Here is a 54289-nt window from a genome sequence, read left to right as displayed (position 1 = left end):
TATGAAAATGAATAAGCGAGAGACGTGTTCCATGTACCGTTTGTTTCTGTTGATAGAGCTTCTCCGCTTTTCGGCAGAAGCTTGCCGTGGGCTTGTCTTCCAGCCGGGCGCTATTTGCACGGCTGCAGCGCATGAGCGGAGCCGGCCTTTGGTTTAAGGCGCAGGGCAGTGATCTTCTGGCATGCGCCGCGGCCGCGCGGAGCCATGCTTCTTCAATCGAAGCATTGTCCAGCTGCAGCGCCCACTCGCTCGAGGTTCCTTCACCCCTGCCGAAGAAAGCAAAGAGCAGCTTTCGTCGGCAGGGCCTCCAGGACTGGTCGCTCGTGACCAGGGCGCTTCCGCTTTTCGGGCGACTGCGCGTGATCCCACCGGCGTCTCTGCCGAACGCTCCGAAGTGTATTAGAATTAGGATGAAGAACAGATGATCCGTAGCAGGGTCGATGTCTATAAGGCAATACCGTTTCTTTTTTGCCTGCCGAAACCGGAAGCCGTTCCCTCCGGAACGCGCACGGCTGCAGGTGCAGGCAGGAAGCGGGAACCTATCCAACAAACCTCCCTTTTCTTTTAAGACCAGGCGGTTTCTGCTGGTTTTTTTGGTTATGAGAATGTATAAACCGGAGTCGTGTTCCATGTATGTACATCGAGGCCGGCAGCATTAAAAGTTTCGGTGCGAAACCAGATATTCCTATGGTGCGGCTGCTTCTCCTAACGAAGACATGCTCAGCATCAGGTGCAGGCAGAAAGCAGTAAACCATTCCATATACAGATTCTCGTATTCTTTTTCTTAGTAGTTTTCGTAGATGACGGTGCCTGGAAGCGGCAGTTTGATGTCATTCGAAAAACACCGGACCAGCATGGCTCGTTATCGGAACACCGCAGCCCTGTACCGGATCAGGATCGGCCTTCTCCGGACCAAGCGCATTCGATCGGAAGATCTCCGGCCCAAATTGGAACATGTGCCGTACCAAACCGGACCACCGACCGCCGGAACTCCGGGAGCCCCTCTGCTCCAAGCCGTGCCCCGCTCCCGTCAGATAGCGGGCGGTTGCTGTCTGGTTTTTAGTGCAGGGAGCGGAAAAATGGACCGCGATGGACTGCTTTATTGAAAATACCAATCCGCTGTATCAGCCTCGATGTCGAAAGGAACTCGCCAGCTTTCTGACGGATAAGAGCCGTCGTCGGTTCAGAGTGAGATCGCCACACCTGCGCATAAGATCGCCATAGTCGACCGAAAGACCGCCACGCGGCGAACGGAGACCGCCATGGAAAGGTTCGTTTCGGAACTCTCCGGCAGAGCGCTGTTTTCCCATGAAACCTGCTGCCTCCTAAACGCGTAGCACATTTGTGGAAAGGATGGGACGTTATGGATATACAGCAGTTTTACAGGAAGAAAGCAAAAACGCATCTGCTTCTTGCAGGAATCAGCACGGCGGGAAGCCTTATTCTTCTTGCAGCACTCTACATACTGAACTGGCCCTCGTTTCAATACTGGAACAGCCTGCTCTTCATTCCGGCAGGGATCCCCATCGCTCTCGGCATGTCTTTGGCTGCAAAAAGGCGGGCCGGACGGATTCAGCTGACAGTACCGGATACACCGGCCGTTTTCACAGAGCAGCGCCGGATGATTCTCGTGCCGTTCGTTCACTGGCTGAAGGAATATGTGTACTTCACGATGAAAGGAGAGGCCGTGGTACTCATCCGGGAGGACACCACCGGATTGAAAAAAGCAGGAACGTTTCTGCTGCATTTGATCGGTCTGCGGCGGTATCTGAGAAAGCGTCTTCTTGTCAGCAATCAGCAGGGTATCCTCTACCGCCTTTATAAGGATGCAGGTTGGAAGCAGCGGTATCATCTCTATGAAGAAGCGAGCGGAGAGGAGATCGGTTCCTACGATATGAACCTGTGGAATGTGAAGCGCCAGTACTCGACGCTGTATGATGGAGAGGGCCACAGGATCGGAGAAAACGAGGGCGGATTTACCGGAATTCACTTTCAGGTGCTCGACGAGGAAAAAGAGAAGTGTGTCGATATTAAGTTTGACGGGATACCGCTGGAAGCGATGAATCTGTTCGGCGGAGTGCGCGGGGATATCGTCACAGCGCGAAGAGATCTCGGCAGCCACACGCCGGTTTATCTGCTGGCGCCGCTCATTGTCGAGCTGCATTATACGAGAAGCTGATACATGAACATATTTCTATGGTAGAAACTCGATTCTCCCAAAAAGCCGGGGCGTGAAAAGACTGAAAATTATGCATCCGGAGGCAGTGGCACGGATTTTTATAAAACCCCTTGAAATCAGCGCGGGGAGCTTGTATACTATTCAAAGTGTGACCGTAGGAAAGCAAGAAAAGTTGTTGCGTATAGAGGCAAAACCCTGTATACTATTTAATGTTGGTCACAGATAAGGCTTTGATCTGAAAGGTTGCCGACACACCCGGCCCCTTTGCCATGGGCGGATGTGCGGGAGAATTTTCAGGGAGCAAGTCTATTTCCTTAAAATGGGCGAAAAAGGAGGTAATCAAATGGCAAAGCAAAAGATTCGTATTCGACTGAAGGCGTATGATCACCGCGTGCTGGATCAGTCCGCAGTAAAAATTGTGGAGACTGCAAAGCGCTCTGGTGCAGGGGTGGCCGGGCCGATCCCGCTTCCAACTGAACGTTCTGTATACACGGTCCTTCGTGCGGTACACAAGTACAAGGATGCTCGTGAGCAGTTCGAAATGCGCACACACAAGCGTCTGATCGATATTCTCGAGCCGACACCGCAGACAGTTGATGCGCTGATGCGTCTGGATCTTCCATCCGGCGTCGACATTGAAATTAAATTGTAAGCTGACTTTTTTCATATAGATTGAAACAAACTAATATTATTAAATAACAGGAGGTGTGACGGATGACCAAAGGAATCTTAGGCAAGAAACTCGGTATGACCCAGGTATTTACGGAGTCCGGTGAAGCAGTACCGGTAACAGTAATTCAGGCAGAGCCGAACGTTGTTCTTCAAAAGAAGACAGCAGAAGGTGAAGGCTACGAAGCTGTTCAGCTCGGTGCGTTTGACCAGAAGCCGGTCAGCCAGAACAAACCATCAAAAGGACATGCGGAGAAAGCTCAGACAGCTCCTAAGCGCTTCGTGAAGGAAATCCGCAACGCTGATGCAGCGGAACTGGAAGTTGGTCAGGAAGTCAAGGTAGATGTATTTGCAGAGGGAGACGCTGTAGACGTAACCGGAACCAGCAAAGGTAAAGGGTTCCAGGGTGCAATCAAGCGTCACAATCAGTCCCGCGGACCAATGACCCACGGTTCCCACTACCACCGTTCACCAGGTGCGATGGGCCCTGTTGACCCGAACCACGTTCGTCCAGGTAAACTTCTTCCAGGACGTATGGGCGGAGACACAGTTACAATCCAGAACCTTGAAGTTGTCAAAGTAGACACAGAACGCAACGTTCTTCTCGTAAAAGGAAACATTCCGGGTGCGAAGAAGAGTTATGTTACTGTACAGTCCGCAGTTAAAGCTGACTAATTTAACAGAGAAAGGAGGAGCCTCTCATGCCAAAAGTTACACTGTATAAACAGGATGGCTCACAGGCAGGCGATATCGAGCTTGCTGAAGGCGTATTTGGTATCGAACCAAACGAAAACGTAGTATATGAAGCTGTCATCATGCAGCAGGCGTCCCGCCGACAGGGTACGCATTCAACAAAGAACCGCTCTGAAGTCCGCGGCGGCGGCCAGAAGCCATGGCGTCAAAAAGGAACGGGCCGCGCACGTCACGGTTCCATCCGTTCCCCAATCTGGGTAGGCGGTGGTGTTGCATTCGGACCGACACCGCGCAATTACGGCTACAAGCTTCCTAAGAAGCAGCGCCGTCTGGCCCTGAAATCTGCTCTCTCTTCCAAGGTGAATGATGAAAACATCCGCGTTGTAGAAGAGCTGAGCCTCGAAGCTCCAAAAACGAAGGAAATGAAAGCAGTTCTTGCAGGTCTCTCTGCAGAAACAAAGACACTGATTGTGACAGCGGACGATAACGAAGCTGTTGCACTGTCTGCCCGTAACCTTCCAGGAGTAAAAACCCTGACAGCAGCGCAGGTGAATGTACTGGATATTCTCCATCACGAGAAGCTGGTCATCACTCAAGACGCTGTGAAGCAGGTAGAGGAGGTGCTTGCATAATGGCAAACGCACGCGATATTGTAAAGCGCCCGATTATCACGGAACGCTCTGCAGATCTGATGGGCGAGCGCAAGTTCACATTTGAAGTGGACCCGAAAGCGACAAAGCCACAGATTAAATCTGCAATTGAAGAGATCTTCGGCGTTACTGTTGAAGGTGTCAACACAATGAACTACAAAGGTAAGTTCAAGCGTTTCGGCCGCTACAGCGGATATACGCGCAAGCGCAAAAAAGCAATTGTACAGCTTACTGAAGACAGCAAAGACATTGAGTTCTTTGAAGAAGCATAAACGTTAAAAGCGAAGGAGGGAAAAGCTCATGGCAATCAAAAAGTATAAACCGACCACGAACGGCCGCCGCTTTATGACGTCGCTTGACTTTCAGGATCTGACAACAGACACTCCTGAAAAGTCCCTGCTTGCGCCGCTCTCGAAGAAGGCCGGCCGTAACAACCAGGGCCGCATCTCCGTGCGTCACCAGGGCGGTGGTCACAAGCGTCAATACCGCATCATTGATTTCAAGCGTGATAAAGATGGAATTCCAGGCCGCGTTGCTACGATCGAATACGATCCAAACCGTTCTGCGAACATCGCACTGATCAACTACGTTGACGGTGAGAAGCGCTACATTCTGGCTCCTAAAGGCCTGAAAGTCGGTCAGGAAATCATGTCCGGCAAGGATGCTGACATTAAACTTGGAAATGCACTTCAGCTGAAGGACATTCCAGTTGGTACAGTTATCCACAATATCGAGCTTCGTCCAGGAAAAGGTGGACAGCTGGTACGCTCTGCAGGTGCAGAAGCACAGGTTCTCGGACGCGAAGAAAAGTACGTTCTCGTACGTCTGCGCTCCGGTGAAACCCGCCTGATCCTCGGCACATGCCGTGCGACAGTCGGCCAGGTTGGAAACCTTGAGCACGAGCTTGTAACGATTGGTAAAGCGGGCCGTTCCCGCTGGATGAACCGTCGTCCAACTGTCCGTGGTTCCGTTATGAACCCAAGTGACCACCCACACGGTGGTGGTGAAGGACGCGCACCAATCGGACGTCCATCCCCAGTTTCTCCTTGGGGTCAGCCTACACTCGGCTACAAGACTCGTAACCGTAACAAAGAATCGAACAAATATATCGTTCGCCGCCGTAAAAAATAACGGGATTGTCCTACGGTTCTCGCTGAGAGCCGTAGCGCAGTCACGAAGGGAGGTACCATTATGGGCCGCAGCTTAAAAAAAGGACCATTCGTCGATGACCATCTCATGAAGAAAGTAGAAGCACAGGGAGACACAAGCAACAAAAAGGTTATCAAAACCTGGTCCCGTCGTTCTACCATCTTCCCGCAGTTTATCGGACACACGATTGCTGTTTACGATGGCCGTAAGCACGTACCAGTATACGTTCAGGAAGACATGGTCGGTCACAAGCTTGGTGAATTCGCACCAACGCGCACGTACAAAGGCCACGCGTCTGACGATAAGAAAACAAAACGCTAAGTAGAGAGGGGAGGTACAGATCATGGAAGCGAAAGCAGTTGCGAAACAAGTACGTATTGCACCTCGCAAAGCTCGTCTCGTTGTAGACCTTATCCGTGGGAAAGAGGTCGGCGAAGCGATCGCCATCCTGAATCACACACCGAAGAAAGCATCCCCTGTAGTGGAGAAGCTTTTGAATTCAGCCATTGCGAACGCAGAGCATAACTACGAAATGGAGCCGGACAGCCTCGTTGTCAGCGAAATCTTCGTAGATGAAGGTATGACACTTAAACGGTTCCGCCCAAGAGCACAGGGAAGCGCGAGCCGGATCAACAAACGTACGAGCCACATTACAGTTGTTCTAACAGAGAAGAAGGAGGGATAAGTGTGGGTCAAAAAATAAATCCTAACGGACTGCGGGTCGGCGTCATCCGCGACTGGGAATCCAAGTGGTTTGCCGATAAAGACTATGCTGAGCTGCTGCACGAAGACATTCATATTCGTGACTACCTGCAGAACCGCCTGAGCGAAGCTTCCGTTTCAACGATTGAAATTGAGCGTGCGGCAAATCGTGTGAACGTGACGATCTATACTGCCAAGCCGGGTATGGTTATCGGTAAAGGTGGTTCCGAAGTGGAAGCACTCCGCAAAGCACTCAACAAGCTTACTGGAAAACGGGTTCACATCAACATCAACGAAATCAAAAAGCCGGACATGGATGCAACACTGGTTTCTCAAAACATTGCACGACAGCTGGAAGCACGTATTTCTTTCCGCCGCGCAATGAAGCAGTCCATGCAGCGCACAATGCGCTCCGGTGCACAGGGTATTAAAACACAGGTTTCCGGCCGTCTCGGCGGAGCTGACATTGCACGTAATGAAACTTACAGCGAAGGAACTGTTCCACTTCACACACTTCGTGCTGACATCGAGTACGGTACTGCTGAAGCAGATACAACGTACGGTAAAATCGGCGTGAAGACTTGGATCTACAAGGGTGAAGTCCTTCCAACGAAAGGAACGCAGACAGAGGAAGGAGGAGAATAATCATGCTAATGCCTAAACGTGTGAAATACCGTCGTGAGCACCGCGGAAAGATGCGCGGAAGAGCGAAAGGCGGAACAGAAGTTTCATTCGGTGAATATGGTCTTCAGGCTGTTGAAGCATCCTGGATCACAAACCGTCAGATCGAAGCTGCACGTATCGCGATGACGCGTTACATGAAGCGTGGCGGTAAAGTATGGATTAAGATTTTCCCAGACAAGCCTTACACTGCAAAGCCGCTTGAAGTACGAATGGGTTCCGGTAAAGGTGCTCCTGAAGGCTGGGTGGCCGTTGTTAAGCCTGGGAAGGTAATGTTTGAAGTAGCAGGTGTATCAGAGGAAGTGGCTCGTGAAGCACTGCGTCTGGCATCTCACAAACTACCAATCCGCACGAAAGTAATTAAACGTGAAGAAGTGGGTGGTGACGCAAATGAAAGCTAATGAGATCCGCAGCCTTACCACTGCAGAAATCGAACAGAAGGCGACTTCGCTGAAGGAAGAGCTTTTCAACCTCCGCTTTCAGCTTGCGACTGGACAGCTAGACAATCCAGCCCGCATCCGCGAAGTGAAAAAAGCGATCGCACGTGCGAAAACAGTACTGCGCGAACGTGAACTCGGAATTACGAACGAATAGTCCTGAGAGGAGGTCTTACCGTGGCAGAACGAAATAATCGTAAGAGCTACGTCGGGCGTGTGACATCTGACAAGATGGATAAGACGATCACCGTCGTTGTTGAGACTTATAAGATGCACCCGCTTTACGGAAAGCGCGTTAAATATTCAAAGAAATTCAAGGCGCATGACGAAAACAACACTGCAAAGATGAATGACGTCGTCCGCATTATGGAGACTCGCCCACTGTCTAAAGATAAGCGATTCCGCCTTGTGGAAGTAGTAGAAGAGGCAGTCATTATCTAAAGCACATCTGTCTATTTGAAGGGAGGTAACGGAATCTATGATTCAACAGGAAAGCCGACTAAAAGTTGCTGATAACTCTGGAGCACGTGAAGTACTCTGCATTAAAGTGCTTGGTGGAACAGGCCGCAAAACGGCAAACATCGGAGACGTAATCGTCTGCACGGTAAAGCAGGCAACACCTGGTGGCGTTGTCAAGAAGGGTGAAGTTGTCCGTGCCGTAATCGTACGTTCCAAGAGCGGTGCGCGCCGTCAAGACGGTTCTTATATCAAGTTTGACGAAAACGCTGCTGTTATTGTACGGGACGACAAGAGCCCAAGAGGAACACGTATCTTCGGACCGGTTGCACGTGAACTCCGTGAAAACAAGTTCATGAAGATCGTTTCTCTTGCTCCTGAAGTACTGTAATACCGATATAGAACGGAAACAATCGAGTAAAGAGGAGGTGCCCTCATGTCCCAAGTGAAACTGCACGTGAAAAAAGGAGACAACGTTAAAATTATCTCCGGCAAGGATAAAGGCAAGGAAGGAAAAGTCCTAGCTGCCTTCCCATCCAAGTCCCGCGTACTCGTGGAAGGCGTAAACATGGTAAAGAAGCATGCAAAGCCATCCCAGGCGAATCCGCAAGGCGGAATTCTTAACCAGGAAGCGCCGGTTCACGTTTCCAACGTGATGGTGATCGACCCATCTACAAATGAGCCGACACGCGTTGGATTCAAGACAGAAGACGGTAAAAAAGTTCGCATTGCAAAAAAATCCGGCGAAGCGCTGGACAAGTAATAAGACTGCTGCTGAAAGGAGGTTCACTCAATGAGTCGTCTCAAAGAAAGATACAATCAGGAGATCACTCCTGCGCTGAAAGATAAATTCAACTACTCTTCCGTTATGGAAGTGCCTGGAATTGAAAAAATCGTTGTTAACATGGGTGTCGGTGACGCTGTACAAAACTCCAAAGTGCTGGATACAGCAGTAGAGGAGCTCACACAGATCACTGGTCAAAAGCCCCTTGTAACGAAAGCGAAAAAATCCATCGCAGGATTTAAAGTCCGTGAAGGTATGCCGATCGGCGCGAAAGTAACACTGCGCGGCGAGCGTATGTACGACTTCCTGGACAAGCTGATCGCGGTTTCCCTTCCGCGTGTACGTGACTTCCGCGGAGTTTCCAACAAGGCGTTCGACGGCCGTGGAAACTACACACTCGGTGTCCGTGAACAGCTCATCTTCCCAGAGATCAACTACGATAACGTAGACAAGGTCCGCGGAATGGATATTGTTGTAGTAACTACTGCGAACACTGACGAAGAAGCACGCGAGCTTCTAACGCAGTTTGGAATGCCGTTCCAGAAATAAAAACTCTGACAAAAGAGAGGAGTGAAGACCTTGGCAAAGAAATCAATGGTCGCTAAACAGAAGCGTACGAAGAAGTTTGCGGTACAGGAGTACACTCGCTGCGAACGCTGTGGCCGCCCTCACAGTGTCCTGCGTAAGTTCAAGCTCTGCCGTATCTGCTTCCGCGAACTTGCTCACAAAGGTCAAATTCCGGGCGTCAAAAAAGCCAGCTGGTAAAACCCCGTTAACAGGAAGGAGGTAACTACGATGACCATGACAGATCCTATTTCTGATATGCTGACCCGTATCCGCAATGCGAATATGGTGCGTCACACAAGCCTGGAACTCCCGGCTTCAAATATCAAAAAAGAAATCGCGGACATCCTCAAGCGCGAGGGTTTCATCCGTGATTATGAAGCAATTGAAGACGACAAGCAGGGCGTACTTCGTATTTTCCTTAAGTATGGTGCGAACAACGAAAAAGTTATCACCGGTCTTAAGAAAATCAGTAAGCCAGGCCTGCGCGTCTACGCGAAATCCGATGAAGTACCACGCGTACTCGGCGGACTCGGTATTGCAATCATCTCGTCCTCCAGTGGCGTGATTACAGATAAAGAAGCCCGCCAGAAGAAAGTCGGCGGCGAAGTTATCGCATACGTTTGGTAATAAAACACGTAAAAGAACGGAGGTGTCACTATGTCCCGTATTGGACTCAAGCCAATTGAAATTCCATCCGGAGTGGAAGTGAAGCTCAACGGCACAAACGTCGTGGTCAAAGGACCAAAAGGCGAGCTTACACGCAACCTGCACCCGGACATGAAAGTAAACATTGAAGATAACGTCATCACAGTTGAGCGTCCTTCCGATCACAAGGAGCACCGCTCCCTGCACGGTACGACACGCAGCGTACTGAACAACATGATCGAAGGAGTTTCCAAAGGTTTCGAAAAGAAACTGGAACTGGTCGGTGTCGGTTACCGTGCTCAGAAGACCGGTAAAAAGGTCGTCCTGAACGTAGGTCTGTCCCACCCGGTTGAATTCGAAGAGGGAAACAACCTCGAGCTCGAAGTACCTTCAAACACACAGATTACCGTTAAAGGTATTGATAAAGAGGCAGTTGGAGCACTTGCTTCCGACATCCGCGCCGTACGTATTCCTGAGCCTTACAAAGGAAAAGGAATCCGCTACGAAGGTGAGTATGTACGCCGTAAAGAAGGTAAAACAGGGAAATAAACCCTAAATCAACGGAAAGAAAGGAATGACGTTCGATGATCTCGAAGACTGCTAAGAACGCCGTGCGCAAGAAGCGTCACGCTCACGTTCGCCGCACGATCACCGGTACTGCTGAACGTCCCCGTCTGAATGTTTTCCGTTCGAACAAGCACATTTACGCGCAGCTGATCGATGACACTGCCGGTGTTACGATCGCAGGCGCGTCCAGCCTGGACGACGAACTGAAGAACATTGAGAACGGCGGAAATAAGGAAGCTGCACGCAAAGTCGGCGAACTCGTTGCCAAGCGTGCGCTCGAGCAGAATAAAGAGACTGTAGTATTCGACCGTGGAGGCTATCTCTACCACGGACGTGTGCAGGAACTCGCAGACGGCGCCCGTGAAGCTGGACTGAAGTTTTAATCTAAAGCATAAAGGAGGGAAACACTTTGCGTATTGATGCAAGCAAACTTGAAATTGAAGAGAGAGTTGTGACAGTCAACCGCGTAGCGAAAGTTGTAAAAGGTGGACGTCGTTTCCGCTTTGCAGCACTCGTTGTTGTCGGTGACAAAAACGGTCACGTCGGCTTTGGTATGGGTAAAGCACTGGAAGTACCAGAAGCAATCCGCAAGGCAATTGAGGATGGCAAGAAGAACCTGATCAAGGTTCCAATGCAGGGTACAACAATTCCTCACCTGATCACCGGCGAATTCGGTGCAGGAAGCGTACTGCTGAAGCCTGCTTCTGAAGGTACTGGAGTTATCGCAGGCGGACCTGTCCGTGCGGTACTTGAGCTTGCCGGTGTCGGCGACATCCTTTCCAAGTCCCTCGGTTCCAACAATCCGATCAACATGGTTCGTGCGACACTTCAGGGACTTGAAAATCTCAAGCGTCCGGAAGACGTAGCAAAACTACGCGGCAAATCAGTCGAAGAGCTGCTAGGTTAAGGAGGGAATCGACATGGCAAAGAAATTGGAAATTACCCTCAGACGCAGCCTGATCGGACGTCCGGAAGAGCAGCGCGTTACGGTGAAAACACTCGGCCTAGGCAAAGTGAACAGCACCGTCGTGCAGCAGGACAACGAGGCGATGCGTGGAATGGTAAACAAAGTACAACATCTCGTTGATGTAAAAGAAATCGACGCATAAATAAGAAATAAACGCTGAGGAGGTGTCATTATGCAACTTCATGAACTCAAGCCTGCAGCTGGTTCCCGTAAAACGCGCAACCGTGTCGGTCGCGGTGTAGGATCCGGGAACGGTAAAACTGCCGGACGCGGTACAAAAGGTCAAAAGGCCCGTGCCGGCGGCGGTGTACGTCCAGGATTCGAAGGTGGACAGATGCCTATCTTCCGTCGTCTTCCAAAGCGTGGCTTCCAGAACCCGAATCGTGTTGAATACGCGGTGGTAAACCTGGAAACGCTGAACCGCTTTGACGAAGGCACAGAAGTAACACCTGCGCTTCTCGTAGAATCCGGTGTCGTGAAGAACGAGAAGGACGGAATCAAAATTCTCGGGAACGGCTCTCTGGATCGAAAGCTGACAGTAAAAGCAGCTAAATTCTCTGCATCTGCAAAGGATGCAATTGAGGCGGCCGGCGGTACAGCCGAGGTGCTGTAATGTTCCGGACAGTCTCCGATATCTTTCGAGTGGGTGATCTACGGAGGAAAATCCTCTTCACCCTGGCGATACTGATCGTCTTTCGAATCGGTGCCCACATCCCCGCTCCCGGAGTTGATGCATCCGTGCTGGACTTCGGCGGGGACATGAACGCCTTTGGCTTTTTGAACGCCTTTGGCGGCGGCGCCCTCGAGAACTTCTCGATTTTTGCGACAGGAATAATGCCCTACATTACAGCATCCATTATCGTGCAGCTCATGAAGATGGATGTTGTTCCCAAGTTTGCCGAGTGGTCTCGGCAGGGGGAAGCAGGTCGCAGAAAGCTGGCACAAGTAACAAGATACGGAACGATTGTGATCGCGTTCGTGCAGGCCCTTGGGATGTCCATCGGTTTTAACAGTCTCTTTCCAAACCTGGTGCCCAATCCAACCACAGCAACGTACCTCCTGATCGCGCTGACGCTGACAGGCGGAACTGCGTTTCTGTTATGGCTGGGTGAATCCATTACGGAAAAAGGCGTCGGGAACGGGATTTCAATTCTGATCTTTGCTGGGATTGCTGCTGGGATTCCGAATGGAGTTAACCAAATTTATGTAACTCAATTCGAAGGCGCAGGAGATGCCTTATTTATTAACATCGTTGCTGTGCTGCTCATTGCAGCGGCGCTGCTGGCGATCGTTGTAGGAGTTATTTTTGTTCAGCAGGCCCTGAGAAAAATACCTGTTCAGTATGCAAAGCGGCTGGTCGATGGAAAGCAGCAGGAAGGGCAGACGTCCCATCTGCCGCTCAAGGTGAATTCGGCCGGGGTTATCCCAGTCATTTTCGCTATGTCTCTTTTCATTTTTCCGCCGACTGTCGCCGGATTTTTCGGAGATTCAAGCGGAATAGCCGGATGGATCCAGCGCAGCTTTGACTATACGCAGCCGTTTGGGATGGTCGTTTTCGCCCTTCTCATCGTCGGCTTCACGTATTTCTATACGTTTGTGCAGGTGAATCCGGAGCAGATGGCAGACAACCTGAAAAAGCAGGGCGGCTATATTCCTGGAATTCGTCCCGGAAAGGCAACGCAGGACCACATCACGACAATCCTCTATCGTTTGACTTTCGTCGGGGCTTTATTCCTGGCAGTGGTTTCGATCCTGCCGGTGTTCTTCAATCAGGCAGCTGGTCTGCCTCAGAGTGTGCAGCTCGGAGGAACCGGGCTTCTCATCGTCGTAAACGTCGCACTCGATACGATGAAACAGATCGAAAGTCAGCTGATCCGCCGCTCCTATAAAGGCTTTTTAAAGTAGAACGGCGGGTACACACGATGGAGGTTATAAAGCTATGAATTTGATTCTTATGGGACTTCCGGGAGCAGGAAAAGGAACACAGGCAGAAAAGATCGTGGAAAAGTACGGCGTCCCGCACATCTCTACAGGTGATATGTTCCGCGCTGCCATTAAAAACGGCACGGACCTCGGCCTGAAGGCCAAATCCTATATGGATGAGGGTGCGCTTGTACCGGATGAGGTAACGATCGGCATCGTCCGTGAACGCCTCAGCCAGGATGACTGCAGTGACGGATTTCTACTCGACGGCTTCCCGCGTACACCTGCCCAGGCAGATGCGCTGGAGAACATGCTGTCTGACATGAATCGTCGCCTGGACCACGTGATCTACATTGAAGTAGCGCGTGAGGATCTCTTTAAGCGTCTGACCGGACGCTGGATCTGTCCGGACTGCGGTGCAGCCTACCACGAAATTTTCAATCCTCCTGAGGAAGCCGGCAAATGCGACAAGGATGGAAGCCAGCTGATTCAGCGTGACGACGATAAGCCGGAAACGGTTGATAAGCGTCTCGATGTGAATCTGGAGCAGACAAAGCCGCTGGTTGATTTCTACTCTGAGAAAGGGTATCTCCGCCGCATTGACGGCAGCCGGGAAATCAACGTCGTTTTCCAGGATGTCGATGCACTGCTGCAGGAGAGCCGTTAATGATCCTCCGCAAGTCGGCAGAGGAGCTGGATCTTATGCGTGAAGCAGGACGTATTGTCGCTTTCACGCACGAGGAACTCCAGCAGCACATCCAGCCGGGCATCACCACAAAAGAACTGGATCACATTGCAGACCGTTTCATCCGTCAGCAGGATGCGGTCCCATCGTTTAAAGGCTATCATGGGTTTACTGGAAGCATCTGCACTTCAGTAAATGATGAGTTGGTACACGGAATTCCCGGTACGCGGACCCTTGAAGACGGGGATATCATCAGTATCGACATCGGCGCAGAATATAGGGGCTTTCACGGAGATTCTGCATGGACGTATCCTGTGGGAACAGTAACCGATGCGGCCGCCCGACTGCTGGAAATTACCGAAGCCTCCCTCTGGGAAGGCATCCGGGAAATCCGGCCGGGGGCACCGCTCAGTAACGTTTCCCACGCCGTCCAGCAGCACGTGGAACACCATGGCTGTTCTGTCGTCCGCGAATATGTCGGACATGGTATCGGAAAGGATCTTCATGAAGATCCGCCCATCCCGCACTTCGGACCGCCGGGGAAAGGCCCGCGCCTGGAAACAGGCATGGTGCTTGCGGTGGAGCCGATGGTTAATGCCGGCAGGCGCTATGTCCGGACCAAAAGCGACAACTGGACAGTTGTCACCTCGGACGGATCGATGTGCGCCCATTTTGAACACACGATTGCTGTTGTCGAAGAAGGATATGAAATCATGACAACGATCCGCTGAATGCTAAAAGGTGGTTTTCATCTAATGATAGATCCTGACTCGGTTCCGCAGGCCGGTGAGCTGGTGCGGATTCTTCACGGAAGAGACAAAGATCAGTTTGCCTGCATTATCGAAGTACTCGACGAACGCTTCGTGCTCATTGCCGACGGCGACAAGCGCAAAGTGGACCGTGCGAAGAAAAAGAACTTGCAGCATCTGGAGCGAAGGTATATCATTGCTTCGGAAGTGAAGAACAGTATAATAGAAACAGGTCGTGTTACGAATGCAAAACTTCGCTTTGCAATTTCGTCCTATATCAACGATAATTTACTGAAGGAAGGAGAGTAAATTCATGGCCAAAGAAGATGTTATTGAAGTGGAAGGCACGGTCATTGAACCGCTGCCAAACGCTATGTTCCGGGTGGAACTGGATAACGGGCACAAGATTCTCGCCCACGTTTCCGGTAAAATCCGTATGCACTATATCCGGATACTTCCGGGAGACAAGGTCACGGTCGAATTATCTCCGTATGACTTATCCCGCGGACGTATCACGTATCGTTATAAATAAACATCGATGGAAATGAATCGTTACTCCGGAAGATCAAGGAGGTAAAGAGCATGAAGGTAAGACCATCCGTCAAGCCAATTTGCGAAAAGTGCAAAGTTATTCGCCGTAAAGGGACCGTCATGGTTATTTGCGACAATCCAAAACACAAGCAGAAACAGGGATAATAACAGGAGGTGTAATCTATGGCACGTGTAGCTGGTGTTGACATTCCGCGTGATAAGCGGCTTGTCATTTCTCTAACGTATATCTATGGTGTCGGCAAGAGCCGCGCAGCTGAAATCGTCGAAGAGGCTGGAGTATCCGGGGATACCCGCGTCCGCGACCTGACAGAAGAAGAGCTCGGTAAAGTCCGAAGCGTCGTTGATAACATTAAGGTGGAAGGGGACCTCCGTCGTGAAGTTTCCCTTAACATCAAGCGTCTGATTGAGATCGGATCCTACCGTGGAATCCGTCACCGCCGCGGTCTTCCAACGCGTGGTCAAAAGACGAAGAACAACGCGCGTTCCCGTAAGGGTGCCCGCCGTACAGTAGCGAACAAGAAGAAGTAAAGGAGGTAGTGGTTAAACATGGCTAAACAAAAAACACGCGCAAAGCGTCGTCAGCGTAAGAATATAGAGTCCGGTATTGCCCACATCCGTTCCACGTTCAACAACACGATCGTCACCATCACAGACCCTCAAGGGAATGCAATTTCCTGGGCAAGTGCCGGCGGTCTTGGTTTCAAAGGTTCCCGTAAGTCTACGCCGTTCGCGGCTCAGACTGCGGCAGAAGCAGCAGCAAAAGCGGCAATGGATCACGGGATGAAAGAAGTGGAAGTTTCCGTTAAAGGCCCTGGTGCCGGACGTGAAGCTGCCATCCGTTCCCTGCAGGCAACTGGTCTGGAAGTCAGCATGATCCGTGACGTCACTCCAGTGCCTCACAACGGCTGCCGTCCACCAAAACGTCGTCGCGTCTAATAACCATCCTCAGACACAGAACAGAACGGACAGTGTTTCGTAACAGGTAAGGTGTGCCCAGTGAGGGATTCCGGTTGTGATCACTCACAACCGGGGTTTCGACGTTTTGAAGGAGGGTTTGTTGAATGATCGAGATTGAAAAGCCGAAAATTGAAACGGTCGAATTAAGTGACGATCAATCGTACGGAAAATTCGTCGTGGAACCTCTGGAACGTGGATACGGTACGACTCTCGGGAATTCCCTGCGCCGCATTCTGCTGTCCTCCCTGCCGGGGGCTGCAGTGACATCGGTGCAGTTTAATGGTGTCCTTCATGAGTTCTCCACCATTGAAGGAGTTGTTGAGGATGTTACGACCATTATCCTCAATCTGAAGAAGCTCGCTCTGAAGATTTACTCGGATGAGCAGAAAACGATCGAAATTGAAGCAAACGGCGAAGGCACGGTAACTGCTGCGGATTTCACGCATGACAGTGACGTAGAGATCCTGAACCCGGAACTTCACATTGCGACGCTTTCGAAAGGCGCTCAGTTCCAGATGAAAGTAACCGCCCAGCGCGGCCGCGGCTATGTGCCTGCGGAAGGTAACAATACAGGAGATCTGCCGATCGGGGTTATCCCGGTGGATTCCATCTTTACGCCGGTTGTCCGTGCGAACTATCAGGTGGAAAACACTCGTGTCGGCCAGATTACCAACTATGATAAACTGACGCTTGATGTGTGGACGGACGGAAGCATCCGCCCGGAAGAAGCAGTGTCTCTCGGGGCGAAAATCCTCAACGAGCACCTCAACATCTTCGTCGGCCTGACCGATCAGGCCCAGCACGCGGAAATCATGGTGGAAAAAGAGGAAGACCAGAAAGAAAAAGTGCTTGAGATGACCATCGAAGAGCTCGATCTTTCTGTGCGCTCCTACAACTGCCTGAAGCGTGCCGGTATCAACACGGTACAGGAACTTACGCAGAAATCCGAAGAGGATATGATGAAGGTACGCAACCTTGGACGTAAATCCCTTGAGGAAGTCCAGGAGAAGCTGCACGAATTGAATCTCGGCCTGCGAAAAGAAGACTGATCCTGTCTATCAGACAGTGACTGCGATTAGTGAAGGAGGGAAATGACTCATGGCATACCGTAAACTCGGTCGTGACAGCAGCGCCCGCAAAGCACTGCTCCGCGATCTGACAACAGATCTAATCATCCATGAGCGTATCGAAACTACTGAGCCGAAAGCAAAAGAAATCCGCTCTCAGGTAGAAAAAATGATTACGCTCGGAAAGCGTGGAGATCTCCACGCGCGTCGCCAGGCAGCAGCATTCGTCCGCAAGATGACTGCAGACGAAGAAACAGGCCAGGACGCAGTACAGAAGCTGTTTGACGATATTGCACCTCGCTACGAGGACCGTCAAGGCGGCTACACGCGCGTAATGAAGCTTGGACCACGTCGTGGAGACGGCGCGGCAATGGCGATCATTGAGCTCGTATAAAGCATGACTGAAAAGGGCGGGTCCATCCGGATTCACGCCCTTTTTTTGTGCAGTATAAATGGAAATCCGCCTGCTACCACGAGAAAGGGAGGGAGAGAGCGATGGCTGTCATTGAAGCAGAAGGAGTGACCTTTTCCTACAACAGCGGGGAGACACCGGCCCTTCATGATATTACGATGTCGGTGGAAAAAGGCGAATGGGTGGCTGTCACCGGCCACAACGGCTCCGGCAAGTCCACGCTCGCCCGCCTGTTCAACTCGCTTCTCGTGCCGCAGCAGGGAACGATCCGCACGTGCGGAAGAAATACGGCTGACCCGGCAGAACAGGTGCGGATCCGCCGCCGGGCCGGTATGGTGTTTCAGCACCCGGACAACCAGATCGTCGCGCCGACGGTCGCAGATGATGTAGCGTTTGGTCTCGAAAATGCCGGCGTTCCGGCCCCCGAGATGAAGCAGCGCGTCGAGCATGCCATCGGCCGGCTCGGTCTTACCGGACTGGAAGACCAGGAGCCCCACCGCCTTTCCGGCGGCCAGAAGCAGCGTGTTGCGCTCGCGGGTGTCCTTGCGCTGCGTCCGGAGGTCATTCTTCTGGATGAAGCGACGTCCATGCTCGATCCGTCTGCCAGAGAGGACGTGCGGCGTCTGATGAAGACGCTGTGCCGGGAAGAGGGGATCGCACTTGTTTCGGTCACACACGACATGACCGAAGCCGCGGAGACCGACCGGATGATCGTTCTGGATCAGGGAAGAATTACCGCAGAGGGAAGCCCCCGCTCGCTGTTTCAGGATCCCGCACGTCTGGAAGAGGCAGGGCTCCGGCTGCCGGTACCGCTGCAGCTGTCTCTTGCACTGCAGGCGCGCGGCATTCAGGTCCCGGAAGCCGTGTCGGAAGAAGAGCTGGTGAACGCGCTATGCAGATAACGGTAACGAACGTATCCTACACGTATATGCCGGGCGGTCCGTTTGCCGTGGAAGCACTCCGGGATGTGACGGTCACGTTTGCCTCCGGAGAAACCCACGCCATCATCGGAGCAACAGGCTCTGGGAAATCGACGCTCCTTCAGCTGCTCAACGGCCTGGAGAAGCCGTCGGAAGGATCCATTGATGCAGGCGGCCACACCATTACAGCTGATTCCAGGCAGAAGGATCTGTTTGACCTCCGCCGGCACATCGGCATGGTGTTTCAGTTTCCCGAGCAGCAGCTGTTTGCAGAAACGGTGCTGGAAGACGTCATGTTCGGTCCGCTGAACTACGGCGATGACCGGGAGACGGCGGAGAAAAAGGCATACCGGGCGCTTGAAAAAACCGGACTGCCGCCCTCACTTGCAGAGCGGTCTCCATTTACGCTGAGCGGCGGCCAGATGAGGCGCGCCGCGATCGCGGGCGTGCTGGCACTGGAGCCGAAGCTGCTGCTTCTCGATGAGCCGACAGCGGGACTCGATCCCGACGGCCAGGAGGAGATCATGCGCCTGTTTTCCGAATGGCAGCAGGAAGAAGCAGACCGGACGCTTCTGCTTATTACGCATGATATGAACCTGACAGCCCGGAAGGCTGACCACATTGTGCTGATGGAAAGCGGCCGTGTCCGGACAGAAGGGACGCCTTCGTCGCTCTGGACCCGAGAAGACTTGATCGAAGAAGGGGTGCTTCCGCTTCCGGAAACGTCCCGAATCCTTGCCGGTCTCTGCACAGAAAGCAAGGCCCCGCCTGCTGTTGATGCTTTTACTGTAGAAGATGCGGCGGACCGGATTGCTTCCTGGGTCCGGAAAGGAGAGCCGGATGCTTGAACATGTTCTGATCGGCCAGTATGTTCCCGGGCGCTCGGTCGTCCACCGTCTGGATCCGCGGGCAAAACTTGCGTCGCTGTTTTTATTTATGGTTTTTCTGTTTGTTTCCAGAGAGCTTGTTGTATTGGGCGCGGCGGCTGTCCTGACGGCGGCTGCGCTTCTCAGTGCCGGCATTTCACTGCGTTTTTTCTGGAAGGGAACCCGTCTTGTGCTGATCATCGTGGCACTCACCTTTTTTCTGCATCTGTTTTTGACGCAGGAAGGGCGTGTGCTTCTGGAAATCGGCCCGCTTGCGGTTTACAGCGGCGGACTGCTGGAAGGGTTTGTCGTCGGTTTCCGGCTGCTGCTGCTTATCGTGCTTGCGACGCTTCTGACGCTGACGACGACGCCGGTGGATTTAACCGACGGCATCGAGTCGCTTCTCCGTCCATTGTCGTATGTGCGCGTTCCGACGCATGAGTTTGCGCTCATGATGTCGATTGCGCTCCGGTTCATTCCGACGCTTCTGACGGAAACGCAGACGATTATGAAGGCACAGATGGCCCGGGGCGCTGCGTTTTCCCGGGGATCGGTCTGGAACCGGCTCAAAGCGTTTCTGCCTGTACTGATTCCGCTGTTTTCGCAGTCGTTTAAGCGGGCGGAGGATCTTGCCACGGCGATGGAAGCACGCGGCTACAACGGCGGAGCGGGACGGACGAAATACCGGGAGCTGTCATGGAAGCTGTCGGACACACTGATTTTTTGTATGTTTCTCGCGTTTGCCGGGCTCAGCCTGTGGACGCGGATTGGATAAGGAGCGGATGACGATGAATCGAATGCTCATCCACCTTGCCTATGACGGCAGCGGGTTTCAAGGCTATCAAAAGCAGCCCAATGCCCGCTCGGTCCAGGGAGAGGTGGAGCGTGCCCTTGCAAAAATGCATAAGGCGGCCAGCTGGCCATCCGTTTCCTCGGGCAGAACTGACGCCGGGGTGCACGGGCTCTGTCAGCCGGTTCACTTTGACACCCCGCTCTCGATTCCGGAGGAGCGGTGGCCGAGGGCGCTGAACAGCCTGCTGCCGGACGATATCCACGTGCAGTCGGCGGAGCCGTTTGATGGACGGCATGCGCGTTATGATGCCGAGGCGAAAGAGTATGTCTACCGGATGCTGATTGCAGAGGAGAGGGACATTTTCCGCCGGCATTATGTGCATCAGCTGCGGCAGAAGCCGGATATTACGGCAATGCGCCGGGCAGCCGCCCACTGGCTCGGCACCCACGATTTTTCAGCGCTGTCGTCACCGCGTACAGACGTCGTCGATAAAGTTCGTACGATGTATGCCATCGACCTGGAGGAAAACGGGCCGGAATGGACGATCCGCTTTATCGGGAGCGGCTTTTTGTACCAGATGGTTCGTGTGATGACGGGAACGCTTCTGGAAGTCGGATACGGCAGCCGGCGGGCGGACAGCATGCCCGCCCTCTTAGAAGGCCGTGATCGGCGCACAGCGGGCAAAACGGCACCGGCGGAGGGTTTATACCTCTCCCGCGTTTTTTACAGCCCAGAGGCACTGGAGCGGCATATGAGAGGTCTCTCTCCGGAGGCGTAAGCGCCGTGCAGCAGAGAAAAAGAAAAACAACTGAACCCCGTGTTTTTTCGTATTGACACAGGCCACAGGATGATATATGATGGTTAACGGTATTCTTATGCCCACTAGCCCCGGGTACGGAATCGATCGTTAACCAGACCAATGTTTTTTGGAGAGTCAGAATTAGGAGGGAAATCAACCAATGCGTACAACATATATGGCAAAAACTCATGAAGTAGAGCGCAACTGGTACGTTGTCGACGCAGAAGGCCAGACGCTCGGTCGTCTATCTTCTGAAGTCGCAAGCATCCTGCGCGGAAAGCACAAGCCGACATTCACACCGCACATCGACACTGGTGATCACGTGATCATCATCAACGCAGAGAAGATTGAACTGACAGGGAACAAGCTGCAGGACAAGTACTACTACCGTCACAGCCGTTACCCGGGAAGCCTGCGTGCGACATCTGCAGGAGACATGCGCCGCGAAAAGCCGGAGCGTCTTCTTGAGCTGTCCATCAAAGGCATGCTTCCAAAAGGATCTCTCGGCCGTCAGACAGGCAAAAAGCTCCACGTCTACAAAGGCAGTGAGCACCCGCACGCAGCACAGCAGCCAACAGCGTACGAACTACGCGGATAAATTAAAAGGAGGGAATTTTCTTGGCACAAGTTCAATATGCAGGAACAGGTCGTCGTAAAAACTCTGTTGCCCGTGTACGTCTCGTACCCGGCGACGGAAACATTGTAATCAACAAGCGCAGCATCGACGAGTACTTCGATCTCGAAACACTGAAGGTTATCGTTAAGCAGCCGCTCGTAGAAACAGAAACAGAAGGCACGTATGACATCCACGTTAACGTAAACGGTGGAGGCTACACCGGCCAGGCGGGCGCGATCCGTCACGGTGTTGCACGTGCGCTGCTTCAGGCAGATCCGGAATTCCGTCCGGGCCTCAAAAAAGCAGGCTACCTTACTCGTGACGCACGAGGCAAAGAGCGTAAGAAGTACGGTCTCAAGGCCGCACGTCGTGCTCCTCAGTTCTCGAAGCGTTAAAAAGCCTTATATATCAAGGTTTCCAGCCCCTCTGCTCCCCAACCCGGCAGAGGGGTTTTTTCTGTTTTCGGGTGTACTAACTCACAATTAACTCACAAATGCCGGTTAAGCGTTCATAAACGCTTCAAATTGGGCGGCTGCATTGTCCTGTGCTGTTTGCGTCACATGCGTATAAATGTTCATGGTCGTGTGGATATCAGTATGCCCCAGGCGGGCCTGCACATCCTTAATCGCCAACCCTGCTTCAAACAGCAAGCTGGCATGAGTGTGCCGGAATCCGTGTACGCTAATCTGTGGAAGATCCGGACACTCTTTATAAATTCGGCTGAGAGATTCGTTCAAATACGACAGGCGGCAGAAGTTCATGCGCTGACTGGGATAATGGAAGTTTGTAAAAATCGGCTGCCGATCATCACTGTGAAACGGAACCCCTAAACGCATGTGCCATTGAATCTGATCTTTCCTCCACAGGTGCAGCAGGCGAATGGTTTCCTGATCAAGGCTGATTGTCCGGATCGATGCTTCTGTTTTTGTGGGCATCACCTGCAATTTCCCGTCCACGAATACCAGGGTTTTCTTTAAATGCAGTTTCTTCTCCTGGAAGTCCACATCGCTCCAACAGAGCGCCTGTAATTCCCCTTTCCTTGCTCCGGTATAGGCAAGTAGTCGAAACATCATATGCAGCTTCTGGCGGCTCTCATCGTGTTTGAGATAATCCAGAAAATCCTTTAGTTGCTGTTTCGTGAAAAACTTCTCCTGATCCTCTGGAATTTCCCGTTTCCGTTTCGGCATCATAATATGCTGCATCGGGTTCACTCGAATAATGTTCATCCGCACCGCATACTTAAATACCAGGTTCGCCTGGACTTTGTAATCCCCGAACGATTGCACTTCTACCGCCCACTGATTGATGACCCGTTGACAGTGACGGGTTTCAATCTTCTTCATTTTCATGCTGCCGAAATCCCGCAGAATCCGTTTAAATAGCTTTTCTTTCGTATAAGCCGTGGTGGGCTTAATCTGCAAACGGTTTTGTTCATACCATTCTTCATAGACTTCCTGGAATGTGGGATCCCCCGAAACCGAAACGCCATAATCCGCCGTATCGACTTCTAACCTAGAAGCTGCAAGTTTCGCTTCTTTTTTGGAAGTAAATCCGCTTTTCGTGGTCTGCTTCTGTTTTCCGGTTACGGGATCGTAACCAATATAGATTTTTACCTTGTAATACGTTTTGCCGTCTTTCCGTTTGTAAGATTCAATTCGTGCCATAAAAATGACCCCTTTCTGTTGCTGGGCAGGCGATAGGGAAGGGGTTATTTTTTGAAACCATCTAAATAATCATTAAAATTTTTCCTGATATCCTCTACCTGTTCTGAGATTGTGGAAGAATCTATCGGATCTTCCTCAGATACAGGAAAAAGGTCATTTAAATTGCGAAAAAGAGCAGCAAATAAAATAACGCTTTTCTCATCGGCATTATTCATAAAATTAAATGAATTAATTAGATAGGTAATTTCATGCTGCGGTAATTCGTCAATTTTAGTTTCTTCAAACCGTTTAGATAATTCATGGGTAGATACGCTTCTATGCTTATCCCATACATCACGGAAAAGACTCACTTTTTCTTCATCTGTGAAATCTGATATAGCTTTATTCCCGCTTGTTAAATACAAAACAGAAACTCCTAATTTTTCGGCAAGAGATTCGATCGTTTTAAGGCTTGGATTTTTTCGGTTGTTTTCTACATCGCTTAAATAGGATCTGGATATTCCCATTAATTTAGCAAGTCCAGCTTGTGTAAGTCCTTTTTCTTTCCTTAAATCTTGAATATTATCGCCAATCGGCATAACTATCACCTCCATTATCAGTATAACAGAAAAATGACGCCGATAGACAACATTATTCGTTGACTTATTTTTTTGATGGTGCTATGATTAATTTAATCCATGACGCCGATAGAGACTTTTAGTTTTTAAGGATAAAAAGGAGGAGAGGGTAGTGCAATTAGAAAATGTATGGCGCCAAAAATTAATAAACGAGCGCAAAAGAAGGAAGATGACACAGATGCAGGTTTCTAAAGTAGTAGGCATATCACGAAGTTACTACTCAGAAATCGAAACAGGAAGAAAACTGCCGAGTGGAAAAGTGCTATTAAGGTTAAATCAAGTTTTGCCTATTTTTTTGTATTTCAATGACGCCGATAGATATCAAAAAGGAAATGTAGACAAAACTAGGGAGGTGAAATCATGAACGAACAGCAGGCAACGATAAGCCTACCGATTCCTGAGGAATGGAAACATCAGTATTTCCAAATGTTTTATGATATCGCTTCGACTGCATACGAACAGGCAAAAAACGATGTGGGAGAAAAACGGTTTTTGACAAAGAAAGAGGCTGCGTCTTATATCGGTATTTCATATAACACTTTGCAATCCATTATTGAGGAAGGACTGCCGCTGATTCAGATTAATTCCAAGAATCTCATTGATCGGGAAGATATTCACAAGTTTTTAGCAGGGAAGAAAATCACTTACTAATTCAAGCCTGGGCAGGCGATAGGAGAGGGGTCAGATCAAAGATCACTACGAGCGATTGAAGAACGAACTGAGACAAGCGTCAGAACTGCATCCACAGGTGACGGTGAGCCGGCGGGATCTCGAAGCACTCATGCAAGAAGTTCAACAAAACCGTATGGCAGCAAGCATTAAAAAGAACCCACGATTCTATTAAGGAGGTGATTTACATGGCGGCATACGAGAAACGAGCGTTCTTTCGATATCTAGTTAAATACTATTCATCCACACGGCCGAATATCAGCCAGTGGGCGCAGAAAATGGCAGAGCAATACTAATAAAAAATGGAGGATGATTTGATTATGAAAAATACGTTATTCGATGTGCAGAACAAAGTGGATTCGCAGGAGCAGTTTCTAAAATTGATGGATGGACAGCTTTCCTATCTAGGTGATGATATCGGGCAGATGGTGGATCATCCGGAGGTTGCAGGATTCATGATTCGTGAAGAGAAGATGCAGGAAAGACTGGCAGCTTGTCATGCTGCGCTGCTTCACTGGAAGAAGGAAATGGAAAGAGAAAACCGAGAATTGCAGGAGGAAGTAAAGCGACTTCGTGATCTGTGTGGTCAGGAATAAAAAAATCCCCCACAGCAGGCGAGCTGTGAGGGCGAAACAATTATAACGAAGTAAAAATCTTATCCTTATTATACCAAAAACTGTGTTGAAAAAGAAGGGGAGGGAGTGATTTTGACTGCTCTAACGACAGAAATCTATGAAAACAACATACTAGAAACCTTTCCCCACGATAAAAAGCAATTTGTTTTGTGGAAAGCGATAGAGCGAAACGGGAGAACAACGAAAATTCCATTTCAGCCGGACGGATCGGCAGCAGACAGTACGGATCCATTCACCTGGATCACTGTGGAAGAAGCGTTGCAATCTTACGCAGGTGGCCGGTTTGATGGAATAGGTATGGTTCTCACCGGAGGATATGCTGGTATAGACATTGATAAGTGCATCGATCCAAACACTGGCGAAGTTCCGGATTGGGTGCGGGAAATCTTGAAAATCACGGATTCTTATTATGAGGTTTCCCCATCCGGAGCCGGCCTGCACATCATTATGAAGGTTTCTAATTTGAAACGGCTGCATGAATACCGAAGCCGAGACGCAAGCAAGGGCCTGGAATTTTACTATCAGAGCCGATATTTCACACTGACTGGCAATACCGCGAACGGCGCACTAAAGGCCATACGCGAGGATGACGAAGCGCTAAAGTCGGTACTGGACAAGCATTTAACGAAAAATCCGAAACCCGTCACACCTGAGACACCTGGACCAGAAGGCGGAAACGATCTTTCTACGGATCAAATTATCGAAATCGCAGAAAAAAGCAAAACCGGCAGCCGATTTCAGTCATTCATGCGTGGCGGCTGGGAGAACCAATACGGATCCCAGTCAGAAGCAGATATGGCCTTTTGTAATGATCTGGCGTTCTGGTGTGCTAAGGACGAAAGCAAAATGGACGATATTTTCCGTCAGTCGGCGCTCATGCGTCAGAAATGGGAGCGCCCACAAAATGGCTTCACCTACGGTGCAGAGCAGATCCAGAAGGCCGCTGCTGAGTGTCGGAATGTATATAGCCCGCAGCAGGAGTTTCAAGTGAACGTGAACGATTCTCAGGCGTTACAAACGATTTTGAATCAACGCCGTCAGGAAGAACTGGAAGCGATGGAGGTTCAGTGGGAGAACGAGGGATCCCGCGGAAGAAAGCCCATCGTTATACCGCCGTTAAGATGCGCGGGGATTCTCCAGGAACACATTGAATTTATACTTTTCGATTTAGAAGAAAACACTAAGGTTGCGATGTATCAGCCTGGAGAAGGGATTTATACCCGGAATACCACACTGATTAAGCGGGTGATTTCCTGGCTGGAACCGCGATTGAATAACAATAAAGCAGAGGAAGTTATCTATCACCTAACCAATCGCGCTGAAATCCGTGAAAGAACAGAATCCCGCTATCTGCTGCCTGTTAAAAATGGTGTATTCAATCTCCGAAAGAAGCAGCTTGAACCATTTAACCCTAAACACGTGTTTACAACGAAAATCTCTACGCCTTACACGGAGAACCCAAAAGCACCAAACCTGGAAGGCTGGAATGTGGAAGATTGGTTGTCCTCTATCGCTTGCCATGATAAAGAAATTGTTCATCTTCTATGGCAGGTCATCAATGATTCATTGAACGGAAACTATTCCAGAAAGAAAGCTATCTTCCTGATCGGGGAAGGAAACAATGGTAAAGGTACGTTCCAGGAATTAATTACGCACCTGATCGGGCTGAATAATATCGCCACATTAAAAGTAAATGAATTTGATGAGCGCTTCCGTCTATCTGTACTGGAAGGAAAAACAGCCGTGATCGGCGATGACGTGCCGGCCGGCGTATATATCGATGATAGTTCCAATTTTAATTCCGTTGTCACGGGCGATGTTGTTTCAGTGGAGCAGAAAAACAAGCCTATCTATAACACATCCTTTAAGTGCAGTGTCATCCAATCCACAAACGGGATGCCGAAGTTCCGCAACAAAACCACAGGTACGATCAGAAGGCTGGTAATCGTGCCATTCAATGCGGATTTCAATGGACAGGCAGAAGATACCAGGATTAAAGACGAATTTATTAAAGATCCGGCCGTGCTGGAATATGTACTGCATCAAGCCGTGCATATGGACTTTGAGAAGTTCGATATTCCACAGGCTTCTGTGAATGAACTTGAAGTATTCAAGCAGGACAATGATCCGGTGCTGGATTTTAAACTATCTGTATTTGATGAATGGGATGTTCAGAAAGTGCCGAAATACGTTGTTTATGGGTTTTATAAACAGTTTTGCCTGGACAACGGATATAAACCGTTAGCAGAAAGGCAGTTTCATAAGCAATTCAAGAATTATTTGGGCGGTGAATGGGATACACAGGCTCAGGGCAGGTATTCTTACGAAGCATTATTAAAGGAGTTGGGGGATCTGGATGTATTAGGAATCGGTTTCCCAGATAAAAATAAAAACCAGAAATCATATGAAAAGCCGAAAAAATAATCTATAAGTGCAACTGTGCAACTTAATTGCAACCGAAAAATTAAAACACAGTTGCACGCATAAACCTTTTCATGACAGTAGTTTGTCCTGCAAATGCAACCATGCAACCGAAAAACACCTTATTTAGAAAATGAAATAATATATCAAACAAATGTTCGTAATAATAAAAAATATAATAGCAAGTGAGATTTTCGGTTGCACGGTTGCACACAGGCTTAATCCGTTGTGAGAGTAAGCACGAAGGTTGCAACCGTAAACAATCATTACAGTTGCTTTTTCGGTTACAAATTAACAAACCCAAAAAAGGAGGAACCAAACCATGAGTAATCTCATTCATTTAACAGATCGAATCGATGTGGACGATACCCGGCAGTTTTATCTGCTGCCGGAAAAGGATCGGCAGCGCCTATGTAATTGGATCGAACAGTATGTGATCCCGTGCAAGACGAAAACTACACGGGCAGACAGTGTGAACTCATACGAGTTAAAGCATCTGTTTGGAAAGAACGGCGGATTCTATGTGGTGAATGGCGCGATGAAGGGAGCCATGCTGGAATATGATTTCGATGTTTACAACGAGGATTTTCTAAATTGGAACTTCAACGTTGGACGTAAGGTTTTCAAAGTCGTGGATCCAGAAGGTGCGGCGCGTGATCGATTGATTGCCAGGGGCATGTACTAAACGATCAAACAGCTGCATGAAAGGAGGTGAAGCGTGTGGAAGCGATTATTCGGCTGCTGGATAAAGTGATATACCCAAACCGAACAGCGAAGAAAGCGAGACGGCAATCTGTGGAAGAAAACAAACTGCGAAATGAAATGATTGAGCGGCACAGTAATCTGTGATGAAAACATAATCCCCCCGGGTCAAAAGTTATTATAGAAAAACTCAATGGGATACCGGTGGAAGGGGTCGATTTCCGAGATTTATTCCGATTCCCCGTAGGGCGGGGCCTTTAAGGAGGTGACAAAAAATGACAAAGACAAGCGAAGCTGTTCGCAATCATCTATTAGAGCAGATCGATGAAACAGATGCGATTCAACTTGAAAAGGTAGATCGTTATGAAGCACTGCTCGAATCGTTTGAAGAAATGACGCGGCTGATCAACGAAGCCGGCACTTCCATTGTGGTGAAGAACGGCGGCCAGGAATACCTGAAAGCCAATCCACTGATCGGAGAGCGTAATAAGGTGAGCGCTCAGATGCTAAGCATTGAGAAGTCTCTCAACCTGAGTGGCACGAAAACAGATGAACTACTTTAAAAGAGGGAGGGGGATTCATGACGGTACAGGATGATCAGGCGTTTCGGCTGTGGTGCAAGGCGCACAATATCCCGTTTGAGGAAGTCACGCACCGTCATCATTTTTACCAGATCGAACTGCGGAATCTTACGATTGCTTTAATGCAGGGGAAAATATCCCCCCAGGAAATGCAGCATGGCCGGGAATTTCTCCTGGCAAGGCTGATCAGGCATTATCATCCTCCCCCCGGACGCAGGGGCGGGGAGAGATGAATATATATGTACGAGAACGCTCTAGCTGTAGAACTATTTAAGAGATGGTCTCTGGAAAATGATGTACCGATCCAGGTGGTAGCCAACCGAAGCAGGCACTCTTTTTCGAGAGATTTGCTCCGGTTGGGAATCCAGATGGCCGAAAGGAAATATCACATCATCGCAATATCGGGCGCGAGAAAAACCTGCATGAAAATCTAAAAAAGCATTTAAGAAAAGCGGAGAGAACGAGCATAAAACAAAAACAGGTGCGTAAAGATAAGTGAAAAAACAGTACCTTATACAAACCCGACAAACGGCGGAACTTATCGCGAACAAAGAGAAAGAATTGATTAATTCAATTCCACTGGAAGTTCAACTGAAAGAAGTGAAGGAAGCCATTAAGGAACCATCCTCTGTGCAAGAACTGGATTACCTGGAAGGACGTGAACGCTTCCTGGAACGGGAGCTGCGATGCAATAAGTCCAAGCCGTTTCAGTTAGAGCCTACGGAACAGGAGAAAGTGAAAGATAATTACCGGATCAAAAAGGAAGAAGCAGACGCAGCCTATCGGGCTGCTGAGAAAAAGCTGATGAAAATGATGAATGATTTCGTGAAGAAAGCCGATCCCCTTCTGGAAGAAATGGCGGAAATCTAAAAAAGTAGGCGCGCACCGGATCACGAACCTTCTTGATGGCTCCAATTATGAATATGTAGGTATGAATCATGAACCATGAACCATATGGAGGATGAACTGATCAACAGGGTAATAAATGTGGTTATTTCAGCACGTAGAGAAGAACTGGGTATTCCAAGTTATGGTCTGCTAAGCAAAAAAACACACGACAGCGCCTATCACGTATGGACGAACTATAACGGAAAAATGGTGCACCTGGATCCTGTGTTCGGTCGTGATTTGGATATTGAAGTAACGAAGGTGGATCTGACAGAAGAAAACATCGATGAAAAAAATACAGCGGATTCCGGGTCTGCGAAGCTCACCCATGAAAAAGCGAAAGCTGTTGAAATAAAGCGCACCATCTGTGGAAGGGGGTGATGCACATGGAGAAGCCGAGGAAGCTGAATAAGAAAAAGAAACGGGAGATTGAAAACCTGCTGCGCTGGTATTACAGCCTGGATCCGGAAAACCTTCACCGGAAGCAGATCGGAGCGTTTCAATTCATCCAGTCCTTTCTGGATAATTACGGGCGCTTCCATCCGCGGGAGGTCAAGGACGTTGAAGAATATTTTCGGATGCAGCTGCAAAACAAACCCATCCGGTACACCGAATCAAAAGAAGCGTTTCAAGCCAGGATGAACCCGCTGTATTATCAACTGCGCGTGGCGCTGATACACCAGGGATTCATAAGTAAATAAGAAAGGAGGGAGAGAACATGTCAGACAGAATACAGGGTTTAACGATCGGCCTGGATCTGGACGCAGTAAAAGCCGAACGCGGATTGACGGGGTTAAAGGATAATCTGAAAACCACGACAACGGAAATGCGGGCCAATATGAGCCAGTTTGATAAGGCGGATCAGAGCATCGGGAAATATGAAACAAGGCTCGAAGGTCTTAATAAAAAACTGGAAGCCCAGGAAGCTGTGACACAGGCGGCAGGTGAAAAGTATGAAGAAATGGTGGAGAAGCACGGCGAGGGATCGAAGCAGGCAGAACGGGCAGCGCAGGAATACAATAAACAGTCTGCCGAACTGAACAACCTCAGCCGATATGTGGACGATGCTACACAGGATTTAGAAGCCATGCGGCAGGAGCAGGAGAGACAGGAAAGTCAATGGACGAAAACCGGTGAAGCGATTCAACAGGCCGGTGATAATGTAAGCAAAACCGGAGACACTATGATCGGCGTTGGTAAAGTGTGGACGGGCGTTGTCGCTGGTATTGGTGCAGCGGTTGCCGGTGCAGGGGCGGCTGCGTTTTCCTTAACAGGTAGTGTGACAGAAAACGCGGACGCAATCGCGAAAGCATCCACACGGATGGGCGTTTCCACGGACTTCTATCAGGATATGGAATTTTGGGCCAGTCAGAACGGAATCGCTCAGGGCAAGATGGAGCAGGCCCTCCAACGTGTGAACCAACGCATGGGGGAAGCCCGCGCCGGAAATGAAGGATACCGGGATGCGCTGGAAGAATTGGGCGTGAGTATGGAAGAAGTGGAAGCAGGAACGGTTTCCACAGAAGATGCGTTTGCCCGTTCGATTCAGTCTCTCTCAGAAATGACGAACGAGCAGGATCAAGCTAGGCTTGCCGGAGAACTGTTCGGAAAGAATTTAGGGCAGGAACTACTGCCGGCGCTGCAAGAAGGCTCCCTATCGATGGAAGAAGCAAATGAAATGATGGATGAATTTGGACTGCGTATGGATGACAAGGATTTTGAAGATGCAGCTAAATTCCAGGATACAATGGATGTGCTACAACGAACGTTAGGCACAGTCGCGCAGCAGATCGGGCTGGAACTCATGCCGCACCTTCAAACATTCTTAGATTGGATTCTGGCAAACATGCCGGATATTCGTCAGACCGTTACGCAGGTGTTCGATCAGGTAGAAGAAAAAATATCCACAGTGGTGAAATGGTGGAGGGAATTGTCTGGATCGGCACAAGCCTATATATCCATCGCTGCCGGAATAGCGGCGGCGATGGGGCCGATGCTGTTAGTATTTGGAGCCATACTAAAGGTTATAGGCCCGTTGATTTCATCATTCGGTAATTTGTTCACATGGATTGGAAGTGTCGGCGGCATCATGCCAGCGTTGCGGATTGGGATGCTGGCATTAACCGGGCCGGTTGGTTTGGTTGTTGCGGTCATCACTGGATTGGTTGCAGCGTTTGTCATGGCCTACCGCAATTCGGAAGAGTTTCGGGATCGCCTGAGTGGAGCCATTGAGGGCGCTAAAAACGTCTTTGAAATGGTAGTTGAAATCATTAAAGATTTGGTCGCTGATGTGGTCGCTGACTTCCACGAATTTATGGGAACCCTCACTGAATTTTGGCAGGAAAATCAGGAATCCATACAGGGAGCAGCAGACAATATCATGCTGGCCGTCACCTGGATGCTCGAACGCATATGGGAATATGTAGAAAAAATCATGCCCGCCATAAAAATGGCCTTTCAAACGGCCTGGGGTGCAATTTCTACGATTGTAAAACTTGCCACAAATACCATTATGGGTATCATTCAGATTTTCGCAGGTCTTTTTACCGGCGATATGGATAAAATGCTTGAGGGTGTTAAACGGATTTTTGTTGGCGGGTTTGATATTGTCGTAGGATTTCTCAGTGATTTCATCAGTAATGCACTCACGATGGTTTCCGGATTACGAGAAAATTTCTCGGATCATGTAGGAAGGTTGCGTGATCGGGTTAGTGATTTCTTTACCGGAATGAAAGACAATGTATTGCAAGCCGTCCGCAATATGCGGGAATCTGCGGTGCAGCGTTTTGTCAAAATGAAGGATCGCTTTTTTGAAGTAGGCCGCAATATCCGCGACAACATTAAAGATCGGTTTGATGATATGGTGACGGCAGCAAAAAACCTGCCTGGCCGTATCGGTGACGGGATTAAAAATGCCGCGTCAAAAGCCACATCCGGTGTAAAATCATTTGCAAATAGCATAGGTGACACGCTGGAAACCGGTGTAAATAAAGTTGTTGGTGGGATGAATAGCTTGCTCGGAAAAATTGGAGTAAGCCTGCGTATCCCTGAGATTGCTATTCCACAGTACGCGACAGGCACGAAAGATCATCCGGGCGGGCCTGCTGTTGTGGGTGAGAAGGGGCGAGAATTGGCCCATGTGCCGGGATCCGGATATACCATCCTGGGAACGCAGGGAGCCGAATTGCTGAATCTCCCGAAAGGATCAAGCGTCCTACCGAACCGACAGACGGAAAAATTATTAAAAGAAGGCATGGGATTGCCTGGTTATGAGGGCGGAATCGGCCGTGCGTTTAGTTGGGTGAAGAATACAGCCAAAGCCGGATGGGATAAAGCGTCCGGACTGGCAAACGATGCCGTGGGCTGGTTGTTAGATGCGCCAGGCAAGCTTTTTAATAAAGCGATGGAATTTACTGGTGTAGATATGCCGGACGGGGAATCGTTTGGCGGCAGTGTCATGCGTGGTGCGTTTAACGGATTTAAAGATGCCGTGGTCGAGAAGTTAAAAGGCGCACAGTCGGAAGTACGGCCAGGGGATCCGAATTTCTCCGGGTATCGTATGACAAGCCCGTTTGGTTGGCGTACACATCCTATTACTGGGGATCGCCGACATCATAACGGGATTGACTATGCAGCCGCAACAGGCACACCAATACCTGCACAGGGCGGCGGTCGCGTAGCATTTGCCGGAAATACTGGGTCTGGTTTTGGTAATTTTGTGCGTATTGTGTCAGGCATTTTTGAACATATTTACGCGCACAACAGCAGAAACCTGGTACGCACCGGGCAGAATGTATCGCGTGGTCAGACAGTCGGACTTGTGGGATCCACAGGAGCCAGCACCGGCCCGCACGTGCATTATGAAGTGCGGAAGAACGGAATGCCTATCAACCCGAAAGGCTTTGCCACAGGCGGGCTGATTAAGGATAAAATGATGGCGTTGATCGGTGAGGGCGGTTATCCAGAATATGTGATCCCTACGGATCCTTCCAGAGCATCAGAAGCAAGTAAGCTGCTGGCACTGGCCGGACAGGATATTGAGAGCAAGGGCGGGGCAAAGCGCCCGCATCAACTGCCGAACCCCGGAACATCAAACGGGGATCAGATGATGGCTGCACTGATGGAGCAAAACGAGATTTTAAAACAGTTGTTAGAAAAGGATTGGACTGTGGAAGCCGATGGTCGGGAGATTGCCCGTGTTGCGGAACCATATGCCAAACAGTACCGGGAGAGTAAGCAGATTCGTCAGTTAAGGAAGGAAGGTATGGATTATTAAAAGTTAGGCCGTCTCAGGGGCAACCTGGGCGGCTCTCCCCCTTTAGGGGGAAGACGATCCCAGGTGTGAGGGGGCTTATATATGCTTCAACCCGATATAGAAAGTAGAATTTGTTCTTATTTTTATCTGAAAGAGAAAATTAAGAAGAAGCGCTTCCAATTTCAACGGGTGCGGAAGCACTTGTATTACGGAAAAACATTAACCACGCGCACACAGGAAACGCAGGAAGGGCTCTCGTTGATCACTGTGGGCTTTCGTGTGGAAGATGAAGTGCTTGATATGTTACTGGCCCAGGAGGAAATGAAGTACACAGAAGGGCTGCTTATGCGAAAACAACGGTACTTCGATCAGTTTATGAACCGGCTGGATCCCTTAGAACAGAAATACTTATACCAGCGATTCAAGAAAAAAGATCATACCATCATTAATGAGGAGTTGGATCAGCAGGCTGCCGATGAAGTGGACGAGATCGAAACAGCCATTAATTATATATACGGCTTTCCGAAAGAAGAAGAAAGAACGGAAGGGCTAAGTATTGCCGAAGTGTGCGAAAGGATCGGGATTTAACATGCGTCGGATGCCGAAAAACCAACTGGCAAAGCATTATTTAAACCGATGGGGTTATTTTGATTCCCACATGGAGGGATTGGAGCCGATGGAATTGGAGAAAATGAAGCTATTATACAGAGCGTTGAGCGCACTACCGCCGGAAGCCCAGGATCTACTGGAACAGAAATATAGGCTGCCTGTGCCGGAGGGGAAGAAATCAAATCGCCTGACGGATCAGGAAGCTGCGGAGAAGCTGGGCTGGACGGTGGAGGAATACGCGGAAAAACGGATCGAAGCAGAAAAGAGGTTTCGTGAGTGGTTGGAATGAGAATCACACAGTGAATTAATTTGAATTATTTAATGACATGTATTGAAATGAGTAGTGACAACATTTATTCTATACTTATAGTTAATTGGATTTAATTTCCTCGGATAGAACGAGAACGGAGAGTGATAACATGTTTGCTCCAGAGTTGCGCGAAAAGCTAGGTATTTCAAATTCAACTTTATATCGTATGGAAAAAGAAGGGCTTCCTTTCACTAAATTCGGAAGAAATAAAGTTTATGATTATGATCAAGTATATGCTTGGCTTAATCAAAAAAATGCCAACCTTTCAGAATTTAAGCTCGGATCATCTTATTCGAATGAAGAGATTTCAAGTGGATTTAAATGTGGTACTCAAGGAGGAATGCGTCGCTCACATACTACCAACACTTTGGTTCTCTTTACTGATCGGACCAAAGAATATGCGGATCGTTGGGAGATTGATGAGAACGGTGAAGAAGTTTTGCACTATACTGGAATGGGTTTAGAAGGAAATCAATCCTTAGATAATGCTCAAAATAGAACACTAGCTAATTCACATAGCAATGGTATTCATATTTATCTGTTCGAGACAATGCAACCAGGAGAACATTTCTTCAGGGGAGAAGTTCATTTAAGCGCTGAACCTTATACCGAATCCCAGAAAAATCGAAAAGTATGGATGTTTCCTCTAAAACTTGTTGTAAGCAATCCCTTGCCTGAACAAGTAGTAAAGCTCCGAGAAGCTTCTGAAGAAAGCTATTTCAATAAACATTCAGCAAATATTTTACGAGAAAAAGCTGATGAACAAATATATGCTTCGGCGCGCATAATAACTACCATTCACTATGAGAGAAACAAATATTTAAAAGCATATGTTAAAAAAAGGGCAGAAGGAAAATGCGAGTTTTGTGGATCGAATGCCCCGTTTCAGAGCGATGATGGAGAGCCGTTTTTAGAGATTCATCATATTATTTGGCTTTCTCGAGGGGGAGCAGATGATAAGTTCAATACATGTGCAGTTTGTCCAAATTGTCATCGTAAAATTCATTATTTCGATGATAGAGACACAGAAGTTTATTTATTGGATATGGTAGCTCAAAAAGAAACAGAACAATAATTTTCGGATTTTAGCGTTACAGGCAGTAGTTTAGCTTTTGCTGAACTACTTTCTATCATAATAAATTACATTTAGTCATTGATGTCAATTTTTATTAAAGGAAGTGAAAGTGTGGAAGGTATATTAGAAGCTTTCCCAACTGAAATTTGGGTGGTATTGATTACTTTTTTAGGGGTTGCTATCAACGCTTTTATCTTAAGGTCAAACGTTAAAAAATCTAGAATATCTGAAAGTATTATTTCTCAACGAATTGAATGGAGCCAGACTGTAAGGCAGCTGTTTGTAGAATTTATTTCTTTGGCTAGAGAAGAACATTCGACTTCTAACAAAAAGCGGATGGTAAAAATTGTAGATGAACTTTCGTTACTTTTTCGAGTTTCGGAAAGAGTACCAGAGCTTTTATTGAAAAAGAAAATTGAGTATATCTACAATATAGAAAGCCCAGAAGCTTTTAAAACAGATGGAACGGTTATTAGCGATATTATCAATCTACAAAGAATCATATTAAAAAGTGAATGGAAGCGTATAAAAGTAGAAGTTGAAAAAGGAAAGTTATTAACTTCACGAAAAGTTAATTTAATCACTAAAAAAGTAGCGCGTGATTACCGATTAAGAGAAGAATTTATAGAATTTCATAAGAAAAATGCGAACGAAAAAGGTATTGCATCTGATTTATTTAACGAAATAGAGAAATTATTTGAGATTAAAATAGTCTATAATTTTTCAGTAAAGACAAGGAAGTTTATAAAAAAGGTCTACTCGAATATATTTAAAAAGCGATAGAATGTACAAATTCGAATGTTAATTAGGCAGAGATCAATAAAATAATGTGAGTTTACATATAAAACTATTGGAGTAATTTATAGAAATTTTAATAATATCAACTGAGGGCTAAGGATTTATTTAAGTCATATGCGGGTAGAAATATAATTAATTCTAGCTAACTTTAACTCTGTTCTTAACTTCTAAAACATTACTGCGGTGTAGTATGGGTTATTCTTGTATAAATGCTGTAATTACAATGAAAAGATGACTTTTGGGAGGGAATATATGAGCATAAATAGAGGAGATTCTTTGGAAATTAAAAGGTTAATTCTAAATAAAGCAATTGAACTGGTAAATATTTTAGCCTTATAGTCATTTATCTCTTAAGGACATGACAAATTTGATTGTCTATAGTACACTCTAATTAGACTAAGATACTTTTTTCAAGTATTGCTTTAGTTTCAATATATTTCAAGAAAAAAAGTCTAGGGTTTCTTTTATTAAAATTTATCATCTTAATCTATCGCGAACACCCGGGAAGGTTGTCCAGTCGAGTTTTAAAGGTGAACTTTTTATTTGTAAAAAAGCGTGAAGTTATAATTATTAAAATAATTTCTTGATCTTATTCTAGGGTCACTAAAATAAGCCTTGACTTTTATTATAATTGATTCCACTTCTTATGTGAGGAAGATGTTATGGGATTTGCAGTAGATATAAATGGATTTCACGGCACTAAAGAGGATTATGCTCGTTCAATATGTGAAAGTAAAACTTTCACATATAAAAATAGAGACAATCATTGGTTAGGTCAGGGTATTTATTTTTTTAGAGATGATCCTGAACAAGCCATGAAGTGGGCTCTTAAGGGTTTGAAGCATGGGGACAAGGGAGTAGTAATAAGAACCAAGATTAGCAGTGATTTTTCATCATTTTTAGACCTTAATACTCAAACGGGCATTGAGAGATTCCAACAACATGTAGAGGAAGTAGATAGTGTTGTTTCTAAAATTGAAAGTCTGCAAGTAAAAGCTACAATAGATGGTAAGCAAAACAATGCCAATCATCGAATGCGTTGTGCTGTGATGGATTTATTGCCTCCTCAAATCAAAATCGTCCAACAATATTTTGAAATAGAAAACCCTCCTAAAAAAATATCAGAAAATGAATTTCTACGAAAAATGAATATTAAACCATATAGTGTCCAAATTTGTGTAAGAGATAAAGAAGTGATTGATCAAGAGAGTATAGTTATACACGAAAAGAAATCGAGAGAGCAGAAACGGAAGTTCCATAAAACCTCTAGTAAAAAAATAAATTATAAATAGAAAGGTGATGCACTATGAATACTAGTTATATCACCAAAGAGAAATTAGAAGAAGTAGCTGAAAGGTATGGACTTGAATTGAAAGAAAAGGGTGATCCGGGGTTTTATATCGAGAACCAAAAAATTAATTTAGAGAGCCTATTTTCTGATGTATTAAATCCAATTAATTTTAAGGTTATTGATAATTTAAATGTAGAAGTGGATAAAAAACTTAAAAAAATAGACGAAAGAAGTTTCAATGAACAATTTGAAATTTCAGAAATTATTGGAGCAGCTTAACCTATGAAATCAAAATTACAGTTCAATGATTATCAAGTCTTAGAAACCTATTACAAATATGACCCGGACAATCAATTAGAAGAAGAAACTGTATCACCAGACTTCAACTTAAAAATTCAGTATTTAAACAATGAGAAAACAGAGGCTTTTCTAAATCTAGGTGTAAGGCTAGGTGATAAGAACTTAGATCAAAACTCGTTTTATATGGAAGCCCAAGTATTAGGAAGATTTTTAGTGGTTTCTGGTGATGAAGATTTACCTGAAGGTTTTGTTGAGAATATGTTTCGTAAAAATGCCTTAGCTATTTTATACCCGTATATGAGGGCGCTAGTGACTACTTTGAGTAATAATGGGAGCGAAGCACCTATTATGTTACCTCCGATGAATATAGCTGAGATGATTGAATCTAAAGACAAAATTGAAGAGCTTAATTTTGAAGAAGATAGTTAACGCTTAACAACTATTTTCTTCATTTAATATTATCTTCTTTCTGTATTAATCTTTGGGCCCTCCCCTTACCTTCCTATTGCCTGCCCAGCAACTCATTATTAACTCACAATTAACTCACAAATTAGGGGAATGAAAGAAAACGAGTGAAGTATAAAACTTCTCGAAACCTTGATATTACGGCATTTTTTAATCTGGTGAAAACCGGGAAATATGCTGACTTTTAAGAGCGTAAGAAGTACGGTCTCAAGGCCGCACGTCGTGCTCCTCAGTTCTCGAAGCGTTAATCAATCCTTTATATTCCACTGTACCGCGCACCATGGATCCTGTGGACGGATCCGCGCATCGTACAGCCGCCCCCTCTGCTTTCCAACCCTTGCAGAGGGGGTTTTTGTGTTTGATGCGTTTAATGCTGCCGGGAATCGATGTGGAAAAAGGAGAAAGGGGCCGGAACGATCTTCCTGGACCCGGCCGATACTTGGTCCGCTTCCGTCCAATGGTGGTCCGGTAGAGCCTGAAAGGTGGCCCGCGGAGCGCAGTTTCTGGTCCGATATCGGGCGCCTGGTCCGGCAGACTGCAATTTTGGTTCGTTTTCTCGTGATTCTGTTCCGGTGGAGCCCGGGCCTGGGCCGAAAGCACGCAGAGCTGGTCCGCGTTTTTCCAGGACATCCGTTTTCCGCCATTCCGGAGCCTGGAAGTCTTCCTTACCTATTCAACAAAAACCAAAAAAAGCTGTCTGTGATCAAAAATGATCAAAGACAGCTTTTTTGTCGTCCGCTCCCCTGCTACTCCAATGTCTGCCGGAGTTTGGTGATGATTTCTTCCATGAAGATGAAGAAGATGGTGCGGGTTTTTTCGAAGGCGAGCAGGTCGCCTTCCTGTTTGTACGGCGACAGGTGGAAGATGTAGTCGGCACTGGAGTCGCGCGTGTTCAACGGCTCTTCGAGGACGAGCATCGTCTGGGCACCCTGCTTCTGCACGGCGCCGAGGAGCGGTTCGAAGGACTTGAAGGTGCCGGTAACGGAAAAGATGATGAGCAGGGTGTCTTTGTCCGCCAGGCGCTCCGTGTAGTCTTCGTGCTGCGTGACGAGTACATTGCGGTCGGTGACGGTCCGCAGCTTGTAGCCGAAATACTCGGCGCAGATGTAGGACGGGCCGAGGCCGAATAAAATAACCTTTTTAAAGCGGAGGAATACCGAGACGAAATCGTCGGCAAGCGCCGGGTCGTAGTGTTCGAGAAACTGCATGAGCCGGCGGATCTCTCCGGATGGAGGGGAAGCCGGCGTGCCGTCTTCGAGACCGCTGAAATAGCGCTTATACTGTTTGAAGCTGGTAAAGCCGAGCTTTCGGACGAGCTTCGAGATTTTGGACGGAGACACGCCGCACTGTTCGGCGGCGTGAACGATCGTCAGCTTCTCCTGCTCGCTGACCGCCTGCTTCAGCGTGTCATGCGTAGCCTTTTCCAGCGTAGTTAAATGATCTGTTCGTAACGTCAGCATGATGTCATCCTTATCTTTCGCAGATTTTCCATAAAACTGTTTTCTCCACTATATCATATTCCGGTCTGCAAAGAAGGTGTGGGCCCGCTTGAGAATGTCGTCGGTGTTCGGGCGGACATGACGGACGACCGAGGCCTCCCACTCTGTGTAGAACTGGTGGCGCTGCTTGTCCGGTGGGAAAACGGCATCGTTTCGGATCATGGCGCGCTGCGCTTCCGAAAAGCTGCCGTAGGTGCCGAGATAGACGGCGGCACTGACAGCGGCGCCGAGGCAGGCACTGCTTCTGCCGCTTCGCCGCGCTGCAGGCAGGCCGAAGGTGTCTGCGAGAATCTGCATGAGGACATCGCTTTTCGCACCGCCTCCGGTAACGACGAGCGCCTCGATGGTATCATCGATTTCCTTCAGCATGGCACCGATGTTGGCTTTCATATCAAACGCGATCGCTTCCAGGATAGAGCGGTAGATGTGCACGGCGGTGTGGCGCTCATCAAAGCCGATCATCATGCCGCGCCGGTACGGCAGATCCGGGCTGGAAAGCCAGTCGAGCACGGTAAGAAGCCCGTCGCTTCCAGGTGGAATGGAGGCGGCTTCCCGGTTTAAATAGTCCTCTTCGGTGAGCCCCTCTCTGTCTGCGCGGCCTGTCAGCTCTTCACCGATCAGTTTTTTAAACCAGCTGACGGTCCACATGCCGCGGCGGATACCGCTCGATTCGTATACATAGTGGAATGGAACGGCCGCGAGTGTCGGAAAGAAGTTCGCCGCGTCCGGAAAATCCCGATCCCGGTAAAGCATAGCGGAAATGAACGTACCGAGAGAGATCATCGCAGTCGATTCATCCTCAATACCGCTTCCGAGTACTTCCACGGCTTTGTCGTTCGCGGTCGCGACGACCGGAAGTCCTTCCTTCAGTCCGAAACGCGTGGCAAGCTCCGGTTTCAGTGTGCCGAGCTTTTCTCCGGGACGGACGAGGTCGAACAGCATCTCCCGCGTGACGCCGTTTTCCTCCAGGACGCTCTCGTCGGTGCTCCAGTCAAGTGTGGTGCGGTCGAGCGGCCAGTTTACTTCGTAGTTGGCGGCTGTGTCTGTTTTTTCGCCCGTCAGCTTCAGGCCGAGGTAGCCGGACGTACTCGTGACATACTGCACGCGGTCGTCTTCGTGCCGGTAGGGCGAAGCGAGGCGCTCATCCATCCAGCTGATGACCGGCTGGGCGAGCGTGCCGTCTTCCTGAAGCAGTACGCGGCAGCTTCTGATCGTACACAAGCCGATGGCCTGAATGTGACGCGGGTTTTCCTTGAACTGTCCGAGGCACTTGGTGACGGCGTCGACGAGGGTGTCCCAGAGGTCGTCATCGGGGTGGACGACGGTGCCGGGGGCGGGTGTGTCGGGTTCGCGGAGCGGGGAGGAGGCGAAGGCGTATTCGCGCCCGCTCGTGTCGAAGATGATGACTTTGGTGCTCTGGGAGCCGCTGTCGATTCCCATGATGTAATTGTTCATCGGGGGTCCTCCTTTCATTTGGAAAGAAAGGGAGAGCGCCGGGCCCTCCCTTTATGGCCGGTGGTTACCGGCGGATATATTTTTTGATTTCTGCGTCCTGCGGGAAGATGGTGCCGTGGTTCATGATGCCATTCGGGTCGTAGGCGTGTTTGAGCTGCTCGAGCATGTAGTAGGCCGATCCGTGCTCTTCTTTCGTCCACTCGGAGCGGTATTTGCCGATGCCGTGGTGATGGCACATGGAGCCGCCCTGCTTGAGTGTTTCTTCGATGATGATTTCGTGGATCGGGTGGTGATACGTGAGCAGTTCCTCTTCCGGTTCGCAGTTGATGGTGTAATTATAGACGAAGTACATGTTCGTGCCGTTCAAATAGCTGTGGGAGGAGTGTCCGCCGAGCATCGTCAGGTCGTCATAGCGGTCGAATTCGTTTTTGATCCGTTCCATGACGTTGTGGTAGATGATGGCGATGTTCTCCCAGTCTGCGGATACTTCGGTCGTGAAACCGTCGTGGGTGTTGTTCTCTTCCATGTCGCGGAATTCTTTTTCGATACGACTCTGATCCCAGTTCAGGTTTTCAAACCAAGTCTGGATATGGGCCGGATCCACTTTTTCAACGACATTTTCGGAAAACGTCTCCACGGCCTCGTACACGGCCTGGTTTGTCGCTTCCACAAGTCCTTTTGGCCCTTCGTTCATGAAGATGAGCACATGCTCGCCTTTGTAGAAGTGGCTGAAGTGCTGTTTTGCGTCATCCGGTGAATACAGGCGTGCCACGGACGGTCGGTAGCCGTTGACCATGACTTCCCGGAGCATTTTCAGCCCGCTGTCGACGGAATCGACGAGGTAGCCGTGGAACGTGTTGTTTTCCGGGTAGAATTTAAAGATTTTGACGGTCACTTCCGTAATGTAGCAGAGTGCACCTTCGTTGCCGATGGCAATATGACGGATGTCGGGACCGCCGGAGCGGCGAGGCACGTTTTTGATTTTGGAAATGTGGCCGTTTGGAAAAACGCATTCCAGACCGACGACCATATCTTCAATGGCGCCGTACAGCGTGGAAAACTGGCCGATGCTCCGCGTGGAGACGAGTCCGCCCATCTGCGCAACCGGTTTGGACTGCGGCGAGTGGCCGGTCGTAAAGCCTTTTTCCCGGAGCTCATCTTCGAGCTGCTGGAGCGGGACGCCTGCCTGGACGGTCGCCTGCATGTTATACGTGTCGAGCTTGATGATGCGGTTCATTTTCGAGCCGTCGACGACGATCGTTTCGTCTTTCCAGTTTTCCAGTCCGCCTTCTGTGGCGGTTTTTCCGCTTCGTGGAATGACGTTAATGCTGTGGTCGCTGCAGTACTGCAGCAGGGAGGAGACTTCCTCAGCGGATTCCGGGAATACAATCGCAAGCGGAAGCGGCACGTCGAGGACGTTTTTCACTTTTGCGTATTTTTTGTAGCGGTCGGCGGAGGCGTCGTAAAGGGCCTCCTTGTCGGTGATGATCCGGTTTTCGGAAAGAATTGCGGTTAAATCCTGTGTCAGTGCTGCTGTCATAGTAAAAATCTCCTTTCTATTTTTAACGGACGAGGTAGCCGCCGTCCACGGTGAGCAGTGTGCCGTTGACATAATTGGACGCATCGGATGCGAGATAGACGCAGGCGCCCATCAAATCAACGATATTTCCCCAGCGCGCAGCGGGGATATGGTCGAGCACACGCTGATTGGCGCCGGCGTCGGCGCGTGTCGCGGTCGTGACATCGGTGGCGAAGTAGCCCGGCGCGATGCCGTTTACCTGAATGTTGTACTGCGCGAGTTCATCGCAGTAGGCTTTCGTCAGTCCGGCCAGGCCGTGCTTGGTGGCGGCATAGGCCGGGGACCACTGCCCGCCGAGAAACGAGAAGAGCGAGCACGTATTGATGATCTTGCCGCTCTCCTGGCGGATCATGTACGGGCATGCCTCTGCGATCAGTTCAAATGGTGCGTTTAAATTCACGGACACCATTTTGTCCCACTGCAGCCGCGTAAACTGCGTGACGTCTTTTTCGTTGATGCTGATGCCGGCATTGTTCATTAAGATGTCGAGGCTTCCGAACGTATCGATACACTCCTCGACGACCTCGCGGCAGACCCCTTCCTTCGTCAAATCGGCGATTTTAAGATGAAACCGGACGCCTTCCGCCTCCACGAGCCGCTTCGTTTCCCCGCCGTCATCCTCCAGGGATACGACGAAAATATCGGCTCCGGCTTTGGCAAGCGCCAGCGTAAAGCCCTGCCCGAGTCCGGAGGTACCTCCGGTAATGAGGGCTGTTCTGCCATGAAGATGGAAGAAGTCCATCTGAAAGTCGGTAATGTGCTCCATTTTTCGCTGCATGAAGAACCTCCTGTCGCGTAAATCGGGTGGTTTCCCACCGGTTGTCTCCGCTTTTGTATCCAGACATATCGTAATACGACCGGCAGGAGAAAACAAGGTAATAACGTAAAATTTTCTTTTTCACACGTTATAAACAATGGTATAAGGAAAATTTTCTTTATGTCAAAGGAGATTTCCGGTGGTAACTGTAGATAACACAAGGAAATATGCTGTACCTGCCGTATAACAGGGAAAAGAGGAAAATTTTCGTTTTATACGGCGTGTAAGCGGATTTTACTTCTAGACGCGAATGACTTATGCTGAATAATAGTTGCCTCGGCAGAGAGGAAAGTAACGCTGTGACAGCCGTCAGCGGCTTTCTTCTTTTTTTGTGCTGAAAATAGGCGGAAAGCAATGAAGGAAAATTTTCCTTAACAAATGCTTTTCTGGAAAGGGGAGAGACGATGGGAGACTTTTTTTCTTATCTCGGACGGAATTACGATGATATTTTTTCCTATACGATCGAGCACGTGCAGCTCCTCGGTGTCAGTATTACGCTGGCGATCTTAATCGGTGTGCCGCTCGGCGTCTACTTAACAACCAATGAGAAGCTTGCGGAAACCGTGCTTCAGGCAGCATCCATCATCCTGACGATTCCGAGTATTGCCTTATTCGGGGTCATGATCCCAATCTTGTCGCTTATCGGGCAGGGGGTCGGATTTCTGCCGGCGGTCATTGCGCTGATTCTGTATTCCCAGCTTCCGATTATCCGTAACACGTACACCGCGATCAACAACGTGGATCCAAACGTACGGGATGCGGCGAAGGGGATCGGCATGACGACGATGCAGCGGCTGTTAAAAGTAGAGATTCCAAACGGGCTGCCGCTGATTATGGCCGGCGTACGCACGGCGACGGTGCTGAGCATCGGAATCGGGGCGATCGCTGCCTTTATCGGCTCCGGCGGCCTCGGCGTACTGATTGATATGGGTATTTCACGGGGGAACCAGAACATGATTCTGGCCGGCGCCATTTCGATTTCCATTCTGGCGATTGCAGCCGACTTCGGTCTGAAGAAGCTGCAGCAGAAATTCTCCCCGAAAGGAATTTCATGATGAGACATGGAGGGGTTCGATGATCGAATTTAAAAACGTATCCAAAGTATATCCTGGAGACATCAAGGCGATCGATGACGTCTCCATCACCGTGGAGCACGGCGAATTCGTCGTCCTGCTCGGACCATCCGGGTGCGGGAAAACGACGCTTCTACGTATGGTGAATCAGCTGGAGGAGCTCACCGAGGGGGAAATTGCCGTCGAGGGGAACAACATCCAGGAGCTGAATAAATTTGAAATGAGACGAAATATCGGCTATGTCATTCAAAGCAATGGCCTGTTTCCGAATATGACGATCGAAGACAACGTAATGGTCGTTCCGTCGATGCTCGGTTGGACCAAAGAAGAGAAAGCGGAGCGGTTTGCGTACTTAATGAACTTGATCGGCATGCCGCCGGAACAGTACGGAGAGAGCTTTCCGCATGAGCTTTCCGGAGGCCAGCAGCAGCGCATCGGGGTCGCACGGGCACTCGCCGCCGACCCGCCGGTCATGCTGATGGATGAGCCGTTCGGCGCGCTCGACCCGATTATCCGCAGCCGGATCCAGGAGGAGTTCCTGGAGATCCAGCGTTCGCTGAAAAAGACGATTCTTTTCGTCAGCCACGATATTGATGAGGCGATCAAGCTCGCTGATAAAATCGTGCTGTTAAAAGACGGGAAAGTACAGCAGTTTGATAAGCCGGCAGAGCTGTTGAACCAGCCGGCCAATGAATTCGTTGCGGAGTTTGTCGGAGAGGACAGCGTACTGAAGAGTCTGAGCCTGTATACGGTAAAAGATCTTCTGGAAGGCGCACCGCCGACGGAAGGTGCCGCACCGGACGCCTCTGATGCCATATTTGAGGAAACGGCGTCGCTTCGGAGTGTGCTTTCTGCGCTTCTGACGCCATCACAGAAAAACGTCTGGCTGAAAAACAACGAAGGGCGGATCTTCGGCCCGGTCAGTGCCGCACAGATCGAATCGTTCGTGCACAGAATGACCGTCACCGCCTGAAGAAAGGAGGATTCTCTTGAATAGTAAAGCAGTGATTGCCTGGGTCGTGAAAATCGCTTTCTGGGCGCTGATTGTGCTTTTTTTCTGGTGGACGATATCCAACAACATGTTTTCCCAGCTTCTGGAAAACCCGGACCAGTTTTTCGGCCTGCTTGGAAGGCACCTGCAGATCGTTCTGATCTCCTCCACACTTGCCTTACTGACGGCAGTGCCGGCAGGGATCCTGTTGACACGGCCGAAATACCGGAAGTATGAGTGGCTGCTCGTCAACACGGCAAACCTTGGGCAGACGATTCCGAGTATTGCGATTCTGGCGCTTGCGATGGGCTTTTTAGGCATCGGTATTCAGGCAGCCATTCTCGCACTCTACGTGTATTCACTTCTGCCGATTCTGCAGAACACGATCGCCGGACTGAAGTCCGTGAACCCATCGGCAAAAGATGCGGCGCTCGGCATGGGAATGACGCCGAAGCAGATTTTGTGGAAAATCGAGCTGCCGATGGCCGCAAGCTCCATGATTGCAGGAATCCGGACAGCGATCGTGTTAAACATCGGTACGACCGCGCTTGCCTACCTGATCGGCGGCGGAGGACTGGGTGTCTGGATATTCACCGGCATTCAGCTGTTTGACAATACGTATTTAATTTCCGGAGCGGTTCCGGTCACACTTCTTGCTGTATCCGTGGACCAGCTCTTCCGGCTGCTGCAGTTTTTCCTCGTGCCAAAGGGCATCCGCCTGGCACAGAAAGCAGCCATTCAATCAGCATAACGTACATTTTATTAAAGGGGATGAATCACATGAAAAAGAAACTTATGGGACTATCAGCTGTAATCGGAAGCGCTGCGCTTCTCGGCGCCTGTGGAGGCGGCGACGAAAAAGAAGTAACGGTCGGTGCGAAAAACTTCACCGAACAGTTTATTCTGGCTAAGATGACTGAAATTATGCTGGAAGAAAACGATTTTACCGTCGACATGGTCGATAACATGGGATCGACGGCACTCCGTCAGGCACTGGAATCCGGTGAGGTGGAAGTAACGTGGGATTACACAGGAACCGGTCTGATCACGTATAATGGCGAAGAGCCGATCGCAGTCAAAGAAGAAGCATACGAAGCGATTCAGGAAATCGACGGCGAGCAGGGTCTCACGTGGACGAACATTTCCGACATCGACAACACGTATACGCTCATGATGCGCCAGCAGGACGGAGAAGAGATGGGCATTTCCACGATTTCTGATCTTGCGGAGCATGTCAACGAGAATCCAGAGGAAATGACGTTTGCCACGGACGCAGAATTTGGTAACCGCGACGACGGTCTCCCGGGCGTCGAAGAGACGTACGGCTTTGAATTCGGCAGCTCCCAGGTAAGCGAGATGAGCTACGGCCTGAACTATGAAGCGATCAATAACGAAGAAGTGAACGTCGCGATGGGGCATGCCACAGACAGCCGGATCGAAGAGTATGACCTCTTCAACCTCGAGGACGACCAGCAGTTCTTCCCGTCCTATCATGCGGCGATGTCCATGAGCACCGAGGTGCATGAAGAATACCCGGAGATTGAAGAAATCATGGCGCCGCTCGCCGAAGAGCTCGATACCGAGACGATGATGGGCCTCAACTACCAGGTGGACATTGAAGATGAAAACGTCGACGACGTCGCACGCACGTACCTTGAAGAAAACGGCTTTATCGAATAACGAACGACGCGCCGCAGGAGAACGCCTCCTGCGGTATTTTTTTAGCCTATAACATATAATATTCGAAATCTGTTTAACGCAAACCTGCCAGGGGCTGCAGCATTTCAGTGTTCTGTTCCATGTACCGTTTGTTTCTGTTGGTAGAGCTTCTCCGCTGTCCGGTAGAAGCCTGCGTGGGCTTGTTTTCCAGCCGGACGTTTCACACTATACACATTCTATTCTCTCTTTTTTTGGTGGTTTTCGTAGATGAGAGAGCCTGGAAGCGGCAGTTTGATATCATTTGAAAAACACCGGACCAGAAACAGCCGTCCGCGGACCAGCATGGCTCGTTTTCGGAACACGCCGGCCCTGTATCGGACCAAAAACAGGTTCAACCGGACCAGGCGCTTCGTAACGGACCAACTTCCGTCGAAATCGGACCAGGTTCTGCACCAAACCGGACCAACTTTCCAGGCCATCGGACCACCGGCCGCCGGAACTTCCGGCGCCCCCTCTGCTCCAAGCCGTCTCCTGCTCTCGTCCCGCAGTTCTTATTCCCTCCGGCACGCGTACGGCTGCAGGTGCAGGGAGGAAACGGGAACCTATTCAGCAAACCTCCCTTTTCTTTAGGCTCTTTTACTTAAGCATGCCAGGGGCTGCAGCATTTCAAACCGTTGTTAAAATACATCGCTGCTTTCTATGGATCGTGCTTCTCCGCTGTCCGGCGGTGCGGAGCCGTGCTTCTTGAAGTGAAGCATTTTCTCCCGCATTCCACACCAATCCCGGGTCAAAGGAACCGTTTTCCATTCAACAAGAAAAGAAGGGGATAGATGGAAATGAAAGGGGGTATAGGCTGGTAAATAGAAGGGAGGAATGCAAGATGAAAACAAAATCGTGGATAACTGGTGTACTGACATTTGGATTGATGCTGTTTTTTGGAACGAGTGCCCAGGCGGTCGTCGATAGTGATTACCGGGAGATTCAGCCGACCATTCTCGTGAACGGGGCAGCGCCGGTCGATGAGAGAGATCCGGCACAGATTTATGAGGGCCGGACGATGGTGCCGGTACGAAGTGTGTTTGACTACATGGGTGCGACCGTCCGGTTTATTGCCGATGGCAGTGACAAAGCAGTGTACATACGCCGCAACAGTACGGAAGTGGTTTTTCCGGTCGGGGAGGACGAAGTCATTGTGAATGGCGAAATGATCGAAGAAGCAGCCCCGCTCCGCATTGAGGACGGGCGCTCCCTCATTCCGCTCCGGTTTGTAAGCGAACTGTTCGGTGCCGACGTGGCATGGAATAACACGTGGAAAACGGCCCGGATTACAGACGCAGCATCCCCCGGCTACGGAGAAGAGGACGGGACCTCCCTTCTGGACGGACGGCCCTACGAGCGGAGAGAACGTACCGGAAACGGCTATGAGTACTACAATCCGCTGACGGACCGGACAGTTGTGACGGTTAGTAAGGGAGACGACAACGCCACATCCGTTAGCACGAGCTATGCATTTTCGCCGCTCGTCCGCTATGCTGCGGGGGAAATTGCAGCAGCAGAAGGATTCCCGGTAGAGCCGGCCCGGTTTGCCCGGATGACCATGTATTCTTCTACCCTGGAAATTAACGCTCCGATCGATATCGTCGGCGGACTCCGCTTCCAATCTTCCTTCAACCTTTTTAATGAAGTCTGGACAGTTTCCTGGCCTTACGAGGATTAACACAGCGTCCGCAGTTTTGAAAGCCGAATAATTAATTAGAGGCGGAACCGTAAACACAAAAAAGCCGAACGATCCTGCAGCTCTTGAAAGAGATGTCAGGGCTCGTTCGGCTTTTTTCCTGTGGTTGAAAGCAGATGTTCCGTCATCCATGTATACAAAGCGTCGGGCGCTGACACAGCTGGATGTCAGCGCCCAAATGATTAGTCATCCTGCAGCTGATGATTGATGCCGACGGTGTCTTCGACCGGAAGCACAAACGACACGCCTTTCCCGGGTGCGCTCAGCTCGCAGTCGTCTTCGATCGCCCGGAGGACGGCATCGGTTTTGGACGTGCGGATGAGCGTTAATACGACGTCTTTTTCCGGCTCGATCTGCATGGAAAGCAGCTTCGCTTTTTCGTTGACGCCGCTTCCCCGGCCGTTCATCACCGTACCGCCCTCTGCGCCGGCGCGGTTGGACGCATCGATAACTTTGCCGGATTTTCCTTTCTCCACAACCGTAATGATCAAATTAAACCCCCGGTGCTTTACATCATCAGTCATGTCATCCAGCTCCTTTGTCGAATCATCATATCCAAGGTGGGCAATGCCGAGCGTCCGCCGGGCATCCAGAATACAGCCGATGCCCCGGCCGGGTTTATGCAGCCTGGCCGCACTGCTGATAGCGTCCACAATATCCGGAAAAATGTCCTCCGGGGCAAGCGTCAGAAGAATTTCCTTTTCATGCAGGGCATCGACGCCGAAAAAACGACGTTTCTCATGGATCCCCACTCCTTCACCGAGAAGAATCGTTCCTCCGGAGGCCCCGGCTTTTTTGGACGCTTTCACCAGCCGGGAAGCCTTTCCGCGCTTGACGATCGTTACCATTATTTTATGATCCCCGCGGAATGTTTTCATGAATTGGAACGCTCCTTCCATTGATAAAGTAGGCCGAGTATTAAGACGGCGAGAATTGGCGTCAGCGCAACGAGCGCAATCATGCCGAACCCGTCCAGAAGCGGGTCGCGTCCTTCCGTTACAGAAGCCGTTCCCACAAAAATGGCCGTAATAAACGTGACCGTCATCGGTCCGGTGGCCACACCGCCCGAATCAAAGGCAATCGAGATGAACCGGTCGCTCGAGAAAAAGACGAGCACAAACGCCAGAATGTATCCCGGCAGTAAAACGTACCAGAGCGGAAAACCGACGACGATCCGCACCATCGACAGCGCGATCGATAACCCGACGCCGAGCGACAGCGTGATGAGCATGACGTTTTTGGAAATGGAACCGGCAGTCACCTTTTCCACCTCGTAGTTCATAATCCGGATCGCGGGCTCCGCAAACGTAGCGACGACGCCGAAAATGAAGCCGAGAATGGGAAGAAGGAGGAGCGTGTTTTCCTGCTCGCCGAGCGTCTCCCCGATGGCTTCACCTGCAGGGAAAAAGCCGATTTCCACACCCTGGAGAAAGAGTACGAGCCCCACGAACGTAAACACGAGTCCGATAAGAATATCGAAGATCCGCTTCTTTTCCAGGTGGAGAAAAAACACTTGAAACACAAAGAAAAATACGAGCAGCGGCACGATCGCTAGCGCCACTTCGGTGATCGTATGGGTGATATCTTCGAAAATAATATCAATCATCCGTACACCACCCCCAGCAGCATGACGGCGATAATCGGTCCGATCGACGCAAGGGCGACGATACCGAAGCCTTCACTCGAGGAGGATTTGCCCTGCAGGACGGACGTGACGCCGACGCCCAGAGCGAGAATAAACGGGACGGTCATCGGCCCTGTCGTCACCCCGCCGGCATCAAAGGAAATCGGCAGGAAAGACGGAGGTGTGACGAGCGCCAGGAGACCGACGAGGGTATACCCACCGAGAAGAAGGTATTTCAGCGGTACGTTGAACAGCGTCCGCACCATGGACATAAGGACGAAAATACCGACGCCTAAAGAGACGGATAAGATGAGCGTCCAGCTGCCGATGGCCCCTTCCGATACGTCATCGATCTGGTTCGCAAGCACGCGGACGTCCGGCTCCGCAATGGTGACAACCACACCGAGAACAAAAGCAGCACTTAAAATGAGCCAGACTTTGTTCGTTTTCGGAAGCGCAGCACCGATCATTTCCCCGATGGGCAGAAGCCCGATATGTACACCGACGAGAAAAAGAAACAGTCCGAGACCGACCATCACGACCCCTGCAAGAAAACGGAAAAAGAGCTCCGGAGGAAGACCGATCAGCGTATACTGCAGAATAATCACAACGGCTGCGAGCGGCAGCACGGCCATCACGACCTCTTTAAATTGTTCGTAGACATCGTTCAACCAGGACACCCCTCCCCGTAAAATCTGCTTCTATACACGCCGTACCCGTTTTCAGGCAGAAAAAAACGAAGGAGCGGCGGTTTGTGGGTGCTTCATCAGGGTATAGAGCCTTACTTATGGAGCGGAGGAGGATGTACGTTGGATTTTCAGAAAAACGACTGGGGAGCGCTGAAGGCGCCGGTGCAGGTCGAGACATTGACCAAAAGCTATTCGCTCCGCATCTGTCACCGCCAAAGCGGATTCCGAAGCGATATCAGTATGACAGAAGCTTACCGCCGCAGCAGGGAGATCACAAATCCTCATCAGTGGCTCTGGAAAACGGCGCTCGAAGGACTGGAGCGGATGAACTCCGGCACGGCGTATGTATTCAGTGGAAGCGTTCCGTTAAGCGGGATCCAGCACGCGGAAGCCAAACCGATACATGAAGCGATGGCCTATGAAGCATCTTAAAATAATATGACAAAAACGGTGCCTTCCAGAAGAGGAGGCACCGTTTTTTCCTGTCGGCATTTTAGTGGGAGCGGAACATATCCCAGAGAGCGTGCACAAATTCCACGCCCTGATAGAAAACGAGGGAGACAGCGGCGAAGCCGAGAACTCCCGTCATCATTAAACGAACGCCGTGCATTACAAAGGTTGCAGTCATCGTCAGCACTTCTTTCTGTTTGGAATATCTTCCAGTATACGCCGGAACAGCCGGATGTACAGTGAAAAACAGGTGAACAAACGTGGGAAAGGATGGGATGGGTCTATGCTGCTTCGACATGCTTTTTTGGTGCCACGACGACTTTCGGAACCTGCGTATAGGCGATGCATCCGCCGATGACAAGTGAGGTGCCGGCAGCCTGGATCCACGTCAGGCTCTCGCCGAGGAAAACGAACGCGAGAACCGCTGTGAACACCGGGTTTAAGTTTAAAAACAGTCCGGCGGTGGAGGCGCCGAGATGCTTCACGCCGTGTCCCCAGAACACCATACATAAAATCGTCGCGACAAGACTGATGTATAAAAGCGCACCGGTGAACGCCGCGTCCACCGGCGGGAGAGCAAACCGGTGCAGGTTAAACGGCAGCAGAATAATGATGCCGATAATACCGGACCAGCAGACCGACATCATCGGAGAAACATCCCGTGTCGCCCAGCGGCTGCACACCGAGTAGAGGCCGAATACGACGACGGCTGCGGTCATCCAGAGGTCGCCGGACTGTATGGTATCAACAGCCGGCATACGTCCATTCGTCATGACGAGAAGTACGCCGCCGAAGGAGATAAGCATCGCACCGAACTGCAGCGGCCGGATCCGTTCGCGGAGAAGGAGAGCGGCACAGAGTGCGATGGAAAACGTATTTAATGTGGAAATGATACCGACATTCGCAGCAGTCGTCTGATCCAGCGCAAGAAACTGAAGCACATTGAATAAGACGACACCGGTAATACCCATGCCGAGAAGCGGCAGCCAGGCCCGGGCCGGCGGGAGCACTTTTTTCTCCCGGAAAGCGATCAGCGGCAGCAGAACAGCCGCGGCAATGGCGTAGCGGAGCGTGGTGAGCGTATCTGGTGCGGCCATCGCCGCAAGCCCTTTACCAACGATGAAGTTCCCCGCCCAGAACAGACTGGCGAGAACGAGAAGCACGACGTAGCGCATGCTTTTCCTCCTCCTTTCGGAATAACATTTATGAAATAACTGTATCATGAAAAGGATATTTTTATTATATTATTCGGTATGTATGATAAAATTAAGAATAATTAAAAGTTAAATGGGATATTTAATTTAATTGTTCTGTAGAAAGGGAAAGTGGAAGGGTTTCTGCAGAAGAAACAAAAGGAGGAAATTGCATGGATCACATGGATCTGCACATTCTGGATATTCTGCAGCACGATGCGAGACTCAGCAACCAGGAAATTGCACGGAGAGTCAGTCTGTCACCGCCGGCAACCCACAGCCGCATCCGCCGTCTGGAAGAGGATGGGGTGATTGAGCGGTATACGGCGCTGCTGAACGAAGAGGCGCTCGGGTTTGATCTGCTCTGCTTTATTTTTATGAGCACAAACATTCATCAGACCGACGAACTGCAGTTTCTGGAGGGCAAGCTGAAGGAGCGGCCGGAAGTATTGGAGTGCTACTGCCTGACCGGGGAATATGATTACCTTTTGAAAATCGTCGTTTCCAACCGGAAAGAGCTGGAAACGTTCGTCCGCCGGCTGAATGAACTCGGCGGTGCCCGGATTCAGACGAGTCTGACGCTCCGCGAAGTGAAAAATTCGACGATGCTGCCGCTGGACAGGGAAAAAGCCTAATCGAGTAGGAGGAGGGTTCTCCCCTCCGTCCTCTCACACCACCGTACGTACGGATCCGTATACGGCGGTTCAATAAGTTTCGTGGAATCGTTCATGCATTTTGGTATAGAACGCGTTCATGTGGA

Annotated in this window: 75 protein-coding genes and 1 pseudogene; 65 read left to right on the top strand and 11 right to left on the bottom strand. The window is 49.7% G+C overall.

Annotated elements, in window-relative coordinates:
- Window positions 1–1363: 1363 nt before the first annotated feature.
- The 38 genes from C6I21_RS14000 (at window position 1364) to rpsI (C6I21_RS13815) (ending at window position 21880) form a co-directional block, all read left to right on the top strand.
- Entirely contained in the window at window positions 1364–2179 is an 816-nt protein-coding gene (locus tag C6I21_RS14000) for a hypothetical protein (protein WP_105960101.1), read from the top strand.
- A gap of 343 nt (window positions 2180–2522) precedes the next feature.
- Window positions 2523–2831, top strand: a complete 309-nt coding sequence (gene rpsJ, locus C6I21_RS13995; RefSeq protein WP_142393270.1) for a 30S ribosomal protein S10 — start codon at window positions 2523–2525, stop codon at window positions 2829–2831.
- Between the two features lie 62 nt (window positions 2832–2893).
- On the top strand, window positions 2894–3523 hold the full coding sequence (gene rplC / locus C6I21_RS13990) for a 50S ribosomal protein L3 (protein WP_105960099.1): 630 nt from the start codon (window positions 2894–2896) through the stop codon (window positions 3521–3523).
- A gap of 26 nt (window positions 3524–3549) precedes the next feature.
- Window positions 3550–4173, top strand: a complete 624-nt coding sequence (gene rplD, locus C6I21_RS13985) for a 50S ribosomal protein L4 (protein WP_105960098.1) — start codon at window positions 3550–3552, stop codon at window positions 4171–4173.
- Window positions 4173–4463 (top strand): 50S ribosomal protein L23, encoded by a 291-nt coding sequence (gene rplW, locus C6I21_RS13980; RefSeq protein WP_105960097.1) that lies wholly within the window; start codon window positions 4173–4175, stop codon window positions 4461–4463. Before rplD ends, rplW begins: the two co-directional genes overlap by 1 nt.
- 28 nt (window positions 4464–4491) lie before the next feature.
- Window positions 4492–5322 carry a 50S ribosomal protein L2 gene (gene rplB, locus C6I21_RS13975; RefSeq protein WP_105960096.1) on the top strand — a complete coding sequence of 277 codons (831 nt, stop codon included), beginning with the start codon at window positions 4492–4494 and terminating at the stop codon, window positions 5320–5322.
- Between the two features lie 60 nt (window positions 5323–5382).
- On the top strand, window positions 5383–5661 hold the full coding sequence (rpsS, locus tag C6I21_RS13970) for a 30S ribosomal protein S19 (RefSeq protein WP_105960095.1): 279 nt from the start codon (window positions 5383–5385) through the stop codon (window positions 5659–5661).
- A 22-nt stretch (window positions 5662–5683) separates the two neighbouring features.
- The gene (rplV, locus tag C6I21_RS13965; RefSeq protein ID WP_105960094.1) at window positions 5684–6025 is read left to right on the top strand and encodes a 50S ribosomal protein L22; all 342 of its coding nucleotides are present in this window, start codon (window positions 5684–5686) and stop codon (window positions 6023–6025) included.
- A 2-nt stretch (window positions 6026–6027) separates the two neighbouring features.
- Window positions 6028–6687, top strand: coding sequence for a 30S ribosomal protein S3 (gene rpsC / locus C6I21_RS13960; RefSeq protein WP_105960093.1), 660 nt, complete (start codon window positions 6028–6030; stop codon window positions 6685–6687).
- A 2-nt stretch (window positions 6688–6689) separates the two neighbouring features.
- Window positions 6690–7124 (top strand): 50S ribosomal protein L16, encoded by a 435-nt coding sequence (gene rplP, locus C6I21_RS13955; protein ID WP_105960092.1) that lies wholly within the window; start codon window positions 6690–6692, stop codon window positions 7122–7124.
- Window positions 7114–7317 (top strand): 50S ribosomal protein L29, encoded by a 204-nt coding sequence (rpmC, locus tag C6I21_RS13950; protein WP_105960091.1) that lies wholly within the window; start codon window positions 7114–7116, stop codon window positions 7315–7317. Before rplP ends, rpmC begins: the two co-directional genes overlap by 11 nt.
- A 20-nt stretch (window positions 7318–7337) precedes the next feature.
- On the top strand, window positions 7338–7601 hold the full coding sequence (gene rpsQ / locus C6I21_RS13945) for a 30S ribosomal protein S17 (RefSeq protein ID WP_105960090.1): 264 nt from the start codon (window positions 7338–7340) through the stop codon (window positions 7599–7601).
- 37 nt (window positions 7602–7638) lie between these two features.
- On the top strand, window positions 7639–8007 hold the full coding sequence (rplN, locus tag C6I21_RS13940) for a 50S ribosomal protein L14 (protein WP_105960089.1): 369 nt from the start codon (window positions 7639–7641) through the stop codon (window positions 8005–8007).
- Between the two features lie 60 nt (window positions 8008–8067).
- A complete protein-coding gene (rplX, locus tag C6I21_RS13935; RefSeq protein ID WP_105960137.1) occupies window positions 8068–8379 on the top strand; it encodes a 50S ribosomal protein L24 in 312 nt (103 codons plus the stop codon).
- Between the two features lie 30 nt (window positions 8380–8409).
- Window positions 8410–8949, top strand: a complete 540-nt coding sequence (gene rplE, locus C6I21_RS13930) for a 50S ribosomal protein L5 (RefSeq protein ID WP_105960088.1) — start codon at window positions 8410–8412, stop codon at window positions 8947–8949.
- 30 nt (window positions 8950–8979) lie between these two features.
- On the top strand, window positions 8980–9165 hold the full coding sequence (locus C6I21_RS13925) for a type Z 30S ribosomal protein S14 (RefSeq protein WP_105960087.1): 186 nt from the start codon (window positions 8980–8982) through the stop codon (window positions 9163–9165).
- Window positions 9166–9195: 30 nt separating this feature from the next.
- Window positions 9196–9594: a 30S ribosomal protein S8 gene (gene rpsH, locus C6I21_RS13920; RefSeq protein ID WP_105960086.1), complete on the top strand. Its 399-nt coding sequence runs from the start codon at window positions 9196–9198 to the stop codon at window positions 9592–9594.
- 30 nt (window positions 9595–9624) lie between these two features.
- Window positions 9625–10161, top strand: coding sequence for a 50S ribosomal protein L6 (rplF, locus tag C6I21_RS13915; RefSeq protein WP_105960085.1), 537 nt, complete (start codon window positions 9625–9627; stop codon window positions 10159–10161).
- Between the two features lie 35 nt (window positions 10162–10196).
- Entirely contained in the window at window positions 10197–10562 is a 366-nt protein-coding gene (gene rplR, locus C6I21_RS13910; RefSeq protein WP_105960084.1) for a 50S ribosomal protein L18, read from the top strand.
- Window positions 10563–10588: 26 nt separating this feature from the next.
- Window positions 10589–11086, top strand: coding sequence for a 30S ribosomal protein S5 (gene rpsE / locus C6I21_RS13905; RefSeq protein ID WP_105960083.1), 498 nt, complete (start codon window positions 10589–10591; stop codon window positions 11084–11086).
- Window positions 11087–11099: 13 nt separating this feature from the next.
- Window positions 11100–11288, top strand: a complete 189-nt coding sequence (gene rpmD, locus C6I21_RS13900; RefSeq protein ID WP_105960082.1) for a 50S ribosomal protein L30 — start codon at window positions 11100–11102, stop codon at window positions 11286–11288.
- Between the two features lie 30 nt (window positions 11289–11318).
- The gene (rplO, locus tag C6I21_RS13895; RefSeq protein WP_105960081.1) at window positions 11319–11759 is read left to right on the top strand and encodes a 50S ribosomal protein L15; all 441 of its coding nucleotides are present in this window, start codon (window positions 11319–11321) and stop codon (window positions 11757–11759) included.
- A complete protein-coding gene (gene secY / locus C6I21_RS13890) occupies window positions 11759–13051 on the top strand; it encodes a preprotein translocase subunit SecY (RefSeq protein ID WP_105960080.1) in 1293 nt (430 codons plus the stop codon). The genes rplO and secY overlap by 1 nt, the downstream gene beginning before the upstream one ends.
- Before the next feature lie 34 nt (window positions 13052–13085).
- Window positions 13086–13736 (top strand): adenylate kinase, encoded by a 651-nt coding sequence (locus C6I21_RS13885; RefSeq protein WP_105960079.1) that lies wholly within the window; start codon window positions 13086–13088, stop codon window positions 13734–13736.
- Window positions 13736–14485, top strand: coding sequence for a type I methionyl aminopeptidase (gene map, locus C6I21_RS13880; RefSeq protein ID WP_105960078.1), 750 nt, complete (start codon window positions 13736–13738; stop codon window positions 14483–14485). The genes C6I21_RS13885 and map overlap by 1 nt, the downstream gene beginning before the upstream one ends.
- A 24-nt stretch (window positions 14486–14509) precedes the next feature.
- A complete protein-coding gene (locus C6I21_RS13875) occupies window positions 14510–14812 on the top strand; it encodes a KOW domain-containing RNA-binding protein (protein WP_105960077.1) in 303 nt (100 codons plus the stop codon).
- Window positions 14813–14816: 4 nt separating this feature from the next.
- A complete protein-coding gene (gene infA / locus C6I21_RS13870) occupies window positions 14817–15035 on the top strand; it encodes a translation initiation factor IF-1 (RefSeq protein ID WP_105960076.1) in 219 nt (72 codons plus the stop codon).
- Window positions 15036–15085: 50 nt separating this feature from the next.
- A complete protein-coding gene (gene rpmJ, locus C6I21_RS13865) occupies window positions 15086–15199 on the top strand; it encodes a 50S ribosomal protein L36 (RefSeq protein WP_105960075.1) in 114 nt (37 codons plus the stop codon).
- An 18-nt stretch (window positions 15200–15217) separates the two neighbouring features.
- Window positions 15218–15583, top strand: coding sequence for a 30S ribosomal protein S13 (gene rpsM / locus C6I21_RS13860; RefSeq protein WP_105960074.1), 366 nt, complete (start codon window positions 15218–15220; stop codon window positions 15581–15583).
- 18 nt (window positions 15584–15601) lie between these two features.
- Window positions 15602–15991, top strand: coding sequence for a 30S ribosomal protein S11 (rpsK, locus tag C6I21_RS13855; RefSeq protein ID WP_105960073.1), 390 nt, complete (start codon window positions 15602–15604; stop codon window positions 15989–15991).
- 125 nt (window positions 15992–16116) lie between these two features.
- Complete coding sequence (locus C6I21_RS13850) at window positions 16117–17061, top strand: DNA-directed RNA polymerase subunit alpha (RefSeq protein ID WP_105960072.1); 945 nt, start codon at window positions 16117–16119, stop codon at window positions 17059–17061.
- A 49-nt stretch (window positions 17062–17110) separates the two neighbouring features.
- A complete protein-coding gene (gene rplQ / locus C6I21_RS13845) occupies window positions 17111–17473 on the top strand; it encodes a 50S ribosomal protein L17 (protein WP_105960071.1) in 363 nt (120 codons plus the stop codon).
- 47 nt (window positions 17474–17520) lie between these two features.
- Window positions 17521–18393, top strand: coding sequence for an energy-coupling factor transporter ATPase (locus C6I21_RS13840; RefSeq protein WP_245411654.1), 873 nt, complete (start codon window positions 17521–17523; stop codon window positions 18391–18393).
- On the top strand, window positions 18384–19259 hold the full coding sequence (locus tag C6I21_RS13835) for an ATP-binding cassette domain-containing protein (RefSeq protein WP_105960069.1): 876 nt from the start codon (window positions 18384–18386) through the stop codon (window positions 19257–19259). Before C6I21_RS13840 ends, C6I21_RS13835 begins: the two co-directional genes overlap by 10 nt.
- Window positions 19252–20052 (top strand): energy-coupling factor transporter transmembrane component T family protein, encoded by an 801-nt coding sequence (locus C6I21_RS13830; protein ID WP_105960068.1) that lies wholly within the window; start codon window positions 19252–19254, stop codon window positions 20050–20052. Before C6I21_RS13835 ends, C6I21_RS13830 begins: the two co-directional genes overlap by 8 nt.
- Window positions 20053–20065: 13 nt before the next feature.
- Window positions 20066–20848, top strand: a complete 783-nt coding sequence (truA, locus tag C6I21_RS13825) for a tRNA pseudouridine(38-40) synthase TruA (protein WP_105960067.1) — start codon at window positions 20066–20068, stop codon at window positions 20846–20848.
- Between the two features lie 181 nt (window positions 20849–21029).
- Window positions 21030–21467 carry a 50S ribosomal protein L13 gene (rplM, locus tag C6I21_RS13820; RefSeq protein WP_105960066.1) on the top strand — a complete coding sequence of 146 codons (438 nt, stop codon included), beginning with the start codon at window positions 21030–21032 and terminating at the stop codon, window positions 21465–21467.
- A 20-nt stretch (window positions 21468–21487) separates the two neighbouring features.
- Window positions 21488–21880, top strand: coding sequence for a 30S ribosomal protein S9 (gene rpsI / locus C6I21_RS13815; protein WP_105960065.1), 393 nt, complete (start codon window positions 21488–21490; stop codon window positions 21878–21880).
- A 105-nt stretch (window positions 21881–21985) separates the two neighbouring features.
- Here rpsI (C6I21_RS13815) and C6I21_RS13810 read toward each other — a convergent pair whose 3' ends face one another.
- On the bottom strand, window positions 21986–23149 hold the full coding sequence (locus tag C6I21_RS13810; protein ID WP_105960064.1) for a site-specific integrase: 1164 nt from the start codon (window positions 23147–23149) through the stop codon (window positions 21986–21988).
- 44 nt (window positions 23150–23193) lie between these two features.
- The gene (locus C6I21_RS13805; RefSeq protein ID WP_105960063.1) at window positions 23194–23727 is read right to left on the bottom strand and encodes a helix-turn-helix domain-containing protein; all 534 of its coding nucleotides are present in this window, start codon (window positions 23725–23727) and stop codon (window positions 23194–23196) included.
- 151 nt (window positions 23728–23878) lie between these two features.
- Here C6I21_RS13805 and C6I21_RS13800 point away from each other — a divergent pair, with 151 nt between their 5' ends.
- The 20 genes and pseudogenes from C6I21_RS13800 to rpsI (C6I21_RS16905) all read left to right on the top strand — a co-directional run.
- Window positions 23879–24130: a helix-turn-helix domain-containing protein gene (locus C6I21_RS13800; RefSeq protein WP_210200639.1), complete on the top strand. Its 252-nt coding sequence runs from the start codon at window positions 23879–23881 to the stop codon at window positions 24128–24130.
- Window positions 24127–24417 (top strand): MerR family transcriptional regulator, encoded by a 291-nt coding sequence (locus C6I21_RS13795; protein WP_105960062.1) that lies wholly within the window; start codon window positions 24127–24129, stop codon window positions 24415–24417. The genes C6I21_RS13800 and C6I21_RS13795 overlap by 4 nt, the downstream gene beginning before the upstream one ends.
- Window positions 24418–24755: 338 nt before the next feature.
- Entirely contained in the window at window positions 24756–25031 is a 276-nt protein-coding gene (locus C6I21_RS13790; RefSeq protein ID WP_105960061.1) for a hypothetical protein, read from the top strand.
- 111 nt (window positions 25032–25142) lie between these two features.
- On the top strand, window positions 25143–27494 hold the full coding sequence (locus tag C6I21_RS13785) for a phage/plasmid primase, P4 family (protein WP_245411652.1): 2352 nt from the start codon (window positions 25143–25145) through the stop codon (window positions 27492–27494).
- Between the two features lie 319 nt (window positions 27495–27813).
- Complete coding sequence (locus C6I21_RS13780; RefSeq protein ID WP_181186266.1) at window positions 27814–28176, top strand: hypothetical protein; 363 nt, start codon at window positions 27814–27816, stop codon at window positions 28174–28176.
- A gap of 35 nt (window positions 28177–28211) precedes the next feature.
- Entirely contained in the window at window positions 28212–28340 is a 129-nt protein-coding gene (locus C6I21_RS16800; RefSeq protein ID WP_280953458.1) for a hypothetical protein, read from the top strand.
- 128 nt (window positions 28341–28468) lie between these two features.
- Entirely contained in the window at window positions 28469–28756 is a 288-nt protein-coding gene (locus C6I21_RS13775; RefSeq protein ID WP_105960060.1) for a P27 family phage terminase small subunit, read from the top strand.
- 17 nt (window positions 28757–28773) lie between these two features.
- Window positions 28774–29007, top strand: coding sequence for a hypothetical protein (locus tag C6I21_RS13770; RefSeq protein ID WP_105960059.1), 234 nt, complete (start codon window positions 28774–28776; stop codon window positions 29005–29007).
- Between the two features lie 262 nt (window positions 29008–29269).
- The gene (locus C6I21_RS13760) at window positions 29270–29644 is read left to right on the top strand and encodes a hypothetical protein (RefSeq protein WP_105960057.1); all 375 of its coding nucleotides are present in this window, start codon (window positions 29270–29272) and stop codon (window positions 29642–29644) included.
- A gap of 84 nt (window positions 29645–29728) precedes the next feature.
- Window positions 29729–30043, top strand: coding sequence for a hypothetical protein (locus C6I21_RS13755; protein ID WP_142393269.1), 315 nt, complete (start codon window positions 29729–29731; stop codon window positions 30041–30043).
- A gap of 5 nt (window positions 30044–30048) precedes the next feature.
- Window positions 30049–30363 carry a hypothetical protein gene (locus C6I21_RS13750; RefSeq protein WP_105960055.1) on the top strand — a complete coding sequence of 105 codons (315 nt, stop codon included), beginning with the start codon at window positions 30049–30051 and terminating at the stop codon, window positions 30361–30363.
- 17 nt (window positions 30364–30380) lie between these two features.
- Complete coding sequence (locus C6I21_RS13745; protein ID WP_105960054.1) at window positions 30381–33938, top strand: peptidoglycan DD-metalloendopeptidase family protein; 3558 nt, start codon at window positions 30381–30383, stop codon at window positions 33936–33938.
- Window positions 33939–34019: 81 nt separating this feature from the next.
- Complete coding sequence (locus tag C6I21_RS13740; protein WP_105960053.1) at window positions 34020–34505, top strand: hypothetical protein; 486 nt, start codon at window positions 34020–34022, stop codon at window positions 34503–34505.
- Window positions 34506–34584: 79 nt separating this feature from the next.
- The gene (locus C6I21_RS13735; protein ID WP_142393268.1) at window positions 34585–34815 is read left to right on the top strand and encodes a hypothetical protein; all 231 of its coding nucleotides are present in this window, start codon (window positions 34585–34587) and stop codon (window positions 34813–34815) included.
- Window positions 34816–34945: 130 nt separating this feature from the next.
- Window positions 34946–35911, top strand: a complete 966-nt coding sequence (locus C6I21_RS13730) for an SRA domain-containing endonuclease (RefSeq protein ID WP_105960051.1) — start codon at window positions 34946–34948, stop codon at window positions 35909–35911.
- A 111-nt stretch (window positions 35912–36022) separates the two neighbouring features.
- Window positions 36023–36694 (top strand): hypothetical protein, encoded by a 672-nt coding sequence (locus tag C6I21_RS13725; protein WP_105960050.1) that lies wholly within the window; start codon window positions 36023–36025, stop codon window positions 36692–36694.
- Between the two features lie 677 nt (window positions 36695–37371).
- Window positions 37372–38001, top strand: coding sequence for a hypothetical protein (locus C6I21_RS13720; RefSeq protein WP_105960049.1), 630 nt, complete (start codon window positions 37372–37374; stop codon window positions 37999–38001).
- A gap of 14 nt (window positions 38002–38015) precedes the next feature.
- Window positions 38016–38279: a hypothetical protein gene (locus C6I21_RS13715; protein ID WP_105960048.1), complete on the top strand. Its 264-nt coding sequence runs from the start codon at window positions 38016–38018 to the stop codon at window positions 38277–38279.
- A 3-nt stretch (window positions 38280–38282) separates the two neighbouring features.
- A complete protein-coding gene (locus C6I21_RS13710) occupies window positions 38283–38729 on the top strand; it encodes a protein-export chaperone SecB (protein ID WP_105960047.1) in 447 nt (148 codons plus the stop codon).
- A 224-nt stretch (window positions 38730–38953) separates the two neighbouring features.
- Window positions 38954–39013, top strand: a pseudogene (rpsI, locus tag C6I21_RS16905) (30S ribosomal protein S9); the annotation flags it as partial.
- 498 nt (window positions 39014–39511) lie between these two features.
- On the opposite strand, the gene C6I21_RS13705 reads toward rpsI (C6I21_RS16905), so the two are convergent.
- The 4 genes from C6I21_RS13705 to C6I21_RS13690 form a co-directional block, all read right to left on the bottom strand.
- Window positions 39512–40225 carry a MurR/RpiR family transcriptional regulator gene (locus tag C6I21_RS13705; RefSeq protein ID WP_105960046.1) on the bottom strand — a complete coding sequence of 238 codons (714 nt, stop codon included), beginning with the start codon at window positions 40223–40225 and terminating at the stop codon, window positions 39512–39514.
- Window positions 40226–40273: 48 nt separating this feature from the next.
- Complete coding sequence (locus C6I21_RS13700; protein ID WP_105960045.1) at window positions 40274–41719, bottom strand: FGGY-family carbohydrate kinase; 1446 nt, start codon at window positions 41717–41719, stop codon at window positions 40274–40276.
- Between the two features lie 64 nt (window positions 41720–41783).
- Complete coding sequence (locus C6I21_RS13695; RefSeq protein ID WP_105960044.1) at window positions 41784–43259, bottom strand: FAD-binding oxidoreductase; 1476 nt, start codon at window positions 43257–43259, stop codon at window positions 41784–41786.
- A gap of 22 nt (window positions 43260–43281) precedes the next feature.
- Window positions 43282–44076: an SDR family NAD(P)-dependent oxidoreductase gene (locus C6I21_RS13690; RefSeq protein ID WP_245411651.1), complete on the bottom strand. Its 795-nt coding sequence runs from the start codon at window positions 44074–44076 to the stop codon at window positions 43282–43284.
- A 443-nt stretch (window positions 44077–44519) separates the two neighbouring features.
- Here C6I21_RS13690 and C6I21_RS13685 point away from each other — a divergent pair, with 443 nt between their 5' ends.
- The 5 genes from C6I21_RS13685 to C6I21_RS13665 all read left to right on the top strand — a co-directional run bounded on the left by C6I21_RS13685 (window position 44520) and on the right by C6I21_RS13665 (window position 49555).
- On the top strand, window positions 44520–45170 hold the full coding sequence (locus C6I21_RS13685) for an ABC transporter permease (protein ID WP_105960043.1): 651 nt from the start codon (window positions 44520–44522) through the stop codon (window positions 45168–45170).
- A gap of 19 nt (window positions 45171–45189) precedes the next feature.
- On the top strand, window positions 45190–46161 hold the full coding sequence (locus tag C6I21_RS13680; protein ID WP_105960042.1) for an ABC transporter ATP-binding protein: 972 nt from the start codon (window positions 45190–45192) through the stop codon (window positions 46159–46161).
- 16 nt (window positions 46162–46177) lie between these two features.
- Window positions 46178–46930 carry an ABC transporter permease gene (locus C6I21_RS13675; RefSeq protein WP_245411650.1) on the top strand — a complete coding sequence of 251 codons (753 nt, stop codon included), beginning with the start codon at window positions 46178–46180 and terminating at the stop codon, window positions 46928–46930.
- 29 nt (window positions 46931–46959) lie between these two features.
- On the top strand, window positions 46960–47859 hold the full coding sequence (locus C6I21_RS13670; protein WP_245411649.1) for a glycine betaine ABC transporter substrate-binding protein: 900 nt from the start codon (window positions 46960–46962) through the stop codon (window positions 47857–47859).
- An 859-nt stretch (window positions 47860–48718) separates the two neighbouring features.
- On the top strand, window positions 48719–49555 hold the full coding sequence (locus C6I21_RS13665) for a stalk domain-containing protein (RefSeq protein WP_105960041.1): 837 nt from the start codon (window positions 48719–48721) through the stop codon (window positions 49553–49555).
- Window positions 49556–49755: 200 nt separating this feature from the next.
- Here the strand turns inward: C6I21_RS13665 and C6I21_RS13660 are convergent, their stop codons facing one another.
- The 3 genes from C6I21_RS13660 to C6I21_RS13650 are packed head-to-tail and all read right to left on the bottom strand — an operon-like array spanning window position 49756 to window position 51868.
- Window positions 49756–50451, bottom strand: coding sequence for a P-II family nitrogen regulator (locus C6I21_RS13660; protein ID WP_105960040.1), 696 nt, complete (start codon window positions 50449–50451; stop codon window positions 49756–49758).
- Entirely contained in the window at window positions 50448–51179 is a 732-nt protein-coding gene (locus C6I21_RS13655; RefSeq protein WP_105960039.1) for a DUF1538 domain-containing protein, read from the bottom strand. The genes C6I21_RS13660 and C6I21_RS13655 overlap by 4 nt, the downstream gene beginning before the upstream one ends.
- Window positions 51176–51868, bottom strand: coding sequence for a DUF1538 domain-containing protein (locus C6I21_RS13650; protein ID WP_105960038.1), 693 nt, complete (start codon window positions 51866–51868; stop codon window positions 51176–51178). Before C6I21_RS13650 ends, C6I21_RS13655 begins: the two co-directional genes overlap by 4 nt.
- Before the next feature lie 138 nt (window positions 51869–52006).
- On the opposite strand from C6I21_RS13650, the gene C6I21_RS13645 reads away from it, so the two are divergent.
- Complete coding sequence (locus C6I21_RS13645) at window positions 52007–52318, top strand: hypothetical protein (RefSeq protein ID WP_105960037.1); 312 nt, start codon at window positions 52007–52009, stop codon at window positions 52316–52318.
- Window positions 52319–52379: 61 nt separating this feature from the next.
- Here C6I21_RS13645 and C6I21_RS16795 read toward each other — a convergent pair whose 3' ends face one another.
- Together C6I21_RS16795 and C6I21_RS13640 are read right to left on the bottom strand one after the other, a co-directional pair.
- The gene (locus tag C6I21_RS16795; RefSeq protein ID WP_280953457.1) at window positions 52380–52514 is read right to left on the bottom strand and encodes a hypothetical protein; all 135 of its coding nucleotides are present in this window, start codon (window positions 52512–52514) and stop codon (window positions 52380–52382) included.
- A gap of 103 nt (window positions 52515–52617) precedes the next feature.
- Window positions 52618–53511 (bottom strand): DMT family transporter, encoded by an 894-nt coding sequence (locus C6I21_RS13640; protein WP_425352509.1) that lies wholly within the window; start codon window positions 53509–53511, stop codon window positions 52618–52620.
- Between the two features lie 191 nt (window positions 53512–53702).
- Here C6I21_RS13640 and C6I21_RS13635 point away from each other — a divergent pair, with 191 nt between their 5' ends.
- Window positions 53703–54164 (top strand): Lrp/AsnC family transcriptional regulator, encoded by a 462-nt coding sequence (locus tag C6I21_RS13635; protein WP_105960035.1) that lies wholly within the window; start codon window positions 53703–53705, stop codon window positions 54162–54164.
- Window positions 54165–54289 lie beyond the last annotated feature (125 nt).

It is taken from the genome of Alkalicoccus urumqiensis (assembly GCF_002993335.1).
Taxonomy (GTDB): domain Bacteria; phylum Bacillota; class Bacilli; order Bacillales; family Salisediminibacteriaceae; genus Alkalicoccus; species Alkalicoccus urumqiensis.
This window is presented reverse-complemented; position numbering and strand designations above follow the sequence as displayed.

Excerpts from the sequence above, each read along its gene's own strand:
- C6I21_RS14000 (WP_105960101.1), top strand. The coding sequence starts at position 1,364 with ATGGATATACAGCAGTTTTACAGGAAGAAAGCAAAAACGCATCTGCTT.
- rpsJ (WP_142393270.1), top strand. The coding sequence starts at position 2,523 with ATGGCAAAGCAAAAGATTCGTATTCGACTGAAGGCGTATGATCACCGC.
- rplC (WP_105960099.1), top strand. The coding sequence starts at position 2,894 with ATGACCAAAGGAATCTTAGGCAAGAAACTCGGTATGACCCAGGTATTT.
- rplD (WP_105960098.1), top strand. The coding sequence starts at position 3,550 with ATGCCAAAAGTTACACTGTATAAACAGGATGGCTCACAGGCAGGCGAT.
- rplW (WP_105960097.1), top strand. The coding sequence starts at position 4,173 with ATGGCAAACGCACGCGATATTGTAAAGCGCCCGATTATCACGGAACGC.
- rplB (WP_105960096.1), top strand. The coding sequence starts at position 4,492 with ATGGCAATCAAAAAGTATAAACCGACCACGAACGGCCGCCGCTTTATG.
- rpsS (WP_105960095.1), top strand. The coding sequence starts at position 5,383 with ATGGGCCGCAGCTTAAAAAAAGGACCATTCGTCGATGACCATCTCATG.
- rplV (WP_105960094.1), top strand. The coding sequence starts at position 5,684 with ATGGAAGCGAAAGCAGTTGCGAAACAAGTACGTATTGCACCTCGCAAA.
- rplP (WP_105960092.1), top strand. The coding sequence starts at position 6,690 with ATGCTAATGCCTAAACGTGTGAAATACCGTCGTGAGCACCGCGGAAAG.
- rpmC (WP_105960091.1), top strand. The coding sequence starts at position 7,114 with ATGAAAGCTAATGAGATCCGCAGCCTTACCACTGCAGAAATCGAACAG.
- rplN (WP_105960089.1), top strand. The coding sequence starts at position 7,639 with ATGATTCAACAGGAAAGCCGACTAAAAGTTGCTGATAACTCTGGAGCA.
- rplE (WP_105960088.1), top strand. The coding sequence starts at position 8,410 with ATGAGTCGTCTCAAAGAAAGATACAATCAGGAGATCACTCCTGCGCTG.
- rpsH (WP_105960086.1), top strand. The coding sequence starts at position 9,196 with ATGACCATGACAGATCCTATTTCTGATATGCTGACCCGTATCCGCAAT.
- rplF (WP_105960085.1), top strand. The coding sequence starts at position 9,625 with ATGTCCCGTATTGGACTCAAGCCAATTGAAATTCCATCCGGAGTGGAA.
- rplR (WP_105960084.1), top strand. The coding sequence starts at position 10,197 with ATGATCTCGAAGACTGCTAAGAACGCCGTGCGCAAGAAGCGTCACGCT.
- rpmD (WP_105960082.1), top strand. The coding sequence starts at position 11,100 with ATGGCAAAGAAATTGGAAATTACCCTCAGACGCAGCCTGATCGGACGT.
- rplO (WP_105960081.1), top strand. The coding sequence starts at position 11,319 with ATGCAACTTCATGAACTCAAGCCTGCAGCTGGTTCCCGTAAAACGCGC.
- secY (WP_105960080.1), top strand. The coding sequence starts at position 11,759 with ATGTTCCGGACAGTCTCCGATATCTTTCGAGTGGGTGATCTACGGAGG.
- C6I21_RS13885 (WP_105960079.1), top strand. The coding sequence starts at position 13,086 with ATGAATTTGATTCTTATGGGACTTCCGGGAGCAGGAAAAGGAACACAG.
- map (WP_105960078.1), top strand. The coding sequence starts at position 13,736 with ATGATCCTCCGCAAGTCGGCAGAGGAGCTGGATCTTATGCGTGAAGCA.
- C6I21_RS13875 (WP_105960077.1), top strand. The coding sequence starts at position 14,510 with ATGATAGATCCTGACTCGGTTCCGCAGGCCGGTGAGCTGGTGCGGATT.
- infA (WP_105960076.1), top strand. The coding sequence starts at position 14,817 with ATGGCCAAAGAAGATGTTATTGAAGTGGAAGGCACGGTCATTGAACCG.
- rpmJ (WP_105960075.1), top strand. The coding sequence starts at position 15,086 with ATGAAGGTAAGACCATCCGTCAAGCCAATTTGCGAAAAGTGCAAAGTT.
- rpsM (WP_105960074.1), top strand. The coding sequence starts at position 15,218 with ATGGCACGTGTAGCTGGTGTTGACATTCCGCGTGATAAGCGGCTTGTC.
- rpsK (WP_105960073.1), top strand. The coding sequence starts at position 15,602 with ATGGCTAAACAAAAAACACGCGCAAAGCGTCGTCAGCGTAAGAATATA.
- C6I21_RS13850 (WP_105960072.1), top strand. The coding sequence starts at position 16,117 with ATGATCGAGATTGAAAAGCCGAAAATTGAAACGGTCGAATTAAGTGAC.
- rplQ (WP_105960071.1), top strand. The coding sequence starts at position 17,111 with ATGGCATACCGTAAACTCGGTCGTGACAGCAGCGCCCGCAAAGCACTG.
- C6I21_RS13835 (WP_105960069.1), top strand. The coding sequence starts at position 18,384 with ATGCAGATAACGGTAACGAACGTATCCTACACGTATATGCCGGGCGGT.
- C6I21_RS13830 (WP_105960068.1), top strand. The coding sequence starts at position 19,252 with ATGCTTGAACATGTTCTGATCGGCCAGTATGTTCCCGGGCGCTCGGTC.
- truA (WP_105960067.1), top strand. The coding sequence starts at position 20,066 with ATGAATCGAATGCTCATCCACCTTGCCTATGACGGCAGCGGGTTTCAA.
- rplM (WP_105960066.1), top strand. The coding sequence starts at position 21,030 with ATGCGTACAACATATATGGCAAAAACTCATGAAGTAGAGCGCAACTGG.
- C6I21_RS13810 (WP_105960064.1), bottom strand. The coding sequence starts at position 23,149 with ATGGCACGAATTGAATCTTACAAACGGAAAGACGGCAAAACGTATTAC.
- C6I21_RS13805 (WP_105960063.1), bottom strand. The coding sequence starts at position 23,727 with ATGCCGATTGGCGATAATATTCAAGATTTAAGGAAAGAAAAAGGACTT.
- C6I21_RS13795 (WP_105960062.1), top strand. The coding sequence starts at position 24,127 with ATGAACGAACAGCAGGCAACGATAAGCCTACCGATTCCTGAGGAATGG.
- C6I21_RS13790 (WP_105960061.1), top strand. The coding sequence starts at position 24,756 with ATGAAAAATACGTTATTCGATGTGCAGAACAAAGTGGATTCGCAGGAG.
- C6I21_RS13780 (WP_181186266.1), top strand. The coding sequence starts at position 27,814 with ATGAGTAATCTCATTCATTTAACAGATCGAATCGATGTGGACGATACC.
- C6I21_RS13775 (WP_105960060.1), top strand. The coding sequence starts at position 28,469 with ATGACAAAGACAAGCGAAGCTGTTCGCAATCATCTATTAGAGCAGATC.
- C6I21_RS13770 (WP_105960059.1), top strand. The coding sequence starts at position 28,774 with ATGACGGTACAGGATGATCAGGCGTTTCGGCTGTGGTGCAAGGCGCAC.
- C6I21_RS13755 (WP_142393269.1), top strand. The coding sequence starts at position 29,729 with ATGGAGGATGAACTGATCAACAGGGTAATAAATGTGGTTATTTCAGCA.
- C6I21_RS13750 (WP_105960055.1), top strand. The coding sequence starts at position 30,049 with ATGGAGAAGCCGAGGAAGCTGAATAAGAAAAAGAAACGGGAGATTGAA.
- C6I21_RS13745 (WP_105960054.1), top strand. The coding sequence starts at position 30,381 with ATGTCAGACAGAATACAGGGTTTAACGATCGGCCTGGATCTGGACGCA.
- C6I21_RS13740 (WP_105960053.1), top strand. The coding sequence starts at position 34,020 with ATGCTTCAACCCGATATAGAAAGTAGAATTTGTTCTTATTTTTATCTG.
- C6I21_RS13730 (WP_105960051.1), top strand. The coding sequence starts at position 34,946 with ATGTTTGCTCCAGAGTTGCGCGAAAAGCTAGGTATTTCAAATTCAACT.
- C6I21_RS13720 (WP_105960049.1), top strand. The coding sequence starts at position 37,372 with ATGGGATTTGCAGTAGATATAAATGGATTTCACGGCACTAAAGAGGAT.
- C6I21_RS13715 (WP_105960048.1), top strand. The coding sequence starts at position 38,016 with ATGAATACTAGTTATATCACCAAAGAGAAATTAGAAGAAGTAGCTGAA.
- C6I21_RS13710 (WP_105960047.1), top strand. The coding sequence starts at position 38,283 with ATGAAATCAAAATTACAGTTCAATGATTATCAAGTCTTAGAAACCTAT.
- C6I21_RS13705 (WP_105960046.1), bottom strand. The coding sequence starts at position 40,225 with ATGCTGACGTTACGAACAGATCATTTAACTACGCTGGAAAAGGCTACG.
- C6I21_RS13700 (WP_105960045.1), bottom strand. The coding sequence starts at position 41,719 with ATGAACAATTACATCATGGGAATCGACAGCGGCTCCCAGAGCACCAAA.
- C6I21_RS13695 (WP_105960044.1), bottom strand. The coding sequence starts at position 43,259 with ATGACAGCAGCACTGACACAGGATTTAACCGCAATTCTTTCCGAAAAC.
- C6I21_RS13690 (WP_245411651.1), bottom strand. The coding sequence starts at position 44,076 with ATGCAGCGAAAAATGGAGCACATTACCGACTTTCAGATGGACTTCTTC.
- C6I21_RS13685 (WP_105960043.1), top strand. The coding sequence starts at position 44,520 with ATGGGAGACTTTTTTTCTTATCTCGGACGGAATTACGATGATATTTTT.
- C6I21_RS13680 (WP_105960042.1), top strand. The coding sequence starts at position 45,190 with ATGATCGAATTTAAAAACGTATCCAAAGTATATCCTGGAGACATCAAG.
- C6I21_RS13670 (WP_245411649.1), top strand. The coding sequence starts at position 46,960 with ATGAAAAAGAAACTTATGGGACTATCAGCTGTAATCGGAAGCGCTGCG.
- C6I21_RS13665 (WP_105960041.1), top strand. The coding sequence starts at position 48,719 with ATGAAAACAAAATCGTGGATAACTGGTGTACTGACATTTGGATTGATG.
- C6I21_RS13660 (WP_105960040.1), bottom strand. The coding sequence starts at position 50,451 with ATGAAAACATTCCGCGGGGATCATAAAATAATGGTAACGATCGTCAAG.
- C6I21_RS13655 (WP_105960039.1), bottom strand. The coding sequence starts at position 51,179 with ATGATTGATATTATTTTCGAAGATATCACCCATACGATCACCGAAGTG.
- C6I21_RS16795 (WP_280953457.1), bottom strand. The coding sequence starts at position 52,514 with ATGACTGCAACCTTTGTAATGCACGGCGTTCGTTTAATGATGACGGGA.
- C6I21_RS13640 (WP_425352509.1), bottom strand. The coding sequence starts at position 53,511 with ATGCGCTACGTCGTGCTTCTCGTTCTCGCCAGTCTGTTCTGGGCGGGG.
- C6I21_RS13635 (WP_105960035.1), top strand. The coding sequence starts at position 53,703 with ATGGATCACATGGATCTGCACATTCTGGATATTCTGCAGCACGATGCG.